59 protein-coding genes and 1 riboswitch (2 of these 60 running past the window's edge) are annotated in these 56,663 nt (G+C 40.8%); of the genes, 29 read left to right on the top strand and 30 right to left on the bottom strand.

Annotated features, from left to right (window positions below):
* The 3 genes in view from I595_RS02995 to I595_RS02985 are tightly spaced (at most 1 nt apart) and all read right to left on the bottom strand, a layout consistent with a single transcriptional unit that may run on beyond the window.
* A protein-coding gene (locus I595_RS02995; RefSeq protein WP_054557891.1) for an ABC transporter ATP-binding protein crosses the window boundary here: on the bottom strand, positions 1–91 show its beginning. It extends 686 nt beyond the left edge of the window; only the first 91 of its 777 coding nucleotides appear in the window; the start codon lies at positions 89–91; its stop codon lies beyond the left edge, outside the window.
* A 1-nt stretch (position 92) separates the two neighbouring features.
* Positions 93–1,127, bottom strand: coding sequence for a FecCD family ABC transporter permease (locus tag I595_RS02990; RefSeq protein WP_054557890.1), 1,035 nt, complete (start codon positions 1,125–1,127; stop codon positions 93–95).
* The gene (locus I595_RS02985; protein ID WP_054558029.1) at positions 1,124–2,266 is read right to left on the bottom strand and encodes an ABC transporter substrate-binding protein; all 1,143 of its coding nucleotides are present in this window, start codon (positions 2,264–2,266) and stop codon (positions 1,124–1,126) included. Before I595_RS02985 ends, I595_RS02990 begins: the two co-directional genes overlap by 4 nt.
* A gap of 93 nt (positions 2,267–2,359) precedes the next feature.
* Positions 2,360–2,594: riboswitch (cobalamin riboswitch) on the top strand.
* A gap of 67 nt (positions 2,595–2,661) precedes the next feature.
* Between I595_RS02985 and I595_RS02980 the strand changes: the two genes are divergently transcribed.
* On the top strand, positions 2,662–4,536 hold the full coding sequence (locus I595_RS02980) for a TonB-dependent receptor plug domain-containing protein (protein WP_054557889.1): 1,875 nt from the start codon (positions 2,662–2,664) through the stop codon (positions 4,534–4,536).
* Positions 4,537–4,596: 60 nt separating this feature from the next.
* On the opposite strand, the gene I595_RS02975 is transcribed toward I595_RS02980, so the two are convergent.
* Entirely contained in the window at positions 4,597–6,066 is a 1,470-nt protein-coding gene (locus I595_RS02975; RefSeq protein WP_054557888.1) for a S41 family peptidase, read from the bottom strand.
* A 176-nt stretch (positions 6,067–6,242) separates the two neighbouring features.
* On the opposite strand from I595_RS02975, the gene I595_RS02970 reads away from it, so the two are divergent.
* The 6 genes from I595_RS02970 to I595_RS02945 all read left to right on the top strand — a co-directional run bounded on the left by I595_RS02970 (position 6,243) and on the right by I595_RS02945 (position 9,987).
* Positions 6,243–6,752, top strand: a complete 510-nt coding sequence (locus tag I595_RS02970) for an RNA polymerase sigma factor (RefSeq protein ID WP_054558028.1) — start codon at positions 6,243–6,245, stop codon at positions 6,750–6,752.
* Positions 6,739–7,194, top strand: coding sequence for a tetratricopeptide repeat protein (locus I595_RS02965; protein ID WP_054557887.1), 456 nt, complete (start codon positions 6,739–6,741; stop codon positions 7,192–7,194). Before I595_RS02970 ends, I595_RS02965 begins: the two co-directional genes overlap by 14 nt.
* Positions 7,195–7,198: 4 nt before the next feature.
* Positions 7,199–7,738, top strand: coding sequence for a DUF4252 domain-containing protein (locus tag I595_RS02960; RefSeq protein ID WP_054558027.1), 540 nt, complete (start codon positions 7,199–7,201; stop codon positions 7,736–7,738).
* 82 nt (positions 7,739–7,820) lie between these two features.
* Positions 7,821–8,366: a DUF4252 domain-containing protein gene (locus tag I595_RS02955; protein WP_054557886.1), complete on the top strand. Its 546-nt coding sequence runs from the start codon at positions 7,821–7,823 to the stop codon at positions 8,364–8,366.
* Positions 8,367–8,491: 125 nt separating this feature from the next.
* Complete coding sequence (locus tag I595_RS02950; protein ID WP_054557885.1) at positions 8,492–9,031, top strand: DUF4252 domain-containing protein; 540 nt, start codon at positions 8,492–8,494, stop codon at positions 9,029–9,031.
* Positions 9,032–9,177: 146 nt separating this feature from the next.
* Positions 9,178–9,987, top strand: a complete 810-nt coding sequence (locus tag I595_RS02945) for a mechanosensitive ion channel family protein (protein ID WP_054557884.1) — start codon at positions 9,178–9,180, stop codon at positions 9,985–9,987.
* Between the two features lie 22 nt (positions 9,988–10,009).
* Here I595_RS02945 and purB read toward each other — a convergent pair whose 3' ends face one another.
* The 3 genes from purB to I595_RS02930 form a co-directional block, all read right to left on the bottom strand.
* Complete coding sequence (gene purB / locus I595_RS02940; protein ID WP_054557883.1) at positions 10,010–11,353, bottom strand: adenylosuccinate lyase; 1,344 nt, start codon at positions 11,351–11,353, stop codon at positions 10,010–10,012.
* An 88-nt stretch (positions 11,354–11,441) separates the two neighbouring features.
* Positions 11,442–12,017, bottom strand: a complete 576-nt coding sequence (locus tag I595_RS02935) for a hypothetical protein (RefSeq protein WP_054557882.1) — start codon at positions 12,015–12,017, stop codon at positions 11,442–11,444.
* Position 12,018: 1 nt separating this feature from the next.
* A complete protein-coding gene (locus I595_RS02930; protein ID WP_054557881.1) occupies positions 12,019–12,711 on the bottom strand; it encodes an SIR2 family NAD-dependent protein deacylase in 693 nt (230 codons plus the stop codon).
* 46 nt (positions 12,712–12,757) lie between these two features.
* On the opposite strand from I595_RS02930, the gene I595_RS02925 reads away from it, so the two are divergent.
* Entirely contained in the window at positions 12,758–13,411 is a 654-nt protein-coding gene (locus I595_RS02925; RefSeq protein WP_054557880.1) for a TrmH family RNA methyltransferase, read from the top strand.
* A gap of 220 nt (positions 13,412–13,631) precedes the next feature.
* On the opposite strand, the gene I595_RS17310 is transcribed toward I595_RS02925, so the two are convergent.
* From I595_RS17310 to I595_RS02900, 6 genes are all read right to left on the bottom strand, one after another.
* A complete protein-coding gene (locus I595_RS17310; RefSeq protein WP_157449630.1) occupies positions 13,632–13,805 on the bottom strand; it encodes a hypothetical protein in 174 nt (57 codons plus the stop codon).
* Between the two features lie 190 nt (positions 13,806–13,995).
* Positions 13,996–15,762, bottom strand: a complete 1,767-nt coding sequence (locus I595_RS02920) for a M61 family metallopeptidase (protein WP_054557879.1) — start codon at positions 15,760–15,762, stop codon at positions 13,996–13,998.
* Between the two features lie 40 nt (positions 15,763–15,802).
* Positions 15,803–17,500, bottom strand: coding sequence for an alpha-amylase family glycosyl hydrolase (locus tag I595_RS02915; protein ID WP_054557878.1), 1,698 nt, complete (start codon positions 17,498–17,500; stop codon positions 15,803–15,805).
* Between the two features lie 115 nt (positions 17,501–17,615).
* Positions 17,616–18,350, bottom strand: a complete 735-nt coding sequence (locus I595_RS02910) for a carboxypeptidase-like regulatory domain-containing protein (protein WP_054558026.1) — start codon at positions 18,348–18,350, stop codon at positions 17,616–17,618.
* 116 nt (positions 18,351–18,466) lie between these two features.
* On the bottom strand, positions 18,467–20,236 hold the full coding sequence (locus I595_RS02905; RefSeq protein ID WP_054557877.1) for a DEAD/DEAH box helicase: 1,770 nt from the start codon (positions 20,234–20,236) through the stop codon (positions 18,467–18,469).
* Positions 20,237–20,433: 197 nt separating this feature from the next.
* Complete coding sequence (locus I595_RS02900) at positions 20,434–21,024, bottom strand: non-canonical purine NTP diphosphatase (RefSeq protein ID WP_054557876.1); 591 nt, start codon at positions 21,022–21,024, stop codon at positions 20,434–20,436.
* A 106-nt stretch (positions 21,025–21,130) separates the two neighbouring features.
* Here I595_RS02900 and I595_RS02895 point away from each other — a divergent pair, with 106 nt between their 5' ends.
* From I595_RS02895 to I595_RS02880, 4 genes are all read left to right on the top strand, one after another.
* Complete coding sequence (locus I595_RS02895; RefSeq protein WP_172675901.1) at positions 21,131–21,715, top strand: SGNH/GDSL hydrolase family protein; 585 nt, start codon at positions 21,131–21,133, stop codon at positions 21,713–21,715.
* A 103-nt stretch (positions 21,716–21,818) separates the two neighbouring features.
* Positions 21,819–22,271 (top strand): methyltransferase family protein, encoded by a 453-nt coding sequence (locus I595_RS02890; RefSeq protein ID WP_054557874.1) that lies wholly within the window; start codon positions 21,819–21,821, stop codon positions 22,269–22,271.
* Between the two features lie 147 nt (positions 22,272–22,418).
* Positions 22,419–24,311, top strand: a complete 1,893-nt coding sequence (gene serA, locus I595_RS02885; protein ID WP_054557873.1) for a phosphoglycerate dehydrogenase — start codon at positions 22,419–22,421, stop codon at positions 24,309–24,311.
* Positions 24,312–24,532: 221 nt separating this feature from the next.
* Complete coding sequence (locus I595_RS02880) at positions 24,533–25,444, top strand: type IV pili methyl-accepting chemotaxis transducer N-terminal domain-containing protein (RefSeq protein ID WP_054557872.1); 912 nt, start codon at positions 24,533–24,535, stop codon at positions 25,442–25,444.
* Here the strand turns inward: I595_RS02880 and rlmH are convergent.
* Positions 25,416–25,889 carry a 23S rRNA (pseudouridine(1915)-N(3))-methyltransferase RlmH gene (gene rlmH, locus I595_RS02875; RefSeq protein ID WP_054558025.1) on the bottom strand — a complete coding sequence of 158 codons (474 nt, stop codon included), beginning with the start codon at positions 25,887–25,889 and terminating at the stop codon, positions 25,416–25,418. The two genes, I595_RS02880 and rlmH, sit on opposite strands and share 29 nt — an antisense overlap.
* A 158-nt stretch (positions 25,890–26,047) precedes the next feature.
* Here rlmH and nadC point away from each other — a divergent pair, with 158 nt between their 5' ends.
* From nadC to priA, 4 genes are read left to right on the top strand one after another with little or no spacing between them, the layout of a single operon-like run.
* Positions 26,048–26,905 carry a carboxylating nicotinate-nucleotide diphosphorylase gene (nadC, locus tag I595_RS02870; RefSeq protein WP_054557871.1) on the top strand — a complete coding sequence of 286 codons (858 nt, stop codon included), beginning with the start codon at positions 26,048–26,050 and terminating at the stop codon, positions 26,903–26,905.
* Positions 26,905–27,885, top strand: a complete 981-nt coding sequence (locus I595_RS02865) for a YihY/virulence factor BrkB family protein (RefSeq protein ID WP_054557870.1) — start codon at positions 26,905–26,907, stop codon at positions 27,883–27,885. The genes nadC and I595_RS02865 overlap by 1 nt, the downstream gene beginning before the upstream one ends.
* Positions 27,878–28,318, top strand: coding sequence for a DUF2147 domain-containing protein (locus I595_RS02860; protein WP_054557869.1), 441 nt, complete (start codon positions 27,878–27,880; stop codon positions 28,316–28,318). The genes I595_RS02865 and I595_RS02860 overlap by 8 nt, the downstream gene beginning before the upstream one ends.
* An 8-nt stretch (positions 28,319–28,326) precedes the next feature.
* Positions 28,327–30,783 (top strand): replication restart helicase PriA, encoded by a 2,457-nt coding sequence (gene priA / locus I595_RS02855; protein ID WP_054558024.1) that lies wholly within the window; start codon positions 28,327–28,329, stop codon positions 30,781–30,783.
* Positions 30,784–30,788: 5 nt separating this feature from the next.
* On the opposite strand, the gene I595_RS02850 is transcribed toward priA, so the two are convergent.
* Entirely contained in the window at positions 30,789–31,481 is a 693-nt protein-coding gene (locus I595_RS02850) for a LytR/AlgR family response regulator transcription factor (RefSeq protein WP_054557868.1), read from the bottom strand.
* Positions 31,482–31,721: 240 nt separating this feature from the next.
* On the opposite strand from I595_RS02850, the gene rpsF reads away from it, so the two are divergent.
* From rpsF to hisS, 5 genes are all read left to right on the top strand, one after another.
* On the top strand, positions 31,722–32,060 hold the full coding sequence (gene rpsF, locus I595_RS02845) for a 30S ribosomal protein S6 (RefSeq protein ID WP_054557867.1): 339 nt from the start codon (positions 31,722–31,724) through the stop codon (positions 32,058–32,060).
* Between the two features lie 3 nt (positions 32,061–32,063).
* On the top strand, positions 32,064–32,360 hold the full coding sequence (gene rpsR, locus I595_RS02840; protein ID WP_054557866.1) for a 30S ribosomal protein S18: 297 nt from the start codon (positions 32,064–32,066) through the stop codon (positions 32,358–32,360).
* 14 nt (positions 32,361–32,374) lie between these two features.
* Positions 32,375–32,827 (top strand): 50S ribosomal protein L9, encoded by a 453-nt coding sequence (rplI, locus tag I595_RS02835; RefSeq protein WP_054557865.1) that lies wholly within the window; start codon positions 32,375–32,377, stop codon positions 32,825–32,827.
* 63 nt (positions 32,828–32,890) lie between these two features.
* On the top strand, positions 32,891–33,361 hold the full coding sequence (locus tag I595_RS02830; RefSeq protein ID WP_054557864.1) for a DUF6495 family protein: 471 nt from the start codon (positions 32,891–32,893) through the stop codon (positions 33,359–33,361).
* Positions 33,362–33,428: 67 nt separating this feature from the next.
* Positions 33,429–34,802, top strand: a complete 1,374-nt coding sequence (gene hisS, locus I595_RS02825; protein ID WP_054557863.1) for a histidine--tRNA ligase — start codon at positions 33,429–33,431, stop codon at positions 34,800–34,802.
* Between the two features lies 1 nt (position 34,803).
* Here hisS and I595_RS02820 read toward each other — a convergent pair whose 3' ends face one another.
* Complete coding sequence (locus tag I595_RS02820; RefSeq protein ID WP_245628210.1) at positions 34,804–35,412, bottom strand: NUDIX hydrolase; 609 nt, start codon at positions 35,410–35,412, stop codon at positions 34,804–34,806.
* 101 nt (positions 35,413–35,513) lie between these two features.
* Positions 35,514–36,602 (bottom strand): M42 family metallopeptidase, encoded by a 1,089-nt coding sequence (locus I595_RS02815; RefSeq protein WP_054557862.1) that lies wholly within the window; start codon positions 36,600–36,602, stop codon positions 35,514–35,516.
* Positions 36,603–36,705: 103 nt separating this feature from the next.
* On the opposite strand from I595_RS02815, the gene I595_RS02810 reads away from it, so the two are divergent.
* On the top strand, positions 36,706–37,380 hold the full coding sequence (locus I595_RS02810) for a DUF4294 domain-containing protein (RefSeq protein WP_083467483.1): 675 nt from the start codon (positions 36,706–36,708) through the stop codon (positions 37,378–37,380).
* 7 nt (positions 37,381–37,387) lie between these two features.
* Here the strand turns inward: I595_RS02810 and I595_RS02805 are convergent, their stop codons facing one another.
* Complete coding sequence (locus I595_RS02805; RefSeq protein WP_054557861.1) at positions 37,388–37,621, bottom strand: DUF6095 family protein; 234 nt, start codon at positions 37,619–37,621, stop codon at positions 37,388–37,390.
* A 299-nt stretch (positions 37,622–37,920) separates the two neighbouring features.
* On the opposite strand from I595_RS02805, the gene I595_RS02800 reads away from it, so the two are divergent.
* Positions 37,921–39,045, top strand: a complete 1,125-nt coding sequence (locus tag I595_RS02800; RefSeq protein WP_054557860.1) for a glycerate kinase — start codon at positions 37,921–37,923, stop codon at positions 39,043–39,045.
* A 1-nt stretch (position 39,046) separates the two neighbouring features.
* The gene (locus I595_RS02795; protein WP_054557859.1) at positions 39,047–40,372 is read left to right on the top strand and encodes a GntP family permease; all 1,326 of its coding nucleotides are present in this window, start codon (positions 39,047–39,049) and stop codon (positions 40,370–40,372) included.
* On the opposite strand, the gene I595_RS02790 is transcribed toward I595_RS02795, so the two are convergent.
* From I595_RS02790 to I595_RS02755, 8 genes are all read right to left on the bottom strand, one after another.
* Positions 40,373–41,296 (bottom strand): DUF4249 family protein, encoded by a 924-nt coding sequence (locus I595_RS02790; RefSeq protein WP_054557858.1) that lies wholly within the window; start codon positions 41,294–41,296, stop codon positions 40,373–40,375.
* Complete coding sequence (locus tag I595_RS02785) at positions 41,286–42,197, bottom strand: DUF4249 family protein (protein WP_054557857.1); 912 nt, start codon at positions 42,195–42,197, stop codon at positions 41,286–41,288. Before I595_RS02785 ends, I595_RS02790 begins: the two co-directional genes overlap by 11 nt.
* A gap of 3 nt (positions 42,198–42,200) precedes the next feature.
* Positions 42,201–44,600 (bottom strand): TonB-dependent receptor, encoded by a 2,400-nt coding sequence (locus I595_RS02780; RefSeq protein WP_054557856.1) that lies wholly within the window; start codon positions 44,598–44,600, stop codon positions 42,201–42,203.
* Between the two features lie 221 nt (positions 44,601–44,821).
* Positions 44,822–45,172, bottom strand: a complete 351-nt coding sequence (gene rplS / locus I595_RS02775; protein ID WP_054557855.1) for a 50S ribosomal protein L19 — start codon at positions 45,170–45,172, stop codon at positions 44,822–44,824.
* A gap of 209 nt (positions 45,173–45,381) precedes the next feature.
* Positions 45,382–46,056 carry a tRNA (guanosine(37)-N1)-methyltransferase TrmD gene (gene trmD / locus I595_RS02770; RefSeq protein ID WP_054557854.1) on the bottom strand — a complete coding sequence of 225 codons (675 nt, stop codon included), beginning with the start codon at positions 46,054–46,056 and terminating at the stop codon, positions 45,382–45,384.
* Between the two features lie 80 nt (positions 46,057–46,136).
* Entirely contained in the window at positions 46,137–46,742 is a 606-nt protein-coding gene (locus I595_RS02765; RefSeq protein ID WP_054557853.1) for a hypothetical protein, read from the bottom strand.
* Between the two features lie 78 nt (positions 46,743–46,820).
* Positions 46,821–48,266: a glyceraldehyde-3-phosphate dehydrogenase gene (locus I595_RS02760; RefSeq protein ID WP_054557852.1), complete on the bottom strand. Its 1,446-nt coding sequence runs from the start codon at positions 48,264–48,266 to the stop codon at positions 46,821–46,823.
* A 228-nt stretch (positions 48,267–48,494) separates the two neighbouring features.
* Positions 48,495–49,883 carry a S1C family serine protease gene (locus I595_RS02755; protein WP_054557851.1) on the bottom strand — a complete coding sequence of 463 codons (1,389 nt, stop codon included), beginning with the start codon at positions 49,881–49,883 and terminating at the stop codon, positions 48,495–48,497.
* Between the two features lie 113 nt (positions 49,884–49,996).
* On the opposite strand from I595_RS02755, the gene dapF reads away from it, so the two are divergent.
* The 4 genes from dapF to I595_RS02735 all read left to right on the top strand — a co-directional run bounded on the left by dapF (position 49,997) and on the right by I595_RS02735 (position 53,144).
* Positions 49,997–50,785, top strand: a complete 789-nt coding sequence (dapF, locus tag I595_RS02750) for a diaminopimelate epimerase (RefSeq protein ID WP_054557850.1) — start codon at positions 49,997–49,999, stop codon at positions 50,783–50,785.
* The gene (locus I595_RS02745) at positions 50,782–51,303 is read left to right on the top strand and encodes a GNAT family N-acetyltransferase (protein WP_054557849.1); all 522 of its coding nucleotides are present in this window, start codon (positions 50,782–50,784) and stop codon (positions 51,301–51,303) included. Before dapF ends, I595_RS02745 begins: the two co-directional genes overlap by 4 nt.
* Positions 51,300–52,346: an endolytic transglycosylase MltG gene (mltG, locus tag I595_RS02740; RefSeq protein WP_054557848.1), complete on the top strand. Its 1,047-nt coding sequence runs from the start codon at positions 51,300–51,302 to the stop codon at positions 52,344–52,346. The genes I595_RS02745 and mltG overlap by 4 nt, the downstream gene beginning before the upstream one ends.
* A 153-nt stretch (positions 52,347–52,499) precedes the next feature.
* Positions 52,500–53,144 carry a hypothetical protein gene (locus I595_RS02735; protein WP_054557847.1) on the top strand — a complete coding sequence of 215 codons (645 nt, stop codon included), beginning with the start codon at positions 52,500–52,502 and terminating at the stop codon, positions 53,142–53,144.
* On the opposite strand, the gene I595_RS02730 is transcribed toward I595_RS02735, so the two are convergent.
* The 3 genes from I595_RS02730 to dnaA are packed head-to-tail and all read right to left on the bottom strand — an operon-like array spanning position 53,141 to position 55,756.
* The gene (locus tag I595_RS02730; protein ID WP_054557846.1) at positions 53,141–53,866 is read right to left on the bottom strand and encodes an SAM-dependent methyltransferase; all 726 of its coding nucleotides are present in this window, start codon (positions 53,864–53,866) and stop codon (positions 53,141–53,143) included. The two genes, I595_RS02735 and I595_RS02730, sit on opposite strands and share 4 nt — an antisense overlap.
* Positions 53,856–54,317 (bottom strand): low molecular weight protein-tyrosine-phosphatase, encoded by a 462-nt coding sequence (locus tag I595_RS02725; RefSeq protein WP_054557845.1) that lies wholly within the window; start codon positions 54,315–54,317, stop codon positions 53,856–53,858. Before I595_RS02725 ends, I595_RS02730 begins: the two co-directional genes overlap by 11 nt.
* Before the next feature lie 14 nt (positions 54,318–54,331).
* A complete protein-coding gene (gene dnaA, locus I595_RS02720; RefSeq protein WP_054557844.1) occupies positions 54,332–55,756 on the bottom strand; it encodes a chromosomal replication initiator protein DnaA in 1,425 nt (474 codons plus the stop codon).
* Positions 55,757–55,961: 205 nt separating this feature from the next.
* Here dnaA and I595_RS02715 point away from each other — a divergent pair, with 205 nt between their 5' ends.
* On the top strand, positions 55,962–56,357 hold the full coding sequence (locus I595_RS02715) for an acyl-CoA thioesterase (protein WP_054557843.1): 396 nt from the start codon (positions 55,962–55,964) through the stop codon (positions 56,355–56,357).
* Here I595_RS02715 and I595_RS02710 read toward each other — a convergent pair.
* Positions 56,354–56,663, bottom strand: the 3' portion of a protein-coding gene (locus I595_RS02710) for an IMPACT family protein (protein ID WP_054557842.1). Its footprint extends 302 nt past the window's final position; 310 of the gene's 612 nt are visible here — the last part of the coding sequence; its start codon lies beyond the right edge, outside the window; its stop codon occupies positions 56,354–56,356. The genes I595_RS02715 and I595_RS02710 overlap by 4 nt on opposite strands.

The raw sequence follows: 56,663 nt of genomic DNA, 5'->3' as shown, positions 1-56,663 counted from the left end.
CCACACTAAAATTGATATTTTTGGCCACCGTGGTCTTGCCATAGCCAATTTCAAGGGCTTTACTGGTTACAACGTTTACAGGCTTATCCATATCAAAATAAAAGTTTTCTTTTTCTGACCAATAACCAAATGACCACTGGTGCCCCAATAAGGGATGTGATGGCGTTGATGGGCAATACTTTTGCTGAGTTGGGCAGTTGTGAAACCGTATCACATAAGAGCATTAGAATTGCCCCATATAAAAACACCGCTGGAATTAAAATACGATGGTCCATAGTGGTAATGAGCTGTCGCGTTAAATGAGGAACGGCAAGCCCTACAAAGGCAATTGGTCCCGCGAATGCCGTTATCCCGCCAGCCAAAAGCCCTGTGGCCACAATAATTAAGGTTTTGAACTTTTTTAAAGGTACTCCAAGACTTTTAGCATAAAGCTCTCCCATGAGCAAGGCGTTTAAGCTTTTAATAGCAAGCACTGCGCATACTAAACCAGCAGCCACAGTACATGCAAGGACGCCCACTTGGGACCAGGACAAACTTCCCACAGACCCAAAGGACCAAAATATGAAGCGTTGCAACTGGGCGGCGTCAGAAAAATAAGCAAGCACGCTTACCAATGCCGCCGTAATACTGCCAAACATTAATCCGATAATGAGTAAGGTCATGGTGTCACGTACTTTATTGGCCATGGTCACAACAATGGACAACACCAAAAAACTGCCTAGGCTCGCGGCAACGGACATACTAATATCATTGGCGGTCTCCATGAAGATATAGCGAGTAAACAAGGCGGAACCCATGAGTAGCATTGCCGCCCCAAGGCTTGCCCCAGAGCTGATACCCAATACAAACGGACCTGCCAAAGGGTTTCTAAATAAGGTCTGCATCACCAGACCACTTACCGCCAAACCGCCACCTACCAAAATTGCGGTAAACGCCTTAGGTAACCTATAGTCCATTAGGATATAACGCCATGAGGTATTTTCCACCGTGCCGCCAACAAGTATTTTTATCGTATCCGAAAAAGGGATACTTACGCTTCCCAAACTTACACTTAAAAGAAATGAGGACAGTAGCACCAAAATAAGCAGACCAAACTCAAAACCATATGCCGTTTTACTCGTACTCATTCCAATGGTCTAAAGAAATACGGTTCATAATTTGGTAAGAGTTCAGGGTGCAGGATATGGACTAAGTCTTTTAATACCAAATCTGGCCGCTGGGGTGCCAGTTCATAGTACAACATCCCTCCAGTAGGGCCAACGGTCTTGGCAAAGCTGTATACCTGTTTGGTCTTATAGGCCTTAAACTGTGCGTAATGTTTGTTGGCGGCCTCCATGTCCTTATAGCTAGTGAACTGTGCGGGTGAAATCCAAAAATCGGTTTGTTTTCCTTGATCCAGTGCGCTTTCCAAACTTAAGGACAAACTTCCGGTCCCATTGGTATTGGCCCAAAGGTAATCTGCATTGGCATCTGCAAGAAATTTGGCCGCCCAACTGTTACCTGCAGGGGCATACCAAACATCTTTGTAAAGCGCACCACTAAGTACCTGTGGCTTTTTGGATGCCTTAGCCGCTAGGTCCTTAATTTTGTTATAGTCATTGGCAATAGTGTTAAAGATACTGTCCGCCTTTTTTTCCTGACCCAGAAGAACTCCAAAAAACTTAATCCATTCCGCCTTGCCCAGAGGTGTGCGTTCCGTCCAATCTCCATTGAACAAAACAGGGATACCTGCTTTTTGGAGCAAATGGTAGGTACTGTTATCATTGTTGATGGCAAAGCCTACAATAGCTTCTGGTTGCATTTCCAGTACAAGTTCCGTGTTCAAATTTTCATTATTGCCCAGTTCCTTTATTTTATTCTTGGAGATCAACTGTCTTGCGGGCATGGAAGAAATGTATTTTGTGTCTGGAAAACCTTTTAGAGCACCTAGGCCATCTAGAGCCTCCAAAGCCGGTATGTGGGTGGTAGAGGTGACTACGAGATGCGCTACGGGGGTGCTGATCACGGCATCAAATTTGGTGCTATCGATGGAAACCGGAAGAGTGACGTCTTTTGGGACAAAGGCGTAGGAAAAGGATTTTTGGGCATTTGGCCAAGGATCGGTCACGGTAATTACGGTAAACGTCTCCCTATGGTCTATACTAAAACCCTGTGCATGGGATACTTGATTTGATAAAGGTTTCTGGGCTTCTTTTTTTGTGCTGGACTCTTTGCAGGAAAAGAACACCATCAATATCAACACTAGTAATGACCAGATTTTTTTCATGGTTGTTTTCAATAATACCTTTGGGTTTCTAACCCTGCAAAGAAACAAAAATCATTTAGCTAAAATTGGTGAATGGCGTAAACAAAATGCGTAGCTTCGCCTTCGAATTTTGGTTTGCATGGGTGATGCATGCAATTAAAAGGGAATCCGGTGAAAATCCGGAGCTGTTCCCGCAACTGTAAAGATATACTGAGCATTTTTCAGTATCCCGTTTTCAAAGCGGGTTGCTCTTTCTTCAAACCACTGCCCGTATCATGAAGCTTTCATGGGGTGGGAAGGTAAAGCGCAAATCACAAGCCAGGAGACCTGCCAGGTTCAAACAATAAATGTTAAACTTTCGGGATAAAAGTTTACATAGGGAAGCCTATGGATTTTTCCGAGGAAACAATGTATTCATGAACAAATTACGATTTGGCCTATGGGCCGCTACCTGTTCTTGTGCGGTATTGGGTGCGCAACAACAAGCAAAAGACAGCACGATGGTTAGGCAACTTGATGAAGTTGTGGTAAGCGATTCCCGTTTTGCCCTTAAGAGGGAAAACAGCGGTAAAACGGTCATTACCATTAGTGCAGAGGAACTGGCAGCAAACCAAGGAAGGACGGTTGCAGAAGTTATCAATACCAAGAGCGGTATTGAGGTCAACGGTACACGGAGTTTTGCAGGGCAGAACCAGACGGTTTTTGCGCGGGGCGGTAACAATAGGCAGGTTTTGGTCATTATTGATGGCATTCAGGTGCTAGATCCTTCAAGTGTCAACGCAGAGTATGACTTAAGGCTACTCAATATCAATCAAATAGAGCGTATCGAAATTTTAAAAGGTGCCGCCAGTACGCTCTATGGCAATTCTGCCGCAACGGCGGTCATTAACATTACCACCAAGTCTGCCGAGCAGGAGGGGATTTCCCTTCAGCTAAGTTCTAGCATGGGAACCAACCAATCCCAAAACGACCAGAATTACAATCTTTCAGATTTCTCCAATACCGTCACCCTGCAGGCCAAAGAAGACAAATTAACGGTACTGGCCTCTGCTGGGCATCAGTTTACCAATGGCCTTTCCGCTGCCATTGGTAGCGAGGAAGATGCTTTTTCTCGTTTGGACGGCAATCTAAAACTGGGATACCAGTTTAGTAGGAAATTTAAAATGACGGCTTCGGCCTTTTATAATAAGTTGGATTCCGACTTTGATAACGGTTTTCCCGTTGAGGATGCCGATTTTAGGTTTGACAGTGAACAGACACGCTTTGGTCTCAATTCCGTCTATACCCACAACAAGGGCAGTATCAATTTGAATATGGCTTTTAATCAGATTTCCAGAAGCTTTGAGTCTAGCTTTCCGTCAGCTTTTGATTCAGAGACCCTGGTCATTGATGTATTTAATAAATATACGTTTAACAACAGCTGGTATACCATTGTAGGATTAAACCTTATTGAGAATGTTACCTTATTCTCAGAAATCCAAAATATGACCACGGTAGACCCTTACGCCAATGTAGTTTATGTGAGCGATTTTGGACTTAACCTTAACGCTGGTGCCCGCTTAAATAACCATAGCGAGTATGGCAGCACTGTCATTTATAATCTAAACCCTTCCTTTACCTTACCAACAGAAAATGGATATTTAAAATTTTTGAGCTCTTATGCTACCTCTTTTATTGCTCCCAACCTGTCGCAGTTATTTGGTCCCTTTGGCCCAAATCCAGATTTGCGGCCAGAGGAAAACACCACTATTGAAGCGGGTGTGGAGTACAGGCCATCAGAGGCGTTTAGGATAAGTGGGTTGTATTTTAATAGGGCAGAGGAGGGACGCATTGATTTTGTGACCATTAACCCGGACACTTTTGAGAGTCAATATCAAAATTTAACCGAAACCTTGAATTTTGAGGGTATTGAGGTTGAATTACAGGCTAATTTTTTGGACGATTTTAAACTTACTGCCAACTATACGTTTACCAGTAGTGATAGCGATTTGGCCTTAAGGATACCGCAAAGTAAAATCAATGCCCAAATGGGCTATACCTTAAATGAAGACAGCTTTTTTAGCGTGGCCTACCAATATGTTTCAAGCCGATCAGATATTGATTTTGCTACCTTTTCCCCGGTTGAGCTGTCTGCATTTGGTCTGGTCAATTGTTACGCAAAACACGACGTTACAGACCGTGTAGGGTTGTTTTTTGCCATAGATAACCTGTTTAATGCAGATTATCTGGAAATAAGCAACTTTACCACCCGTGGGAGAAATGTACGGCTGGGGATGAACTTGCGCCTTTAAAAGGAAAAGCGGCATTGGCCGCTTTTCTATTTTAAAATGGGGATTCTTTATTTAAAGGAATCACTTAAACGATAGGGGCTTATCTAGCCACATATTATCTTTAACCGGAGTAAATAGTTTGGACTCGCTCACCAATTTTGCAGGCATTTTCACCTCAAAGTTCCGCTTGCCCGTGGAACTCGTAATCAGTTCTAACGTCCTGGCCAGAAGCGGCTCATTGATATCTCCCAAAACCCCAAGGTTCGTAATATCTTCTTCAAGAAATACATCCGGTAAAAGACCCGATGTATAATCGGAAAAACCTGCGGCATTTTCATTCCTGCCAATAAGGGGCTGGATAGCCCAGCTGTTCTCAGGATTTATTTGGTTTTCCCTGGATTCGCTATAGATAAAACTATTTTCGGGATCATCGACCATGGTAATCGAGAATTCATTTTTACCTCTGGTAGTTTCTCCAATTTGGATGACTTCAATATACGGATCTAACCCATTGATCAATAATTCACTGGCAGAAGCAGAACTATTGGTGGTAATGACATAAACTTTGCTCAAGTTCATTGAATTTAATGCATCTCCATCTACGTTATTGGCAAAGAAGTCTTCTACCTGGGCCGCAGAAAGCTGCTCTTGAATTTTATCGTTATAGCGCTGTCTAATGTATAGGTCATTGGTATTGGGGCCATAAATCATGCTGGCCAACAACCTTGAGGTGTTAACGGAACCTCCAGGGTTATACCTTAAATCTACTATAAGTTCAGATGCTCCCTCGGCATTAAAACCGGCGAAAGCTTCATTTAGTTCATCATTAAAGTTCCTATTGAAACCATTGTACATTAAATAGGCAATTTTAACACCGTTGACTTCCAATACTGAACTTAGCAGTACTGGATTTTCTTGTAAACCTTCCGTTTTGGTTAAGCTAACTTCAGTTTCAATATCGTTTATGGTATTGTTTACAATTTCTGCCAACCCTAGGGTATACGTATCATTTGCTCCAAAGAGCAGATTCCTATAATTATCAAGGTTTAACTGTTGTCCATCTACTCTGGTGAAAATATCGCCTCTTTTAATGTTTTTAGTAGAGGCGTCAGAACCGGCGACAATGTAGCGAACAAAACCAAAAATGTCTTCTCCTTCACCAAATCTTACCAATCCAAATTCCAATCCATTACTTTTAGAAATGCCAACAAGATTGTTCACTAATGTGGTGTAGTCTTCATTAGCAAAACTAAAACGGTCCTCATTAAATTGTAAGCTTGTGTAGAATTCTGCGGGGCTCGCAGCAGAAGCTAAAAATGTGGCATACTCCGCATTTGTAGAAAACCTATCATCTGCCAGGTTAGGAACTGATTCTTGCCAGAAATACCATAGGTTCATGGCACGCCACATAAAATTTTGAACTGGGAAGTTGGCAACTTCGGGCGAATTTTCAGGTAAATTTTGGTTGGGGTTGTCTATGACGTTATCATCATCCTTGTTACATGAAATCAATAAACTCAGCGCAACCAGCGTAAAAATTAACTTTTTCATCATCTTTTTTTTTAAGAAACTCTTTCTAATACCCTTGTTCTATTAACAATTATAGTACCAAAACCCCTAAAATACTTACAACAATTAATATTTAATAATTTTTGTAACAATATTCGTCATACATCGTCATGCTAGTGTACATCTCATTGGGATGTACATACAACGAACAACCAAAAATGCAACAGAAGGAGTTTTTAAACTTGGTAATGCCTTTTAGGGACAAGCTGTACCGAATGGCCAAAAGGCTATTGATTTCCAAAGAAGAGGCGGAGGATGCCACCCAGGAAATTTTATTGAAGCTCTGGTCCAAAAGTGAAAGCATGTCTACCTATAAAAGCGTTGAAGCGTTTGCCATGACCATGACCAAGAATTTTTGTTTGGACCGGTTAAAGTCCAAACAGGCCGGTAATTTAAAATTGGTACATAGCAACTATAAGGATGAACAAACCGCTTTGCAAAGGCAATTAGAGGCAAAAGATAGTGTCAATTGGGTAGAACGTATTATGGACCAACTGCCAGAACAGCAAAAGATGGTGTTACAATTACGGGATGTTGAGGATTATGATTTTGACGAAATCTGTGAACTATTAGATATGAAACCAACCGCCGTAAGGGTTACGTTATCAAGGGCAAGAAAAACGGTAAGGGAAAAATTAATGCAAAAACACCGCTATGGAATCGCATAACAATATAGAAGAGCTATTAGAAAAATATTTTGAAGCTACCACCACGGTAGCAGAAGAGAAAAAGTTGCGCATGTATTTTGAGCAAGATGCCGTTGCGGCACATCTGGAGCAATACAGACCCATGTTCAACTATTTTAAACAAGCCAAAACCGTTCAGTATGAACAGGGCAACTTACGATCGGAACCCATAAAACCTAGACGAAAGCTAAATTTCAGATGGGTCTCCGTAGCAGCTGCGGTGGTACTGTCCTTTGGGGTGTATTTTGGTACGGACACCTATAACAACTACCAAGAGCAAAAACAGGCGCGTTTGGCCTATGAACAAACAAAAGAGGCCTTAAGCCTTATTGCGGCCAACTTTGCAAAGGGCACCGAAAAAATTGCCTATTTGCAAGAATTTGAAGTGGCCAAACAAAAAGTTCTAAATAATGAAAATCAGTAAAAAAATGAGAAAGAATATTGTAATCCTAGTTATGACCGTTGCCCCCTTATTGGGCTTTTCACAATCCTTGTTCGATAAATATGAGGAATTGGATGATGTTACCGCCATTGTGGTAAATGAGAGTATGTTTAGGCTGTTGGCCAAAATAGATGTTGAAGTAGATGATCCAGAGGCCCAAGACTTTGTGGATATCGCCACAAGTTTAAAAAGTTTAAAAGTCTTTACCACGGATAATGAGCGTATTGGTGCAGAAATGAAGTCTTCCGTAAGCGGGTACCTTAAAAAATCCTCCCTAACGGAATTAATGCGCATCAAGGACAAAGATGCCAATGTTAAGTTCTATATCAAAGAAGGTAAAGATGATGACCATGTTAGTGAGTTATTGATGTTTATCACTGGCTTAAAGGAGGTAGAGGCCGATGGTAGAAAGTTTGAAACCGTCTTACTGTCCCTGACCGGGGATATTGACCTCAACAAAATTAATTCACTGACAAAAAAAATGAACTTGCCCGAAGCCTTGAACGAGGCCGGCAAAAAACAATAGTAAGGTAAGGTGGCCGGTTGTTGCTCCAATAACCGGCTGGCAACCAATTTTATCAATCAAAAACAATCAAAAAACAAAAATCATGAGAAGAGTATTTGTAATCTTATCCATTAGCTTATTGTCTTACACAGGGTATTCCCAAACCGTGTTTGACAAGTATGAAAACAGTGAAAACGTAGCTTCGTTGAGCATTAACAAGGGGTTGTTGGAACTGGTGGCCAATATGTCCTCAGATGACCAAGATGCGGAAACCAAGGAGTTTTTGGAGATGGTGAAGCACATAGATGGCATAAAGGTATTTATATCAGAAAATGGTAATGCTTCCGCGGATATGGCCTTGACCATGAAAAAATACGTACGTCAGAAAAACCTAGAAGAGTTAATGCGGGTTAGGGACGGTGAAACCAATGTTCGTTTTTACGTTAAAACAGGTAGAAACGCCAATAGGGTAAAAGAATTGTTGATGTTCGTTACCGGAATTGACAAAAAAGATAATGATGGTAACGATAGTTCTATTGAGACCGTACTGCTAACCATGACGGGAAATATAGAATTGGACAAAGTAGGTTCCTTGGTGAACAAAATGAACCTTCCCAAAGAGTTGAATCAAATAGAAAAAGGCAAATAATAAGTGGCAAAATAGGTCACTTTATACTTAGTTATCGTTTTTACAACAATCTTTATTGTGGTAATTCATGTAACATGTATGCTAAACCGCCTACCTATGCAACAAACAAAAAATAGCAACAAACCATGAAGAATAGTATAAAAATTGTGCTCCTCACCGTACTCCTGTGTTTAGGAGCTTGTGCCTCACAGCAGAGTTTACAGGAGTATTATATCGACAACAAAGAGAATTCTAACTTTATTTCACTCGATGTTCCTGCCAGTATTTTAAAAATTGAAAGCAACCAGCTTAACGCTACCCAGCAGGAAGCGTTGGAATCGTTAAGAAAATTTAATCTTTTGGCATTTAAAATGACGGATGCCAACAAAGAGGAGTATACCTTGGAACGCGCTAAGGTAAAGCAAATACTGCGTGATGATGACTTTGTGGAACTCATGAAGATTAACACCCAATATGGTAAAGGAGTAATAAAATACCTGGGTGAGGACAATGCCATAGACGAGGTAATTATTTATGGGGATAGTGATGACAAGGGTTTTGCATTGATACGAGTCCTAGGCAGGGATATGAACCCGGCCCATATTGTCCAGCTTATCCAGGCCCTACAACAATCTGACTTTGACGGGGAGGGCCTTGGTGAAATTGGTGAATTTCTAAAAGGATAGTCCTTAAACCAAACTAATGATAGGTCCCGGTTCCAAAAGAGTCGGGATTTTTTTTATCCTTCAATTATTTTTCAGGGTAAAAAGTGACTCATTCCTTATCTTGGTGTCATAGTTTTTAGAAACACTACTAATTTAAATAGCAACAAATGGAAAATTTATCAATGGATACCATAATGGGTTACGTAGAAACATATGGTATTCCGGTCTTAAAGGCCATTCTTATTTACATTATCGGTTCTTGGATCATCAAGAAGCTAGTTGGGGTACTGCGCAAAGTAATGGCAAAGGGCAGTTATGATGAGTCCCTACAGCGATTTTTAATGAACTTGGTAAGTTGGGCGTTAAAAATATTTCTGATCATAACGGTTATTGGGACCTTGGGGGTAGAAACTACAAGTTTGGCAGCGGTCATTGCAGCTGCGGGTCTAGCGGTTGGTTTAGCCTTGCAGGGGTCACTTTCCAACTTTGCCGGTGGGGTATTGATCATGATTTTTAAGCCTTACAAAATCGGGGACTTGGTTGAGGCGCAAGGAGCTTTAGGAGTAGTCAAGGAAATTGAGATTTTCACCACTAAATTGGTTTCCCCAGAAAACAAACTGATTATTGTGCCCAATGGGGCTATGGCCAATGGCAATATTGTAAACTATACGGCAGAAGGAAAAATTAGGGTAGATACCACCATAGGTGTAGGGTATGGGGAAGATATCAAAAAGACCAAAGAGGTGTTACTAGAGGTACTTACCTCTAACCCGTTGGTATTGCAAGATCCAGCACCCTCTGTAAATGTGGCCGAATTGGCAGATAGCTCGGTGAATTTTGCCGTACGCCCTTTCTGTAAGCCAGAGCATTATTGGGATGTTTACTTTGCCACCTACGAGAATTGTAAATTGGCCTTGGACAAAGCCGGTATCGAAATTCCTTATCCCCATCAAGTGGAAATCCACAAGGAAGGATAATATTAAAAACATGGCTTTTTAATTAGACCCCAGTGTAATTCGCTGGGGTTATTTTTTTTAGTTCTGTTTTTACGGCAGCTGTCACTTCCAAGGTCTCAATGAACTGTGCAATAGAGGCCTGATCAATTTTCTCATTAGTCCTAGTAAGCCCTTTAAGCGCTTCGTACGGGTTTGGATACCCTTCCCTTCGTAGAATGGTCTGTATGGCCTCTGCAACTACGGCCCAGTTATTTTCTAGGTCGGCTTCAAACTTTTCTCGGTTCAACACCAATTTGTTCAGCCCTTTTAAAGTGGATTTAAACGCGACCACCATATGCCCAAAGGGTACCCCAAGGTTGCGTAAAACGGTACTGTCCGTCAAATCCCGTTGTAATCTAGAAATAGGGAGTTTTGCAGATAAGTGTTCCAATATGGCATTGGCAAGTCCTAGATTTCCCTCAGAATTTTCAAAGTCTATTGGGTTTACCTTATGCGGCATTGCCGATGAGCCTACCTCACCTTTCTTGATTTTTTGCTTAAAATAATCCATGGAGATATACGTCCATAAATCACGGTTTAAATCAATCAATATGGTATTGATGCGCTTTAAACAGTCAAACAACGCTGCCATGTGGTCATAATGTTCTATTTGGGTGGTTGGAAACGAATGGTATAGTCCCAATTTTTCCTGAACAAATTGCTGTCCAAAGGCTTTCCAGTCAATGTTTGGATATGCCACTTTATGGGCGTTGTAATTACCTGTGGCACCGCCAAATTTTGCAGCAGAAGGAATATCGTTCAGTAAATCAAATTGCTGTTTTAATCTTTCGACAAAAACATCCAATTCTTTGCCTAAACGGGTAGGGGATGCCGGTTGTCCATGGGTACGCGCCAGCATGGGAATATCTGCCCAAGTTGTAGCCAGCTCCTTTAGTTTTTCATACACCTCAAAATATAAGGGAACGTAGACATCGTTCATGGCCGCCTTCATGGAATAAGGGATAGCTGTGTTATTGATATCCTGCGAGGTGAGGCCAAAATGGATAAATTCCTTATAAGCTTCAAGGCCAAGAGCATCAAATTTTTCCTTGATAAAATACTCCACGGCCTTTACATCATGGTTGGTTATTTTTTCGATATCCTTTATGGCACTGGCATCTGCTGAAGAAAAATCAAGGTAAAGCTTTCTTAGGGACGCAAATATCCCAGGGTCCACGCTTCTTAATTGTGGCAATGGAATTTCACAAAGGGCAATAAAATATTCAATCTCTACCTGAACGCGGTATTTTATCAAGGCTTCCTCGGAAAAATAATTGCCTAGAGCGGCCGTTTTGTCTCGGTAACGTCCGTCTATGGGTGAAATGGCGTTCAATGGGTGTAATGACATCATATTTTTTTTAGAATCGCAAAGATAGGGTTTAGAATTAGGTTGTCAAGCGTTTGGGTTAAGACCCCGTGTCGTAAGGTATGCCAATCTAAAAATTAGTTTTTTTCTTTAGTAGTTCCAACAATTTCCCGGCCCGGTTTTTATATCCTGGTGTGCCCTCGGAAAAGGTGTTTTCCAGATACTGTTTTAGTTCTGGATGAATCCAAGGAAATCCCTTGCCTAAATAATAAAGGGAGGTCATGGCAAAGACCTTGGTGGCTGCTTTATGCGTTCCAATGAGCCAATCAAAACATATACTTACCAAAGGTTCCAACTCCTTTACTTTAACCCTATCTGTAAATGCTGGCTGTGCTTCCTTAAAATATGCTTCCGTTAATAATTGGCAAGTATGCGCCATTGGCCGCATACAGGATTCTGAGGTCAATGTTGAGGTGCCACGGATAAAGTAGGAAACATGGGGAATTAAAAAATGAAGCTTTTCCCTCATCAGATGGTCAAAAACCCAACTAGCATTGAACTCATTGTTCTTATCTTGCTCAAAAATCGCTGTCAACAATGGTTGTATTACATCTGGCCGTGTTTTAAGCTTTGCGACAAGAAGGTCTATTTTAACTTTTGAAAGCCTACCTGAATTTAAAGCAATATGAAGTTCTTCCTTTGTCATCCTAGGTTTTTTGTAGCATGCGGATGACCTCTGAGACGCCTTCCGAAGCTGTTTTGGAAATAATCTGAAGGTTTGGGAAATCACTGGCCCCTACTTTGGATTTTGGGTCAATAAAATAGATTGGGGTTCCCATGCGCACGTAATGTATTAAACTTGCGGCCGGGTATACTTGCATGGATGTGCCAATGATGAGCAATACCTCTGCTTTTTTGGTAATGGCGATGGCATTATCAAGCTGTGGCACCATTTCACCAAACCAGACAATGTGTGGTCTTAACTGATGGCCATTTTGGTCTACATCGCCCACTATCAAATCTTTTTCCCAATACCGTATATCATTTTCATTTTCTGTGCTGCGTACTTTTAGCAATTCGCCATGAAGATGCAGCACCTTGCTACTTCCCGCTTGTTCATGCAGGTTGTCAACATTTTGGGTGATGATATGAACGTCAAAATCGGTTTCCATGGCTGCTAGGTCATGATGTCCTTTATTGGGTGCTACCTCTAATAATTGCCTTCTACGTTGGTTGTAAAACTCAAGCACCAGCTCTGGATCATTTGCAAAACCTTCCGGGGAGGCCACCTGCATCACATCATGACCTTCCCATAAGCCATTGGCATCCCTAAAGGTTTTTAAGCCGCTTTCCGCACTCATTCCCGCTCCGGTAAGTACCACAATTTTTTTCTTTGCCATAGCTTTTGCATCTTTTCAAATTTAACATTTTGATTATCTTAACCCTATGTTTGATGCGGATTTATTGCACTATTTGGAAGGAATCCTCACCCAAAACCGGAAACAAAGGTTTTTAGAGGTGTTGGCCAATAGGACTAATTTTCTTACTGTGGCGATGGAAGATGTATACCACTTGCACAATACCAGTGCGGTTATTCGTAGCTGTGATGCTTTTGGTGTACAAACACTTCACGTAATTGAAGATGCCTACAAGAACCGCTTGGAGAAAAAAATTGCCAAAGGTGCCGAGCAATGGGTGGATATCCATAGATATGATGATACCAAAAGCTGTTTACGGTCATTAAAAGCAATGGGGTATCAAATCATCGCAACCACCCCACACCTTACTAGCAAAACGTTGTCCGAATTTACACTTACGCAACCTACAGCCTTGGTATTTGGTACGGAAAAGGAAGGCATTAGCGAAACGGTATTACAACAGGCAGATGGGTTTTTGACCCTGCCAATGGTTGGTTTTACGGAAAGCCTAAACGTTTCCGTAGCTGCCGCCATTATCTTACAGGATTTAACGGAACGTTTAAGGAAAAGTGACTTGCCCTGGTCTTTACCTGAAGCCGAACGGCAGCAAAAACGATTGGAATGGACCAAAAAATCCATTAAAAACGTGGAGGGTATCATTGCTAAATACCAACAGGGATAAGGCATGTCATTATTGGTGGCGAAGCTTGTTTGCATCTTTATCGGTTCTTGAATCCAAACAAGATTTTGAACAAGATGTTTACTGTACTGTATTTTTTGTCGGCCTTCTTGTAATTATTCTCTTTTTATCCCTGATAGCCCCAAATCTTATGAGGTATCCAGAACTATCCTAATTGAAAAACCTAAAGCCGAAGTTTTTACAAACTACGTTCCCTAAAATTTCAAGACCAATGGTCGCCATGGGCAAAAAAAGACCCTAACATGAGGCGGGAATAAAGGGGGTGGACGGTGACGTTGGTTCTATGGGTTACTGGTTGGGCAACAAGGACGTTGGTGACGGGGAACAGGAAATCACCAGCATAGGAGATGGGCACCGTATTGAAGGCCAACTTCATTTTAGGTAACTGTTTAAATTCCAGTCTAACCGCTATTTTCTTGCTGATGAGCTAGCTTTTTGGCATACCATGGTTACCTGGGGTTTCTAAGCGAATAGCAAGTTTCCCATGTCTATTTTCATGTTGATTATGAGCATGGACAACATGGTTGGAAAGGATTTTGAAGACGGTTTAAACAACCTTAAAAGCCTTATTGTTTTAACCATTGTTTTCTGGCCTCTAGTGTCTTTTTATCGATTTTTTCACCAATTTCAATGGTATAAGTAGGGTCTTTGGCCAAGGTGACCATAGTCTGGCGTTCTTTGCCAAAGCGCTCAAAGGTGAGCGTTACAACCTCATCTGCAGCTGTACCCGTAAGATAATCGGAAAATGTAAATCCACTGCTAAGGGGCTTATTGTTCACGCTTAACAATCTATCCCCTTTTTCCAAACCAGCCTGATAAGCGGGGCCATGGATTATCGTATTCCCGCTGATTATATTTTCATTGACAGAAGCACCAAAATATCCAGTGTTTTGCCCTTGCCCCAATACCAAACCAACAGACGCCAACAACGCACCATAATCCGGCATTTGACTATCGTAGATGTAACGGCCGAAAAAATCAGTAGCCAGTTCCTTGCCTGCATACAACTGCAATTCCTCTTCCAAATTGGAAACGGTATATGGTTTTTCTGTCTTACCATATCGCAACCAAACTTGTTTAAAAAAATCATCGAGATTAAGCCCTTTTTGTCGTAGGGTTAAATCTAATGCCAATCCTAAAACACTACCGTAGGAATAGTAACTGATAAACGTATTGTTTCTGTTTTGTGGGTCCAGAGAGGTAGCGGCATCCACAAAGGGAGCCTGGTAGCTCATCTCAATGGGATTGTAGAACTGTGTTCCTGGGCTGTTCCAAACATAGTTAAAGGTGCCATTAAGGGACTTGATATAGGCTTCTGGAGTCATAAGTCCTGCCCTGCATAACACCAAGTTGGTGTAGTAGGAGGTAAATCCTTCCGCAAACCATAATTCCCCGCTCATGTCTACCTGCTCAAAATCAAACGGCTCCAAAGATTTGGGTCTGATGCGTTCTACGTTCCATGCATGAAAAAATTCATGGGAGACCGTTCCTAAATTCCGTTCCATACCCTCGCCAGCAAGACTGCGTGTATTGGTTAAAATGGTAGAATTCCGATGCTCCATTCCATCGCCGTTCACTTGTGGCATATAGCATGCGAGAAAAGTATAAGTGCCAAAATCAAACTTTGGAAGTTCACCAAAGATGGTTTTTTGTTCCAGAACAATTTTTTGGATTTTTTTAAAATACACATCCAATTCCTCTTGTGTTCCTTGATGGTGCAGTGCAAAGCGTATCGTTTGGTTATCTACTGGAAATTCACGGATTTGAAAATTGCTGATTTCCATGGGGCTGTCCATAAAGTAATAAAGATTGGGCGCCCAAAAGGTGTTATCTTTAAGTTGCTTTAATTGGGTGGCCACCTGCCAATTAGAATTTTCCGGAACCTCTACCTTAACTTCTATGGGCCTGTTGGACAGGCTAGGCGCATACATAAAGCTCGCGGGAATGTTTAGGTGCGCATGGGTTTCATCTATCTGGGAAAAGGTGCCATCACCCCTGTTGGCAAAAAGGGTATAGCTTATGGTAACCTCCCCTTGATGTCCAGGCACTCGCCATTCGTAAGGATTGGGTCTATGAAGGGTTAAGGTGTCCCCATTTATGTTTGTAGCAGTTACACTATATATATTTTTAGCAAAAGAATGGAAAGCATACCTTCCGGGAGAGCTGTTTGCCATACGGAGCACAAGGGTATCAACCTCAATCTTTGGAAAATGTAGCTGAAACCTTCCTTCATGATGAACGGCATTGTTAAAGGAAATGGTGTATGTATTGGTCTGGCCCAGACAAAATAGACCAGGAAACACGGCAACGGTCAAAATAAAAAATAGTCTCATGGGTTTTTGATGTAAGCATTAAGGTCATCTGTTGGAGTGACTATTCTGCCAGTTCCAACAGCGCGGTATCAAAGTCATTTTCCAAAACTACCTTTCCTTTTTCAACTAGCACCTCAGTTTGGGAATAGGTATCGAACAACCTGGTGCCGTCCCCAAAGAATCCTTTCACCTTTAAGTACTTTTTTCCTTTGGGCAGGTCAAGGGCGATTACTACCTTATCTTTAAAGTCGTCCTTTACAAAGGTTCTTGAGAATACATAGGGTGTCTTGGAGAGCCTTTTATGTCTGCCGGCCCCCACGGCTGGGTGATTGGTCCTAAATTGACCTAATTTTTGCCAATGCTCATGCACTTTTTTTACAGATGGTATGCTGTCTAAATCTTCCCAATTCATAAATGACCGCAGGTGGGCGTCTCCCTCCGCGCCTTCCACGGTGAGTGGCCTTAAGGTTTCATCCCCGTAATATATCTGTGAAGCACCCGGGGTCAACAACAACATGTTTGCTGCGATGTAGGGTTTCTTACGTTCTCTATCAAAAGGACTGCCATCGTCATGGGAGGTTAAATAATTGAGTACGCTTTTGCCTTTCAACTTACTATGCAAAAGGGTGTTATATTTTTTAAAAACGGTTTCATAATCCTTTTCGGCATCCCTTTTAAGATCAAAATTGATTAAACTTGAAAATCCGTGGGCAAAATAGTCCACCTTTTTGTCCCCAAAGTCAAATTCCCTTCCTCCGGTAATACCGTAGTTATACACCTCTCCGACCATATAAAAAGGCTGGTCGTCCATCACTTTTTCGGGATGTTTCTTTTTCCAGGTAGTAAACGCATACGCCGCTTCCTTTTTGAGTTCCGTCCAGGTATTTTCATTGACATGCTTTACGGTGTCTACCCTAAACCCGTCCACCCCAAATTCATGGATATAATCCGTAAGCCATTTAATAATATAAAAACGCGGTGCCCTTGGGTAGCCAGTGCGTTCAAAAAACAGATTAAGTTCCTCCAACTCCTGCCTTAATCTGCCCTCTTCTTTCCATTTTGCCAAAAGTGCATCTGGTAGTTCAACAGCTTTATCAGATTCCGTTAATATGTCTGGAAGATTCTTAACCAAGGTACAGGCCGTGGTGTTTTCATAGGAAGTAAATTCGCAAGTAGGACCGGTACGCACCCATTCTTCTGGCCACACGGGATCTATATCCGTAACGGGACCAGTGTGGTTTAACACCACATCCAAGATAACCCGTATGCCTTTTTGATGGGCGCTTTCAACGAGTTTTGCCAAATCTTGTTTGGTTCCAAAATTAGGGTCTATAGCCGTCCAGTCTTTTGCCCAATACCCGTGGTAGGCATAGGTGTTGCCGGTTCCTTCGTTGGTACTGCCGTGAACCTGTTCCACGACAGGGGTAAACCAGATGGCATTAACACCTAGGTCATTAAAATAACCAGCTTCGATTTTATCCGTTATTCCTTGGATATCCCCTCCTTCAAAACCCCTAAGTACAGCAGTAGAATCCGTTCTACCTAGGGTGATGTCATTTTCGGGCTTGCCATTATTAAACCTGTCCGTGAGGAGAAAATAAACATTGGCAGCTTCCCAGAAAAAAGGGTTGTTACTGGTATTCTCCACAGGTTTTTCTTCTATTGTTTGGGATTGGGGTTCGCTTATCGGTTTTTTTTGTTTGTCTTTACAACTTAGAACTAAACAAATAATTGCCAAGGCGATAAGCGGTTTTTTCATGTTTGAGGATTTTGCCTAAAGCTATAAAATGCATCCGTAATTATAAAATTTATTTGGGGGACGGTGTTTCCTTGCCTTGTACTTTCCAAGGCCCGAGAGAGGGGGTTAGTTTTAACTACCTTCTATTGAGGACTTTGTATTCCTCATAACAACTGCTAATGGCATCTAGGATTTGCAGGTCGTTGGCGGTTTGTATAAAGGATTTGGAATAGCTGCAATTATTTAAAATATCATCAATATCCATTTTTTCTAATTGCAAAAGCTGGGTCAGGGTCTCTCTGTCAAATTTGGAGGCCAAGAGGTCCCTAATATCCTTATCTTGTTTCATCTGTCTCAATTTTTTCATTTGCTGCGGCTTTTTACCAAAAAGATTGCGCAATAAGTCCGCAGGGTTCATGATCGAACCCAAAACTTTACTGACCGCACTAGAGCCACTCCTCCCAGCTTCATAACTTTTATTGAGCCCAGAAATACTGTATTGATAAGAGGTGTTTACAGGTAGGTTTTTAACATCAATGTCCAAATACCCAGTTAGGGCATAAGGCCGTATGGTAACCTCTTCAAGGGCATAGGCCAGTTCCGTAAGGGAAATCTTGGTATCCTCAAATTTGAACATATCATTGGTGACCCGTACTTTTTGGGGTTTAAAACCTAGATAGGTGAGGTAAAGTGTATCGTTGACCGATGCCATAATGGTAAATTTCCCATCCGGGTCCGTTACGGTTCCTTTTACCTTGTTTAAATTAATAACGTGTACGCTCTCCAACGGAAAGTTGGTTTGGGCATTGATTACAGTGGCCCTAATTTCATCTTCCATGGGTATGACATCCGTTTGCTGGCCAAATGCCATAAAACAACCGGTGAAACCAATACACAGCATGATTTTTTTTAATGACCACATAATTGGCAATTAACATAAAAGAAACAAAATAACCGTAACAAAAACCAAATTTAGGATGCTATTAACTAATAGAAACCGCTGTTTCTTTTTCCCTTGGATTTTTTGGAACCGCCCTTACCGCCTTTAAAGGAGGAATTACGGTCTCTGCGGCCACCACGATTACGGTCCCTGTCCTTGCGCTTTCCGCCACCGCCACGATGACCACCGCCACGGCTTGATCCCGGGTTTTTGGACACTTCCACATTTACAAACCTTCCGTCTACCTTAAACTCAGAGAATGTTTCCAGGATTAATGGGGTAAATTGTGCATCGGTATTGAAAAAAGAAAAGGTATCCTTGGTATCTACTTTGTAAATATCGTCTTTATCCACGCCCAGTTTGTCCCTAAGAAAATCTTTTAAGGACATCCAATCATAGCCATCTCGCTCCCCGACGTTGATAAAATAGCGTACCGACCCGTCTTTGGGCATTTGGCCTGCATCGCCACCACGGTTGCGTTCCCTATCACCGGAACCAGTATTAAGGTCCTTACTGCGGTTGTAATAGGTAAAAAACCTGGTAAACTCCACAGAGACCATTTTTTTTATAAGCTCTTCCCGATCTATGCCTTCCAGTATCTTATTGATGGCTGGCAGATACACATCTATTTCCTCATTTATTTTAGTGTCCTTTATCTTGTTCACTAAATGATACAACTGAATCTCACATATTTGGATTCCCGTTGGAATTTTAACTTCTATAAAGTCTTGTTTGATCTTCCGTTCTATGGCACTGATCTTACGCAATTCGCTTTTGGTGACAATAACCATGGAAATACCAGATTTTCCTGCCCTTCCGGTTCTACCACTACGGTGGGTATAGGTTTCAATTTCATCGGGTAATTGGTAATTGATGACATGGGTTATATCATCCACATCAATACCCCTAGCGGCAACATCTGTCGCAACAAGCATTTGAATTTGCTTTTTTCTAAAGGAGTTCATCACCAAATCACGCTGGTTTTGACTTAAATCGCCATGTAGCGCCCCTGCATTGTAACCATCTTCAATAAGTTTTTCTGCCACACGTTGTGTATCTCTTTTGGTCCTGCAGAAAATAACAGAAAAGATACCTGGATTTGCATCCGCCAACCTTTTAAGGGCTGGGTACCTATCCCTGCCTCCAACAACGTAATATTCATGTTGTACCGTACTTGCACCGGCATTCTTGGCACCTACCGTAATTTCCTGTGGGCTGTGCATAAATTTTTTGGCAATGGTAGAAACCTCTTTGGGCATGGTGGCGGAAAATAACCAAGTGGATTTTTCCTTGGGCGTATTGGATAGGATATCCTTGATGTCCTCAAAGAACCCCATGTTCAACATTTCGTCGGCCTCGTCCAGAATACAGTAATCTATTTTTGAAATATCAACAATGCCCCTGTTGATCATATCTTTCATACGGCCTGGGGTTGCCACCACAATCTGTGCCCCTTTTTTAATCTGCCGGGCCTGGTCCGTGATGCTTGCCCCACCATAAATGGCCACAATGTTCATTCCTTTTTCATATTTGGAATAAAGCTTCATTTCATTGGTGATCTGTAAACAAAGCTCACGGGTAGGGCTAAGGATTAAGCCTTGGGTAGTTCTGCTGTTGAGCTCAATTTTTTGGATCAGGGGGAAACCAAAAGCGGCTGTTTTTCCGGTACCGGTCTGGGCCAGTGCCACCAAATCCGTTTCTCCTTCCAATAAAATGGGAATTGCTTTTTCTTGAACTTCAGAAGGATTTTCAAATCCTAAATCATTGATTGCAGCTAATAAGGACTCGTTAAGCCCTAGACTTTCAAATTTTGACATGTATGTATAAGTATTCGCAAATATGTGTGTTGCATAGTGCGAATTGTTACTTATTAACCTACTGCCCAGAGCAACACCTGCCATACCGGCGGCGTTAATAAAGCGGCAAAGATACTGCTAATTTTATTGACCTCACCTATCTTAAGGTTTATGCGCTTAAAACACAACTGTCCCATCAAGGTTTAGGTTAATAACGGTTAAGATTTAGAGGGATTTGTTTCATTCAGGAAACTAATCAGTTTCTGTATTGCCCGCCCTCTGTGGCCAATCTTATTTTTTATGGATAGCGGTAATTGTGCAAAGGTCTCGTCAAAGCCGTCTGGCACAAAAATAGGATCATAGCCAAAACCTTGGTCTCCCCTTTTTTTTGTGATGATTTTTCCATTAACAGTACCGGTAAACATATGGCAAGAACCATAAATATTTAAGGCAATGGCAGTTTTAAAATGGGCATTTCTATCCTGTTTTCCTTCTAATTCCGTTAGCAACTTGTTCATGTTTTTTTCGGCATTCTTTTCTTCACCTCCAAATCTTGCGGTGTACACGCCCGGCGCACCATTTAAGGCATTGACCAGTAGCCCGGTATCATCGGAAAAGCTAGGTAAATTGTAGTTTTTGGTTACAAAATCTGCTTTGATTCTGGCATTTTCCTCCAAGGTGGCACCAGTTTCCTCAATGTCATCAAAACATCCTATCATTTCCAGGGAAAATAATTCTATGTGCGCAGGCATTAATTGTTTTACCTCTTCGTATTTGTTTTGATTGTGGGTGGCAAAGACTAATTTCATTCGACTAAAGTAGTACCTTTATGGCGTTATGAGAAAAGTAGTTTTAGCTATTTCATTATTGGCGAACTTGTTTTTTTTAATACTTTTTGTGGTTAAAAACCCATCAATGGGTAAGGAGCCTATCTTGGAAACCACGGCCATTATAGATGAAAAGGGTAATACCTTAGAAAAGGTAAATATTGTTATGTTGGGAAATTCCTTAACCTACAAAGGTGATTGGAGTACTTTGCTCAAAAGAAATGATATTTTTAACGGTGGTAAACGCGGTTGGACATCAGAGCAGTTGTCTTGGGTTATAAAACATTTTGTTTCGCCATATAAACCAAGGCTTTGCTTTTTTAAGGCAGGCACCAATGATATCACCTTAGGCGTGGCTCCTGAGCGGGTGTACAAAAATATGACACTAGTCATGGACTCCATTAAAAGTACAGGCACACATCCAGTGTATACTACAACGCTTTATCAACACGGCGCCTTGGACCGAAACAGGATATTTGACTCCATCAATGCTCAAATGGAATTGTACTGCAAAACCAAGGGATACGATTTTTTAGACTTGAGACCATTTTTATGCAAAGACGGTGATATAGAAAAAAAATATGTTGAAGATGGCAATACCCATTTAACGAGCGAAGCATACCCACTGTGGGCTAAAGCTATGCAACCAATTCTTGAGAAGTATGGTTTATAAGGTTCTCGTTGGATTGAAAGTTACATTAAATTTAAATGCCCTCTGGATAAAAGCTAAGGTTTTGATGAACGAAATGACCATTATATTTTGATAGCTTTGTAGTATGGCTTTAAAAATACCACCTGTATTTGTCTTATTACTATTTGCTTTTGCCATGTACATCTTGGCCAGCTTTTTACCTTTTGGGGCTTTTGATTTTTTTGGACGTACAGGTCTTATGTATGCGGTGTGGGGCCTTTCCTTTGTGCTAATCTGTATTTCTGTCCTCACCTTTTACCGGCAAAAAACGACGGTTGATCCGCGTAATCCACAAAAGACGTCACAACTGGTGATTTCTGGAGTTTACAGCTATACTAGAAATCCCATGTATCTGGCCATGTTGTTTATTTTAATTGGTTTTGGGCTATATCTGGGCAACGCCTTTAATACAATAATTGCGGCACTATTTGTTTATTACATGAATGAATACCAAATAAAACCAGAGGAAAAAGTATTGACTGCCTTGTTTGGAAAGGACTATACCCTTTACTGTAAAGCGGTTAGAAGGTGGTTTTAGGGTTTTGGGTTGGCATATTCCAAAAATATCTGGCAATTTGGTAAAAAATTATGGATGAAATTGCGGTGGCAATGGAAAAATCACTTTTTTTTTGGTCACACCTGCTCCATGTATATTAATCTGTACTTTTAGCAATTATTTTATTGCATGGTTGAAACAAACAGAAAATACATTTTTGATTTTGATAGCACCCTAACAAGGGTAGAGGCCCTTGATGTCCTTGCGGAAATCACTTTAAAGGATGGCAGTTCCAAAGCCAAGGTTTTGGAAGAAATCCAACACATTACAAATTTAGGTATAGACGGTGATATTTCTTTTACGGAGTCCTTGGAACGAAGAATACAACTTTTGCGCGCAACCAAAGGGGATTTGGTACCCTTGGTACAGCAACTAAAACAAAAGATTTCCAAATCTATAGAGGAAAACAAAGAGTTTTTTAGGAACAACGCAGAGGATATTTATGTCATTTCTTGTGGTTTTAAGGAGTTTATAGACCCCATTGTGGCAGAATATGATATTCCTTCGGAACGGGTTTTTGCCAATACGTTTAAATTTGATGCCGCAGGAAATATTATTGGGTTTGACGAGACCAACGTACTCTCCAAGCATAATGGTAAGATAGATTGTTTAAAGAACTTGGATTTGGAGGGGGAGGTGCAAGTCATAGGAGATGGATACAGTGATTATGTGATGCGGGAAGCGGGCATTGCAGATAAGTTTTTTGCCTACACGGAGAATGTGCACAGGACCAAAGCCGCGGACAATGCCGATTATATTACGCCCAACCTTAATGAATTTTTATACGTGAACAATTTGCCCAGGAAAATATCGTACCCAAAAAATAGAATTAAAATATTGTTGCTGGAAAATGTGCATCCGGATGCTTTTGAACACCTTTCTGAAGAAGGATTTTCGGTGGAGCTTTTAAAGCATGCCCTTCCGGAGGAGGAATTGATGGAACGCATCAAAGGGGTGCACGTACTGGGAATCCGTTCCAAAACACAGGTCACCAAAAAGGTGTTGGAGGCCGCGGATAGGCTTTTGGTCGTTGGGGCTTTTTGTATAGGAACCACGCAGATAGATTTGGAGACGGCAAAGAAAAATGGGGTGGTCGTTTTTAATGCGCCTTACAGCAACACACGGTCTGTAGTAGAGCTTGCCATTGGGCAGATTATAATGCTTAAAAGAAGCATTTTTGCCCGAAGTACGGAGATTCATCAAGGAAAATGGTTTAAAACAGCCTTAAACTCACAAGAGGTTAGGGGAAAAAACCTTGGTATCATTGGCTATGGCAATATTGGAAAACAACTTTCTGTATTGGCAGAAGCCATGGGGATGAGGGTCTATTATTATGATATCGCCGATCGTTTGGCCCTGGGCAATGCCACAAAATGTAAGACCTTGGAAGAACTACTGGCAATATCGGATGTGGTTACCTTGCATATTGACGATAATAAGGCAAATAAAAATTTTATTGGGGAACAACAGTTTTCCCAAATGAGGGATGGTGCAGTTTTTGTAAATCTTTCCCGTGGATTTGTGGTAGACATAAAAGCATTGGTAGCGGCATTGCAAAGTAAAAAGTTAAGTGGTGCAGCCGTAGATGTGTATCCCGAGGAACCTAGAAGCAATGGAGCATTTAAAACGGAGCTACAAGGCTTGGAAAACGTTATCCTAACCCCGCATATAGGGGGGAGTACGGAGGAGGCCCAGCGGGATATTGCAGATTTTGTACCCAATAAAATCATGGATTACATTAATTCCGGCAATACCGTGGATGCCGTAAATTTTCCCAATATAAGACTGCCCAAACAGCAAAATGCCCACAGATTTTTACATATACATGACAATGTACCAGGCATCATGGCAAAAATAAATGAGGTGCTTGCCAAGTACGAATTGAATATTTCTGGACAATATCTTTCTACGGATAGTGAGGTGGGTTATGTTATTACGGATTTGGACAAGGATTATAACGATGATGTATTCAGGGAGTTAAAAGCGATAAAGGGTACCATTCGTTTCCGGGTACTTTACTAATCTTCTACTATTCCTTTTTTCTTTAGGATTTTATAGCAAGGTGAACGCATTCTGGCGGCAAGTGAATAGGAAATGGATTTCTCGTAATGGTTCCAACAGATAATGGCTAACCACATTTCTATGGCATCCCACCCCTTTTGTTTTCCCTTTTCACAACAATTTTGATTTAATGCAATATTTTCACTCTAAATTGTAGGTATTAAGCTACAAATTTAGTTAAGTTGAATAATTCACGTTTTTTCAAAAAGGGCTTTAGGGCGTATTACTTGTTGGTGGTTTCTATCATTATTTTGACCATTGCAATACAGTCCATAACCCAATATTCCTTAAATAAACAGCGCGGAACCGCCATGTTGGTGAATTTGGCAGGAAGGCAACGGATGTTAAGTGTACGCCTATTGGCAGAAAGCTACACATGCAGATATGATAATTGCAATTTTGCAGAATTTAAAATTACCTTGAACAAGTTAGTAGAAATGCATACCATGCTACAAACGGGAGACAAACGTTTAGGGATACCCAAATTGGATGATGAGCGCATTTTGGCCCAATTTGCAAAACTTGATTCGCACGTAAACTGGCTGCGATGGAACTTGGGCAATGTGGAAGAGATGACACAGGTACACCAAAATGATATAAGGTATAGGACCAACAGGTTTATAGAGCTTATGGACGATATTGTTTTACAATTTCAAAAGAAATCGGAAAACGATATAAAGGGCATCCGTATCGTAGAGTTGGAACTGGCCATTTTTTCTGTAGTCATTGTCTTGTTTGAAATCTTTTTTATCGTCAACCCCATTATCAATAGAATATTCAGTCAGAAGAAAAAGTTAGAGGAAATAGCTTGGCACCAGAGCCATGTGTTTAGCTCTCACATGAAAAATATAGCGGATTTACAGTATGTGCTCAAAGTGGAGAAGCGTCAGGAACGGCGTGACGAAATTCTTGCTTTTATCAGTGAAGAAATAGATAAATTAAAGGGAGTGTCGGACGCTATGTTAAGGGCATTATCCAAAGATGGTTCCCATAAAAATCCACACCACCAGATTATGGCAAAGATGGAGCAGCTTTTGGCCAAACGCTCAAAGAATCAATCATCCGTTACTGATGATGATAAGGTTCATTCTTAAGGATGGTAAATGCCCGGTATATCTGTTCTACGGCAAAAAGCCGAATCATTTGATGTGAAAAGGTCAGTTTTGAAAAACTGATTTGTTGATTGGCCCTTTGGTACACGCTATCATGGAACCCATATGGTCCCCCAATGGCAAAAACTAGATGCTTTATGCCACTGTTCATCCTTTTTTGTAATTCCTTGGAGAAACCCATACTACTGAACTGTGTGCCCCTTTCATCCAAGAGCACCAAAAAGTCGCCTGAATCTAGCTGTTTAAGCAATACCTCACCTTCTTTTTTGCGTTGCTCCTCCTCGGACAGATGCTTACTTTTCTTAATATCTGGAAGCATCAATACATCAAATTTAATATAATGCCCTAACCGTCTACCGTACTTCTGTATAAGTGATTTAAGCTCCCCACTGTCCGTTTTTCCTATGGTGATAAGAGTAATGCGCATATTGCCTTTGCTTTTTTCAAAAATACGATTTGCCAAACGTTGTGCCTACCGCGTCCTATACAACGCAAATGACAGTATTATGATGGTCTATGTTTAAATGCTAGAAGGTATGTTAAAGGCGAAGCTTTTCTTATTTTAGCGTAAATTCCATTTTTACCATGATATCCGCCGATAAATTTCAACAAGAACTACAATTAATTATCGCCAATGCCATACGTGAAGATGTAGGGGATGGCGATCATAGTTCATTGGCTTGCATACCGGAAACTGCGACAGGAAAAGCAAAGCTACTAGTAAAGGATACCGGTGTTATTGCTGGCGTGGCATTTGCCGAGCAGGTTTTTGCTTATGTTGACAAGAATTTAAGCGTGGAGGTTTTGATCAACGATGGTAGTCAAGTAAATCATGGCGATATTGTGTTTTACGTTCAGGGGAGCTCCCAAAGTATTTTAAAGGCAGAGCGGTTGGTGCTTAACGCTATGCAACGGATGAGTGCCATTGCCACCAAAACAAAGACTTTTGTTGATTTGTTGGAGGGTACTACAACCAAAATATTGGATACCAGAAAGACTACGCCCGGAATCCGTGCACTAGAAAAATGGGCCGTTACCCTTGGTGGCGGGGAAAATCATCGTTTTGCCCTGTATGATATGATTATGCTCAAGGACAACCATATCGATTTTGCAGGCGGTATCACCAAGGCCATTGCCAAAACACATGCGTATTTGGAACGCACCAACCGTGATTTAAAGATCATTGTGGAGGCCAGAAACCTGGATGAGATAGCAGAAATTTTAAAGTCGGACGGGGTGTATCGAATCCTTATTGACAATTTTAATTTTGAGGATACCAGAAAAGCCGTTGAAATGATTGGGGGGCAGTGCTTAACGGAATCTTCTGGGGGCATTAATGAAGCTACGATAAGGGAATATGCAGAATGTGGGGTGGACTATATTTCTTCTGGGGCGCTTACCCATTCTGTCTACAATATGGACCTTAGTTTAAAGGCGGTATAATGTCCAAGGCCATTGAAGAAAGACTACAGCGGATACCTGTCGTCAATTGGTTGGTTAATATCCTAAAAACCATACGCTTACCAGGTTTTGAGGGTCTCTCTATTTACGACCTAATTGAGATATACATCTTTGGTATTGTTAAGGGAGCCCTATCCAGTAGAGCCAGTTCTATTGCCTTTAGTCTGTTTATGGCCTTATTTCCTTTATTGATTTTTTTGGTCACATTAATTCCTTTTGTCATCCCTTATGTAAGCGTGGGGAGTGAAGATTTTGATAGCCAGTTCCTATTATTTTTGGAATCCTTTTTACCTAGTGCCACCAGTGATTACTTTAGCGAGGTCTATCAACAAATTAAAGATCAAAAACGGGGAGGACTGCTGTCTTCGGCATTTTTGATTTCAATTTTTCTTGTGGCCAATGGGGTAAATTCCATTTTCAGTGCTTTTGAAAATTCATACCATATAGAATTGACCCGTAATTTTTTCCGTCAATATGCCTATGCACTTATGGTGGGGATGATTTTATCCGTGCTATTGATTTTAGGGGCAGTGGTTTATGTCTATTTTGAGTTTTATATCATAGAATATACGACAGAATATCTAGGAAAAACCCTAGGTTATGACGTGGAAAAGAGTGATGCTATTGGTCTTCAAATGGCAAAGATCCTGTTCTTTATGTTACTGTCTTATCTTACCACTGCCATTTTGTACTATTTTGGCACTGCCGAAGGTAGAAAGGTCCGTTTTTTCTCCCCCGGAGCGCTCATGACCACCTTACTATTTGTGCTCACTTCTTATCTATTTGGGGTTTATGTAGAAAAGTTTGCCCGTTACAACGAGTTGTACGGAGCCTTGGGTGGATTACTTATTTTTATGGTGTTTATATGGTTAAATAGCAATATCTTGCTTCTAGGGTTTGAGCTGAACGCAACCCTACAATCACTAAAAAAGAGCGTTATAAAGAGAAAGGAACATGATTAGATATACGCAGCTAGCAACCTTGGTAGTTTTTTTACTTTGTATAACCGCTGCGCGGTCACAGTCCATTTTTGGAAAATGGAAAACGGTTGATGACCGTAATGGCGTGGTAAAGGCCATAGTAGAACTTTATGAGGAGGACGGCAAAATGCAGGGAAAGGTGCTTAAGATCATGGAAAAGGGTAAGGAAGATATGCTGTGTGTAAAATGTGAGGGGGAGTTAAAAAACCAACCCATAAACGGGATGCAAATCATTTATTCCTTTGAAGAAACGGAAAAAGGGGTTTATAGGGGTAAAAAACTATTTGATCCGGAGCAGGCCATGACCTTTAAGGGCAAAGTTTGGTTGGACCCAGAGGATAGCGATAAACTTAAGGTTCGTGGCTATCTTGCATTTTTGTACAGAACCCAGACTTGGTTAAGGGTAAAAGATTAAACGTGGACATGGGTTTTTTTGTAGACATTTTACTACCCATACCTTTGGAAAGGCTATTTACCTATAGCATTGATGCCAGTGACGCGACAGACATACAGCCCGGAATGCGCATATCAGTGCCTTTCGGAAAATCAAAGATTTATACCGGCCTAGCCATTAAGGTGCACCAGAACCCACCTACTGCATACGAGGCCAAGCCCATTCACCAAATCTTGGATACCGTTCCCATGGTACTGCCAAAACAATTACAGCATTGGCGTTGGATTTCTACCTATTATCTATGTACGTTGGGAGAGGTATTTCGTTCCGCTGTGCCAAGTGCATTTTTGTTGGAAAGTGAAACCATCATTTATGCAAATAAGTTTGATGATATAGAGTCCCTTGACTTGTCCGATGAAGAGTATTTGGTACTAGAGGCCCTGCAGCACCAGTCGTCATTAAAAGTGGATGAATTGGTAAGTATTGTAGAACGTAAAAACGTTATCCCTTTAATCAACGGTCTGGTCAATAAAAAACTGATACATACCAAAGAACAATTGTTTCAGCAGTACCAACCAAAAATGGTGAAGTACGTAAAACTTCAACAGCACTATGAGTTCGAAGAAAACCTACAAACGGTTTTGGATGGATTAAAAAGAGCACCCAAACAAATGGATGCTGTGTTAACGTATTTTCAACTAACTTCCCAAACAAAAAAGCCACTTAGGCTAAAAGAATTGGAGGCCAAGAGTAAGGCTGCTTATGCCACTATAAAAGGCCTTGTGGACAAAGGTATTTTTGAGTTTTACGAAATGCAGACGGATAGGGTTACGTTTGAGCCCAACTCCAAGATGGTAAGCGACCTTGTTTTTAATGAAGAACAATTGACGGCCTTGGGCAGCATAAAGAAAAGCTTTAAAATTAAAAAGCCATGTTTACTGCATGGGGTAACCTCCTCTGGTAAAACAGAGGTATATGTTAACTTAATTTCAGAGGTCATATCCACGGGAAAACAAGTGTTATACCTGCTGCCGGAAATTGCCCTAACCACCCAGCTTATTGCCAGGTTAAAAGCCTACTTTGGAAATAAGATTGCGGTTTTCCATTCAAAATACAGCCTTAACGAAAGGGTAGAGGTATGGAATGGGGTACTGCAAGGTAAATCAAGTGCCCAAATCGTGATTGGTGCCCGGTCCTCCATTTTTCTTCCATTTTGCAATTTAGGATTGGTTGTGGTGGATGAAGAGCATGAAAATAGTTTTAAGCAATTTGATCCTGCACCAAGGTACCATGGGAGGGATGCCGCAGTTGTTCTTGCAAAACTCCATGATGCCAAGTGTTTGCTAGGTTCTGCCACGCCCAGTTTGGAGTCTTACCAAAACACCATGACCGGCAAGTATACCTTGGCAAAAATCACCCAACGTTATGGCAACGTATTAATGCCGCAGATAGAGTTGGTAGATATTAAAGAGGCTACCCGAAAAAAAAGGATGAAAGGCCGTTTTTCTGATCGTCTTTGGAATGAAATAACAGAAACCCTTGACGCCGGGGAACAGGTCATCATTTTTCAAAATCGGCGTGGGTTTGCCCCTATTGTGGAATGTACCAGTTGTGGCCATGCCTCGCAATGTCCCAATTGCGACGTTAGTTTAACCTTTCATCAAAACAGGAATCAACTAAGGTGCCACTATTGTGGCTATCATTCGGCCATATTAAAAACATGTCAAGCGTGTGGGAATGCCACCCTGGACACCAAAGGTTTTGGGACGGAACAGGTCCAGGAAGAATTGATCGGGCTCTTCCCGGACCGCACTATTGGCCGTATGGATTTGGATTCCACAAGGGGTAAGTTTGCATATGCCAAAATCATTAATGCCTTTGAACAGCATGAAATGGATATTTTGGTTGGTACCCAAATGGTAACCAAGGGATTGGATTTCAGAAACGTGGGTCTTGTTGGTGTAATGAATGCGGATAATTTATTGAATTTTCCAGATTATCGTGCCCATGAACGCAGTTTTCAGCTACTTACCCAAGTGGCAGGTAGGGCAGGGCGTACGGAAAAAAGGGGCAAAGTGCTCATACAGACCTATAATCCCTATCATTCCATCCTACAACAAGTTTCCAACTATGATTATGATCATATGTTCGCGGAACAATTGTACGAACGCGAACAGTTTAAATATCCACCCACCAATAAAATCATAAAACTAACCTTAAAGGACAAAGACTACAACAAACTCAATGAAGCTTCGGATTGGTTCTGTGGTTCGTTAAGGAATGTCCTTAATGCCCAAGTCTTGGGACCTGAGTATCCTGCCATTGCCAGAATACGCAACCAGTACCACAAACATGTTATCATAAAAGTGAAAAAAGCCAACCAAACAGAGGGCATAAAAAAAAGCATTAAAAGGGTTCAAAACTCTTTCAATGCTATTTCTAAGTATCGTAGCATCCGTTTGGCCTTTGATGTGGACCATGTATGATGCGGTTAAACGTTGGCCAAAGCCTCTGCCAATTCTGTCTTTTTGTTTCGGCTCAAGGGTATTTGTCTTCCACTGACCTCTACATTTTTACTGTTGAATTTTTCTATCTTCTCAAGATTTACAATGTAGGACTTGTGTATTCTTAAGAATTTTTCTGCGGGCAACTGCTTTTCAAAAGATTTCATGGTAGATAAAATCACAATATTGGCTTCATCTGTCACCAACTTAATATAATCTCCCAAAGCCTCGATCCATTTGATGTCATTAAGGATAACCTTACGTTTTTTAAGGTTACTCTTCACAAAAATATGCTCTTCATCCTCATCAATCCTGTTGATTTGCTCGTATTTGGCAACCGCCCTTTTGACTGAGGCCTCAAATCTAGCCAGCGTAATGGGTTTGTGAAGGTAATCCGTTACGTCATAGTCAAAAGCCTTGAGCGCATAGTCTGGCTTACCGGTAATAAGAATCACCTGTGGTGGATTGTCAAGTGCTTCTAACAAGTCAAAACCACTGATAATAGGCATTTCAACGTCTAGGAAGATAACGTCTACCTCATGGTTTTTGAGTCCATTTTTAGCCTCTATAGCATTGCTATATTCGGCAACCAAAGCAAGATGTGGGTGATTGTTGACTAACTTCGCAACAGCCATCCGCTGCATCGAAGAGTCATCTACAATAATACATTTAAGTTTCATAAATTGGGGTGATTTGTGGGGTTAAATCATCGGCAAATTACACAAAAACAACGATAAACTGCAACAAAAGATGTAAACATGGTCGTTTATGTTGTGTAGGTAGCTTTTAGCACGATGTAGGGTCATTTTAAGTTTATAGGTGTTAATAACTTCTTTTACGATAAACGAACATTTTTTAAAATTCTTGTGAAAGGCGCTAATTATGTTTACTTTTGCGCACCTTAAAAACAAATACATAATATGAATCATTACGAAACTGTTTTCATTTTGAATCCCGTTCTGTCTGATACACAGATAGAGGAAACAGTTAAGAAGTTTGAGGATTTCTTAATTAAGAATGGTGCCAAAATGGTGGCAAAAGAAAACTGGGGGCTTAAGAAATTGGCTTACCCAATCCAGAACAAGAAAAGTGGTTTCTACCACTTATTTGAATTTGCAGCTCCAGGTGAGGCCATTGGTCCTTACGAGCTAGAGTTCAGGAGAGATGAACGCATCATGCGATTTTTAACCGTGAAATTGGACAAGCACGCCGTGGCTTGGGCAGAGAGAAGAAGAACAAAATTAAAATCAAAAGCGTAAGGTATGTCCTCTATAGAACAACAAGCAAAATCAAAAAAAGATGGGGAAATCAGATATTTAACCCCGTTGAACATTGAGACCAATAAGCAAAAAAAGTATTGCCGTTTTAAGAAATCAGGAATCAAGTACATTGATTATAAGGATCCTGATTTTTTAATGAAACTTGTGAACGAGCAAGGTAAATTGTTACCGCGTAGGTTAACAGGTACTTCCCTGAAGTATCAGAGAAAAGTTGCACAAGCGGTAAAGCGCGCGCGTCATTTGGCTTTGATGCCTTATGTAGGTGATATGTTAAAATAATAAAAGACGGATAAATGGAACTTATTTTAAAACAAGATGTACAAGATTTAGGTTTTAAGGATGACGTCGTTACCGTTAAGAATGGTTACGGAAGAAACTACTTAATCCCTCAAGGTATGGCCACGTTGGCTACCCCGTCTGCAAAAAAAGTGCTTGCTGAGAATTTAAAGCAAAGGGCACATAAGGAAAAAAAGGTGGTTGACGCTGCGCAGAAAGTAGCGGAAAACCTAAAAGCTTTGGAGATTAAGATACCTGCAAAGGTAGGGGCCGGAGATAAACTGTTCGGTTCTGTGTCCAACGTAGACCTAGCCGCCGCTCTGGAAAAAGCTGGCGAAAGTGTTGATCGTAAATTCATCACCATTCAAGGTGGGACGGTCAAGAGAACGGGTCCTTACAATGCTAAAATTAGGCTTCACAGAGAGGTAATTGTAGAATTCCCTTTTGAAGTAGTAGCGGAGGCAAAGTAATTAATTACCTATCGATTAACTTTAAAGAGCTATGCCTGCATAGCTCTTTTTTTTGTTATTGTCATGAAGTATAAAAGGCTATCAAAAGAACAGTTTTTAGAGTTGCACCAAGAATTTATCAATTTTTTGGCCACACAGTCCATCACTGCCCAAGAATGGAAAGACATCAAGGCCAACAAGCCAGAGGTCGCAGAACAGGAATTGGATGTGTTCAGTGATTTAATATGGGAAGGCGTATTAAGTAAAGTAACCTATTTAGAGAATATTTCTGAGCGGCACATGCACCTGTTTGAACTTGCCGAGAAAGAAATGAAATTGATTTCCGTAAAGGTGCTGAATCCAGAGATTGATTTACGGACCAAAGTGGGCTTTGGATGGTTTAAACGTAATTTCCAATCGGATTTTGTGGAATACCTAACAGCGTCAAAAGCTTATGGTGAGGATAAAAATGCAGATAAGTTTGGATTAATTCAGCAAGGCGCCGTAATCACCAAAGGCGAACTTTACAGATGGTTCGATGAGATGATTGGATAGCAAATTTGTTTCTACTGTAAAACCTAAGATGCACAAACCGTTATATTTGTTTGATAATTACTAGTTCATGGCACACAAACCTTCGATACCAAAGGGGACAAGAGATTTTTCACCTGCGGAAATTGCCAAGCGCAATCATATTCTAAATACCATAAAAGGGCAATTCCAGCGGTTTGGGTTCCAACCCATAGAGACCCCTAGTTTTGAGAATTCTGAAACGCTATTGGGAAAATACGGTGAAGAGGGAGACCGCTTAATTTTTAAGATTTTAAACTCGGGCGATTTTATATCCAAGGTGGACGATGTTACCTACAGTTCCAAGAATTCCAGTTCCTTAGCCCCTAAAATTACGGATAAAGCCCTTAGGTATGATTTAACGGTACCCTTTGCGAGATATGTGGTGATGCACCAAAACGAGATTGATTTTCCTTTTAAACGGTATCAAATACAGCCCGTTTGGCGTGCCGATAGACCGCAAAAAGGAAGGTTTAGGGAGTTCTACCAGTGCGATGCTGATGTAGTTGGCGCAAATTCACTTTTACAGGAGGTAGAGTTCATACAATTGTACGACGCGGTTTTTACGGATTTAGGATTAACGGGAACCACCATAAAAATGAACAACCGCAAAGTGCTTTCTGGAATTGCAGAGGTAATTGGTGCGCAACATTTGCTGGTAGATTTTACCGTGGCCTTGGATAAATTGGATAAAATAGGGGAGGGGAAGGTCAAGGAAGAAATGTTGTCCAAAGGTATTTCAACAGCTGCGATACAGAAAGCAAATCCACTATTTCAAATGCGGGGTAATGCGGCAAGCCAGCTAGAGCAGTTAAGGGAATTATTGGAAGATTCTGTAATTGGCCTTCAGGGCATTCAGGAGATGGAAGAAATTATCAGCGCGGTGAACACTCTTGGCCTGCGGTCTGCCAAGCTGGAGCTGGATGTTACGTTGGCCCGCGGTTTAAACTATTATACAGGTGCCATTTTTGAGGTTTCTGCACCGGAAGGCGTTGCTATGGGATCCATAGGCGGTGGCGGTCGATATGATGACCTTACTGGTATTTTTGGGCTTAACGATGTAAGTGGTGTGGGAATTTCATTTGGACTGGATAGAATTTATTTGGTCTTGGAGGAACTGGACTTATTTCCTAAATCCATAGGCCAATCGTTGCAGGTGTTATGTCTTAATTTTGGAACGGAGGAGGGTTTGGCCGCGTTAAAATTGGTATCTCAAATGCGTACAAAGGGAATAAAGGCAGATATGTACCCCGCTGCCACTAAGGTGCAAAAACAGTTTAAATACGCCGACAAACGAAACGTGCCATACGTGATTTTACTAGGAGCTAAGGAATTAGAGGAAAACTGCTATATTTTAAAGGACATGGCCTCGGGAGAGCAAACCACCTTTAAAATAAATGATATCCCAGCGTTTTTATTAGGATAATCTAGGGTGTTAATCTCTTTTTAATAGCCGATAGCACAAAACCAAAACGCTCCTCTGAATTTGGGATTAGACCTTGGTGTTTTTCTGCAATCCATGATTTAAATTCGGTTATCGAAATCCATTGTAAGGCCTCAACCTCGCTTTCTTGTTTTATGAGGGGCGTACTTTTATCCAATCGATAAAGAAATACATGTGTAAACTCCCTATCAAAAATACCATTGGGGTGTTTTTTTTCCTTTTTGTATACCTGTAATTTAACTAGCTGGTCCTTGACAATGGTTACGCCCAGTTCTTCTTGGCATTCCCGGAATGCGCCTAACTCCGGGGTTTCTCCGGCGCCAATATGCCCAGCCACGGAAACATCCCATTTTAGAGGGTAGGTTTCCTTATGTTTCCCTCGTTGCTGCAGCAAAAGGCGACCGTCATCAGTATAGCACCAAACATGGATGGTAGGATGAAAAAGCCCCTTGGCATGTGCCACGGACTTTAATGCCGTTTGCCCCGTATAGTTGCCTTTATCGTCAAGAATATCAATTAATTCATCCAAGTTAGGTCGTTCTAGATTATTAGCTCGGTTAACGGGCAACGTGTCTTTTAGGGGTGTAGTCAAATTAAACGTCTTTTTCAAAAGCGCCCCAGGACTTCACATGGTTTGGTTATGTTTCAAGTATTAAAGAAAATCTCTTGTGATCTTAAGTTAAATCGCTGGTCTTACTCAAAATAACTAAAGGTTTCCCCAGCTTTTATGGTCAATAAGGTTTCGTATATCAACCTAATCACATTTTCAACATCATCTTTATGTACCGTTTCTACCGTAGTGTGCATATAGCGCAGGGGTAATGATATCAATGCAGAGGCCACCCCACCGTTACTGTAGGCAAAAGCGTCCGTGTCCGTTCCGCTGGAGCGCGAGCTGGCGGCACGTTGGAATTGGATGTTGTTTTTTTCTGCTGTTTCTATGATGCGGTCCCTAAGTTTTTGCTGAACGGCCGGGGCATAGGCAATAACCGGGCCCTTGCCTATTGCGGTGTCCCCTTCTGTTTTCTTGTTGATCATGGGAGTAGTGGTGTCATGGGTAACATCTGTAACTATGGCTACATTGGGTTTTAAACGTTGGGTAATCATTTCCGCACCACGTAGACCAATTTCCTCTTGTACAGAGTTGGTGATGTACAGTCCAAAAGGTAAAGTCTTTTTATTTTCATGCAATAGACGGGCCACTTCCGCTATCATAAATCCACCGGCCCTGTTGTCTAGGGCGCGGCATACATACTTATTTTTGTTCAACACCTGGAATTCATCTGGGTAGGTGATGACACAGCCCACGTGCACCCCCATCTTTTCCACCTCTTCCTTATCTGTGGCCCCTATGTCAATAAAGATATTATCAAGCTTTGGTGCTTCCTCTTTTCCACTTCTACGGGTGTGGATTGCTGGCCAACCAAAAACCCCTTTGACGATGCCATTTTTGGTATGGATATTCACCCATTTAGAAGGAGCTATCTGATGGTCACTACCACCATTTCTAATGACATAAATTAGTCCATTATCCGTGATATAATTAACGTACCAAGAAATCTCATCAGAATGTCCCTCAATAACTACTTTGTATGTTGCCTTAGGATTTATGACAGCCACGGCCGTTCCATAGGTGTCCGTGATAAATTCGTCCACATATGGTTTAAGGTATTCCATCCATATTTTTTGACCCTCCCATTCATACCCCGTAGGAGAGGCATTATTTAGGTATTTTTCAAAAAATTTAAGGGATTTGGAAGTAATAATTTTCTTAGTAGCCATGTATTTCTTTTAGGGTACAAACATAGCAATATTCACTTTTATTTAATAATATAAGCTGGCCTTTATCGTTACTTTTGGTATGGTTTATGACCAATTGAAAACCATGTTTAAAACTGTTATTTTTTATCTGGTATGCTGCTTGGCGATGAGGGTGGGTAGCCAAGAGTTACAAAAAGTGGATACCACGGACGTCTACTATGTTCGTATGTCTGGGGATTCGGTATTGATGAAATCCATAGAGTTGGAGGATGTTTATCTTTTTGGAAAACTAGAGTTTGACAGTAAGGAGGAGAAACTTAGGTACTATATTCTGCGAAGGAAAACCCTAAAGGTGTATCCTTATGCCAAGTTGGCCGCGGAACGTCTGGTGGAGTTGAATGACAGTATTGCTTTGATCACAAAGAAGAGAAAGCAAAAAAAATATACCAAAAAAGTTCAAAAGTATATTGAAGGTGAGTTTTCGGATGAATTAAAAAAGTTGACTAGAACAGAGGGGCAGATTCTGGTTAAACTGATTCACAGACAAACTGGAGATACGGCCTTTGATTTGGTTAAAAACCTAAGAAGTGGGTGGCGGGCATTCTGGTACAATACCACCGCAAGCGCTTTTAATATAAGTTTAAAGGAAGAATTTGTGCCTACCGAGGTGCATGAGGATTATCTTATTGAGGATATCTTGCAACGCGCTTTTGCCTCCGATAGGTTGGAGCGGCAAAAATCCGTTTTGGATTATGATTACGCAACTTTGGTCAATAAATGGAAACCGGGTAAAAAGTAACGGTACCCTATTTTTTTTTCTCTCCAAAAACAGCTGTCATCACAATTTTTACAGAACGGAACCCTAGGTAAATGGCCAAGCCAGCTAAAAATACACCCACGACCAAAACAGGTACAAAAAGGGGTTTGTCCGTATTTTTAAAAGCTTGATATAGCACAAGAGGCGCTGCGAACATAGCTAATGTGGTATATAAAAATGATTTAATCCCCTTAACCAATAGGTCCTTGTCCGTTCTTTTCATCCTTCAAAAATAAGTGGTGCAGTTGAATTTTACTATATCAGAATCGATAGATACCAATAGCTTTCTTGTAATTGCTCGGAAAAATTCAAAAGCTATCGTTGAAAGAAGGTAGGGTACAATAATTTTTAGGTTTTTATTTTAGTGTAACTTGGTATTCGTATTTAGGGTTGAGAGACTTTTTAGGCACGCATTTAAACTAAAGTATTATGGCTAAGACAAGCTGTGTCCAAATAAGTTCTTTACCGTTATGTTTAAGACATTGAACCAATTGAATATCTTTTGCAGAAACCTAAAGGGCAATGTTAGATAAATTTTTACTACTTCCGGATAAGTTTAAAGGCTCATTAACGGCAGAGGAAGTCATTTCTGCCATGGAAGAAGGTATTAGCACTGTCTTTCCTAGGGCTAAAATTTCTAGTCGTATTGCCTCTGATGGGGGCGATGGTTTTCAGGCTGCCATTTCTAAATATCTTAAGGTAACGGCAATTGACTGCGAAACGGTAAATGCATTGGGCCAACCCATTTACTCCTCCTTTTTATTTGATGGGAAAAGTAAATCCGCATATATAGAATTGGCAAGCGCATCTGGTCTTGCACAGCTTCCAGTGCACAAACGTAACCCATTAATTACGTCTACTTTTGGAACTGGGTTGCAAATAAAAAAAGCTATAGCAATGGGAGCTAAAACCATTTATGTTGGTTTAGGCGGTAGTGCCACTAACGATGGTGGTTTGGGAATTGCGCATGCTTTAGGATATAAATTTTTTGATTCAAACGGGGCATTAGTGCGGCCAATGGGGAAACAGTTGGGTGCGGTGACGGATTTTAAACCCCCTAAACCATTTAAAGAGATTTCATTTTATGCCGTTAATGACGTTGACAATCCGCTATGTGGAGATAATGGAGCTTCAGTAATCTATGGACCACAAAAGGGGGCAACGCCAAAAGCAGTATTGCAGCTAGAAGAGGGCTTAACCGGCTTAAGTGCTTTGGTTGAGAAAAGAACTGGAACCGATTATGGTAATATTCCAGGAGCTGGTGCAGCAGGGGGAGCGGCATTTGGATTAAAAGCCTTTTTTAATGCAGAATTTTTAAGTGGAATAGAATTTATGTTTAATGTAATGAAAGTGCAAGATTTGCTAGAAACCAAGCAATTCGATTATATTTTTACCGGGGAGGGGCGTATGGATGAACAGACCCTTAATGGAAAATTAATTGCCGGAGTGTACCGTTTGGGCCTAAGATATGGCGTCCCTGTAGTTGCCTTTTGTGGTAAGGTAGATTTGGAAGAAGATGTACTACGAAATCATCCTGGACTACAGCTTGTTGAAATTGGGGATGGCACAAAGAGCCTTACTTACAATATGGAAAATGCCCATAGATTGTTGTCGGATACGGTAAGTGATTATTTAAAGAATCCCTAGCATGGAAATACTTATCTTATTAGTGGCCGTTGGCTTCATTGTTTTTGCAACTGTTAGACTTAAAATGCACCCTATTTTTAGTTTGGTTTTGGCAGCTATTATTGCTGGTTTTTCCTTTGGGATGCAACCTAAAGCCTTAATGGATACCATAGCAGACGGTTTTGGGAAAACATTGGGTAGTATTGGTTTGGTTATTGCTTTTGGCACTGTCATTGGTGCCTATTTAGAAAAGACCGGTGCTACCAATGTCTTAGCCACATCTATCCTAAAACTTGTTGGATTGAAACATTCACCTATGGCATTGAACCTTGCGGGATTTGTGGTGAGCATACCGGTGTATTGTGACTCTGGTTTTGTGATTTTATCCTCTTTGACTTCTTCTCTCAGTAAAAAATCCAACATTCCAAAGTTGGTATTTGCCATTGCCTTGGCCAGTGGATTGTATGCGGCGCATGTGTTTGTTCCTCCTACACCCGGCCCCTTGGCCGCGGCTGCCATTTTGGAGGCAGATTTGGGACTTGTTTTAATTTTGGGTCTAGTGGTGGCCATTCCAGTTTCTTTGGTAGGTTGTTATTGGGGCAAAATCATAGGCCCAAAACTTCAAGAGTTGGAAGTTGCCCAATTAAGGACAGCAAACTTGGAACAAACCAAAAAGACAAAAACAACCTCGCTAAAAGCCTTTTTGCCTTTAGTGCTCCCATTGGTTTTAATCGGATTAAAGTCGGCTGCGGAATATCCTACCTATCCTTTTGGGGAAGGTGTTGTTTTAAACATGTTGTCCTTATTTGGCAACCCTATTATAGCATTGCTGATAGGGGTTTTATGTTGTCTACCTTTGGCCCGTGGTATAGAAAAATCAAAGCAAAGCCAATGGATTATTGAAGCTTTACGTTCTGCGGGATTAATAGTCCTGATTACGGGTGCAGGCGGCGCCTTTGGCGCTGTTTTGAGAACCGTGGACATGGCCAGTATGATTCCAACCGCGGTAAACTCTGTTGTAGGAGGCTTGGTAACGGCCTTCATTATTGCTGCGCTTGTAAAATCTGCGCAAGGGTCATCCACCGTTGCCATCATAACCACCGCAGCTATTTTGGCTCCCTTGATGGAAAACTTTGGGTTGGTACTTGTGCCACAAAAGGCACTATTGGTATTGGCTATTGGTGCAGGTGCCATGACGGTATCCCATATTAATGATAGCTATTTTTGGGTGGTTTCCCAATTGTCCAATATGGATTTAAAAAATTCGCTATTGGGGCATACCATAGCTACCTTTTTTCAGGGTGTTACCGCACTGGTATTGATTGTTATTTTAAGTTTTCTGGTATGATTATTCAATGATAATCGTTTGTTTAAATTCTTGGACCACTGCAAAATAGCCAAGGGCAAAGTCATTTGGACGTTGCACGTTATCAAATATGTTTACATTATCCAGTCCAGTAACATCAAAGATATTGCCCCTGACGGTTGCTGCGGGAGTTTGAAAAACACCACCGTTATTTTCTGTCTGTTCCAACAACAGGTCTATGTAATTAAAGAACTGTTGGTCCGCACCAAGAATGCTTATTTCCAAACGTGTACCAGGCTGTAAACGTTCATCGTAAAAGTAGGAGAAGGTGAATTGTTGTCCATCTGTAAATTCATCATTTACTTCCAAAAAATTCCCAAATCCAAAATCAAAGACATAGTAGTTTTCTTGTTCGGGAATATCAGTAAATGTAACTACTACCTCCGTTTCTTCTTGATTAAATAAAGTCTCATTTCCCTGTGTTATACCGTCAATTGGTACTGTTGGGGAGAAAAGGGTTTGAGCTGCATATCTATTACCTTTATGCTCAATCACCAGAAAAAATTCTGTATTTTCATTCAAGAATTCTGTCCTGATACGATCGTCCGTGTCCGTTCCGGGGATATAACTTGGAACGTAAATGCCAGAGCCTGGATTCGTTTCCACTAATACCGAGGTCCCAAAATTAAGGTCAAAAGGATCTTCTTCATTAGCTTGTCCTATAAGGATTACCGCGCTTTCCAGCTGGGTAATAGTGTTTTCTTCAAAAAAAATGGAGGACTCCTTAACCCGGATTTGGACATCTACGAATTCTTCTGCCATGTCTACCCTAACAATTCCGTTCACCACCAGTCTGGTCTCAGGTTCCAGTAAGTTTACTTCTATTACATCTTCACAGGATGAAAAAGGAAGGACAACTGGGAGGGCAATGATTAACCGCCGCCAAACTATTTTTTTAATTAACATCAATGGTTTCTTTAAATTCCTGTACTACGGCGAAATAGCCCAAGGGAAAATTGTCTGGCCGGTTTACGTTGTCAAATAAAATATCATTATCCAGCCCAGTGACATCAAATACATTGCCCCTAACGGTGGCCGCCGGGGTCTCAAAAATACCGCCGTCATTCAAGGTTTGTTCGACCAGTAAATCCATATAATTAAAAAAATCTTGATCTGCCCCTAAAATGCTTACCTCCAAGGATTCTCCAGATGAAATATCTCTTTCTGGGAAATATGAAAATTCAAACTCTTGGCCATCAATGAATTCATCTTCCAGAGTTAGAAAATCACCATTACCAAAATCAAAAACATAAAAATCTTCTGAGTCCAAAACATCTGTGATGGTGATTTTTAATTCAATATCGTCTTCACCAAATAAGGTGTTAACACCTTGGGTTATAGTATCTATGGGCACTGTGGGTGAAAAAGGCGTTCTTGCAGCGTATCTTCTTCCTTTGTGCTCTAAAAACAAAATGAATACCGTGTTGGGGAAAATGTTACTCGTGCGGATTCTTTGGTCTGCATCAAAGCTCAAATCAGGGACGTAAATGCCGCTACCGGGCTCCAATTCAGTTAATGAGGATGAAAAATTATTAGGGTCAAGTTCTAAATTCTCCGGGGAATCAGGATTAAATCTCCCATAAATTATTGTGGCGTTATCATCTAAGGAAGTAGGAACATTGTCATTAAAAAAATTGGTAGTTTCTGAAACCTTAATTTGTATGGGTGCAAACTCTTGGCTCATATCTACCCTAATCAAACCATTAACCACAAGTCTTGTCTCAGTTTCTTGCAATTCAACATCAATTACATCTTGGCAAGAAGTTAAGAGAAGTATCGTTAAAACCAGAAATATCAACTGTTTCATGATTTAAAACTTAAAATTATAGGTTATGGACGGGACAACTCCAAAAATCGCCGTTCTTACGGCTTCGTTTCTGCCGGTATCCTGGTTTTGTCGAAAGTTGATTGATGCTGCATTCATCCTATTGTATACATTGTAAATACCAAAAACCCATTCTGATTGAAAGGAACGTCCTTTATTTTTTGACGGAACATAGGTGGCAGCTACATCCAGTCTATGAAAATTTGGAAGTCTTGTTTGGTTGCGTAGCCCAAAAAATGGTACCACCACATCTTCAAATTCAAACTGGCCTACAGGAAAATTTGTGGGCTGTCCAGTTTGGTAAATAAAGTTAGCGTTAAAATTCCATTGCTCATTGAGTTCAAAATTACCAAATAGGGAAAGGTCATGGGTTTTGTCAAAAGGGGTGCTGTACCATTCTCCAAAATTGATTCCCGTTTCCAAATTGGAACGGCCATTGTCCACTACCGGTGCCCTTCCAGGGGTGCGCTGTTCGGAACGTGACAAGGTATAGGCCAACCAGCCTTGGAATCTACCCTCATTTTTTCTGAAAAGCAGTTCTAGACCATAGGCCCTTGCTTCCCCGTTTAAAATTACCTGTTCTATGGCGTCGTTTGCAATGAGGTTGGCACCGTCTATATAGTCTATTCTGTTTTGGATATCCTTATAGAAGCCTTCAACCTCCAAAGAGTACGCTCCTTCATTAATATTTTTGAAATATCCCAACGCAAACTGGTCCAGTAATTGTGGCTCAATAAAGGGTCCACTTGGCGCCCAAACGTCTAAAGGTGTGGGTGAGCTTGTATTGGACAACAAATGTAAATATTGGGCCAAACGTGTATAACTGCCTTTGAGGGAAGTATTATCATTTAGGGTGTACGAAGCAGAGATACGCGGTTCCAAATTGGTAAATGTGGAAAGATTGGTGTTCCTGCCGGGGTTGATGGTGTCCACAGGGGTTGCCTCTCTGTATACCAATTGAAAGGGATCAAAAAGCACCGGACGGTTATTTTCATATACAAATAACTCATCCTGCCCCAAACGGTTAAAATTGCTTACCCGCAGTCCGTAGTTAACACTAAGCTTGTTTGTTAGTTGTTGCTCAACATCTATATAGGCTGCGGCCTCGTTGGCATATTTCTTGGTAAGTTGGGCCTCTACAATTCCGGAATCATCGCGATTTGGCTGAATACGCCCAGGGTTAAAACTGTAGTAAATATTATTTAGACCATAATTAATTTGAAGCTTGTCGTTGATATAATGCTTCAAATCATATTTAAAATTAAAATTTTGGATTCCAGATTCCCATTCAAATCCAACGAAATCCAGTTCAAGCCCATAAAAATAGTCGGAGTAAATTAAGGAAAGATTAGAAAATAATTTATCCGAGAATAAGTGATTCCATCTAAAATTGCCTACTGCATTACCGTAGACGTTTACAAAGCTATCATCTATGCTAAACAAGTCCCTACCGAAGTATCCGGAGAGATAAATGCTGTTGTTTTCATTGATTTTATGGCTGATTTTGGTATTTAAATCATAAAAATAGGCACTGTTGTTAATGTCGAACAAGGGTAAAAAAAGATGGGCGTAGGAGCCACGACCTCCAACCAAAAAAGAAGTTTTATCCTGTTTTATGGGACCCTCTATGAGCAGCCTGCTCGCCACGGCCCCAATACCTCCGTTGACCTTTACTTCCTTACTGTTTCCTTCTTTTTGAAAGATTTCAAGAACCGAGGAGACCCTACCTCCATAACGTGCAGGAATGCCCCCTTTAAATAGTTTTACATCTTTAATGGCGTCAGGGTTAAAAACAGAAAAGAAACCAAATAAATGGGAGGAGTTAAAAATAATGGCCTCATCCAGCAGGATTAGATTTTGGTCCGCGGCACCGCCCCTAACATTAAACCCTGATGAGGCCTCCCCCGCACTGGTGACCCCTGGAAGTAGGAGTAGGGATTTGATTACGTCTGCCTCGCCAAGTACTACAGGTATTTTTTTGATGGTCTGGACAGATACGGTATTAACGCTCATCTGGGGTTTACGTATATCCAAGCGTTCCTTATTTTCCGAGACCACAACCTCATCCAATTGTTGTGCAGCTTCCCTAAGGTTAAAATTAATTTTCTGATTTTGGTCAAGGGTGATGTTTTGTTCCACATCCTGAAATCCTAAATAACTAACGATAACCCGGTATTTCCCTTTGGGCAAAGTAATGCTATAAAAACCGTATTCATTGGTTACAGTGCCCGTTTTTAGGTTTTCTATGATGATGGAAACGCCAATTAAACTCTCGTTGCTGGCAGCTTCAGAAACAGTTCCACTCAACGTAAACCGCTCCTGCCCATGTGCCATTACATTAATAAAAATCAATGCTAGGATGGTTAAAACTTTCTTTTTGATCATGTTTAAAAATTACTTGGCGTTAGCCATTGGAAAGTGGAGACAGGCACATTAGGTACATTTCGTATATTCCTTATAAAAATAGGGAATACTTTATATATGTTTAAGGCTTTGCACACTACATTAAGCTGAAATTGTCCAAAATGTTTTTTATAAGTATTGTAAAAACTAAAAAAGCGCCTAACCTTTGGATAGACGCTTTGTTGTGCAGTAAATAGTTCTGTTTAGGAACGTATTTCCTTAATTCTAGCTTTTTTACCGGTAAGTTCCCTGAAGTAGAAAATTCTAGCCCTACGTACCTTACCTTTTTTATTCACTTCAATTTTTTGAAGTGCAGGCATGTTCACGGGAAAAATACGTTCAACTCCTATGGTGCCAGACATTTTTCTGATGGTAAAGGTTTCTGTGGCACCACTACCTCTTCTTTGGATGACCACACCTTTAAAGAACTGCGTCCTTGTTTTCTCTCCCTCCTTGATTTCGTAATATACGGTAACCGTATCTCCGGCAGAGAAATCTGGAAATTCTTTCTTTGTTACAAATTCGTCTTCTACAAACTTTATTAAGGACTCCATTTTAATCTATTTATGGATTGCTTAAAAACAACATTCACGATTATCGTCAGAGGTTACTTTTAATGAGGTGCAAAATTAATTTTTATTTTGTGAAACGCAAGAAGTTTTATGGTTTTTATTGGAAGCCCATGTTTGTGATTAGCATAGGTTTGCTTGCAAATTTGATCGGTGTTTCCCTGGGATACATCACAGGCAGGCTCAGCTGGAAATTACTTGAGCAGGTCAGGCCTTCTTTTTTCCGTACGTTCGTAAGCCTGTTCCTCCCGCCACTGCTCGATTTTAGGGAAATTACCGCTCAATAAAACATTGGGCACCTTATCACCTTTGTATTCAGATGGTCTGGTGTAGACCGGTGGCGCCAACAAGTTATCTTGGAAGGTATCGGTCAATGCAGAGGTTTCATTGTTCAACACACCAGGAATCAATCTAATGATACTATCGGACAACACAGCCGCCGCCAGTTCACCACCAGAGAGTACGTAATCGCCTATGGAAATTTCACGTGTGATTAAGCGGTCCCTTACACGTTGGTCCACACCTTTGTAATGCCCGCATAAAATAATAAGGTTGCCTTTTAAGGAAAGTTCGTTGGCCATTTTTTGGTTTAAGGTATCCCCGTCTGGGGTCATATAAATGACCTCATCATAGTTCCGTTCAGACTTTAATTTGGCAATACAATTATCAATAGGTTCTATCATCAATACCATCCCGGCGCCCCCTCCAAATTGATAATCGTCTACTTGATTATAATTTCCAATAGAAAAATCCCGTAGGTTATGGAGGTGGACCTCAACCAATCCCTTTTCTATGGCCCGCTTTAAAATGGAAGCTTCAAACGGACTTTTTAGAAGTTCTGGGAGTACGGTAATAATATCAATTCGCATGTACTTAAATCATCGGTAATTAGACAAATGGGGTCGTTACCCATTCTAAAACAGTAATTGTGCCAGGGCCAACTTGGGCATCAACCTCCCTTTTTATTTTTGTTGATTTCGTCCTGCAGCTTTCTGCTTATTTTTTGCTCCCTTTCCAAAGCCCTGCGGCGATGTTCCTCAAATTCTTTTTCTAAATCAGATAATGCAAGCTTTGCCTGTTGGGTAAGGGAGTTACTATTTTTGAACTTGTAAATGAAAAGCAGCAAGAAAATTAATAGTGCAAAAATAATGGACCATACAATAAGGTTATAGGTGCCTTTGGAAATTAATTTGCCAAGAAAGGACATACTATCTTTCTCTTCTGAAACCGCCTTCAGGTCCTTACTTGTTTTCTCCAATGCTGCTGTTAAGGAAGAGTTACTTGCCTCTTGTTTTGCTATGGTACCCTGAAGCTCTGCAATATTGGCGTTGGCCGCCTTTAAACTGTCCGTAACATTTTTCTGAAAGGCTTCCAGTTCTAGTAGGCGAACCACTTCGTACCGTTTTCCTTGCTGGCGGTAATTGGTAGATTTTCTGATTAAGGTTTCGTACTGTCCTTTTATGGACATATCCTCGGTTTCAGCGCTTTCTTCCTGTGCAATTATAAGGCCGCAGCTAAATAATAGTGCAGCCACTAATAAAAATGAATTTTTCATGTTAGTCACGATAAGAATTAATTTGGAGAAAACGAAGGTACACCATTCTACCAAATGCCCAAAAATAGTGATGGATTTCTAATAATAGGTATATCTTCTCACCTTGGAAATGTATTTAGCCAAGCGGATGACTTGATGTGAGTAGCCATATTCATTATCATACCAAATGTAAAGGATAATGTTTTTTCCGTCTGGGGATACAATGGTGGCCTTGCTATCATAAATAGCAGGTGCTGTAGTACCCACAATATCCGATGAGACGAGTTCATTGCTCAAGGAATATTTTATTTGCTCCACCAAATCTCCTTCCAAGGCATATTTTTTGACAATGGTGTTAATAGCTTCAACAGAGGTGGTCGTCGCTATTTCTAAATTTAAGATTGCCAAAGAACCGTTGGGAACGGGAACACGTATGGCATTAGAGGTCAGTTTCCCCTCCAAGGCGGGTAGCGCTTTGGAAACTGCCTTGCCGGCACCGGTTTCCGTAATGACCATGTTAAGGCCCGCAGCCCTGCCACGTCTGTATTTACTGTGCATATTGTCCACAAGGTTTTGGTCATTGGTATAAGCGTGTATGGTTTCCAGATGTCCTTTTTGGATTCCTAGGGAATCCTCTATAACCTTAAGAATGGGCGTAATGGCATTGGTAGTACAGGAGGCTGCTGAATAAATCTTGGTTTTGTCCGGATGGTAAGCTTCATGGTTTACCCCGTGTACAATATTGGGAACCTCCTTACCTGGGGCGGTGAGCAGTACCCGCATAACGCCCTTGGATTTTAAATGACGGGAGAGGGCTTTTTTATCCCGGAAGACGCCCGTATTATCAATCACCAAAGCATGGTAAATTCCAAATGTAGTATAGTCAATATCTTCTGGCTGGTTGGCAGAAATAATATAAACGGTGGTCCCATTAATCATTAGGGCCTTCTTCTCCAAATCGATATCCACGGTGCCACTAAATTGACCGTGAACAGAATCGGTTTGGAGCAGGGCGGCTCGTTTCTCCAAAATTTCAGCCGTAATTTCCCCACGTGTTACAATGGCGCGCAGTCTTAGCTGGTTACCCTTTCCAGTTTTGGCCATGAGCTCCCTGGCCACAAGTCTTCCAATACGCCCAAAGCCGTACAGTACAACATCTTGGGGCTTAATCTCCTCTGCATCATTGGCATTTTTTAGTTTATCTAAAACAAATGCTTTAACATTCAGATGCTCGTTTTCTTGGGAGTGGTATTCATAGGTTAGTTTACCAATATCCAGTTTCGCAGGAGGTAGGTTGATATCTCCAATGGCACGTAAAAGCTCAACAGAATCAAAAATAGAAATGGGCTTTTGTACAAATTCCCCTGCATATTGGTGTAAATTAATAATATCACTTACATTTTTGTCTATGACTTGATTTTTGAAGAGAACTACCTCAATAGCCTTGTCATACCAGAGGTCACTTATAATTTTAATAAACTCAGTTGTGGCTTTTCTCCGATCTGCTTGGAAAGCGAGTTCTTTTTCGTAAACCTTATCGTTCATAATCTTGGTTCGGTTGTTTTGGTTTTAATGGCAAGGAATTTCATGCCAAGCATTTTGCAAAATAGATGTATGCATCCCCGATAACTTCTGTATAAGCTTAAGGGCATTATTTATTTTGTTTGCAAAATTAGGAATTTCAATCGTTTTCGAACTGTATATTGTTAAACAAAAAATGCCCACTCTTAAATGGGCATTTTTTTGCTGATTGAAAACAGTTAGCTTTATCCTTTATCTGAAGATGAGACGTTCCCGTTCTCCCTTTTCATTAAGTGTGGTAAGACTAATGCGGTCATATTTGGATATTTTCCCAAAGACGGAGCGTGCCTTGTCAATATCTTCGATTTCATCATCATAAACTTCTACGATTACCTTATTTTCAAGGCCATAATCTTTATAAAATTCTGGTACGCTTACGATTTTAACCCCTTTTTTGGTCCCGTAACGTTTTTGATCCTCTTTGGACAAGTTTTTTACTGTGAGTCCCATTATCGGTAAAATATCGGTCAGTCTTTTTTTGAGAACCACTGGGATTTCTTTTGTTTCCCCATTTCTAATGACGCCAACCTTTACTTTGTCTCCTGGCCTTTTGGCGGAAAGATAACCCGTAAGTTCAGAGAATTTGGTCACTTTAATATCGTCAACCATGGTAATCACGTCCCCTTCCTTGATACCTGCTTCATAGGCCCCAGTTTCTTCTTCCACAAATCCTACGTATACTCCCGCACTCACCTCAATGCCTACCTCTTCCATTAAGCCTGGGGTAATATCACCACCCCTAATACCTAAAATTCCTTTTTGTACGTTACCAAATTCCAGTAAATCGTTTACAATTTTGTTCGCTATATTACTGGGAACTGCAAAAGAATAACCTACATAAGAACCTGTTTGGGAGGTTATGGCCGTGTTGATTCCAATTAGGTCCCCGTTGGTATTGACCAAGGCTCCACCCGAGTTTCCTGGGTTAACCGCTGCGTCTGTTTGGATAAATGATTGGCTGCTTCTTGATGAAATGGAACGTGCCTTAGCACTTACGATTCCTGCGGTCACCGTAGAAGTAAGGTTAAAGGGGTTGCCTACCGCCAAAACCCATTCCCCAATTTTTGTATCATCAGAGTCACCAAAAGCTAAATAAGGTAAGGTCTCCTCCGCATTAATTTTGAGTAAGGCAATATCCGTGTTGGCGTCTGCCCCAATTATTTCGGCTTTGTAGGTTTTGTTGTTGTTCAAGGTTACTTCCAGCTCTTGTGATCTTTCAATCACGTGGTTGTTGGTAACGATATACCCATCTGGGGAAATGATTACCCCAGAACCCGTACCTAATTGGGGTCTTGGACTTGCCTCATAACCAAACAGGAAACTACCAAATGGACTTCCCTTGCTTAGGGTCATATTCTTAACATGTACAACGGCATTTACCGTTTTTTCCGCTGCTATGGTGAAATCAACTTCATTAATGCCAGCACCTTTTGCAGAGGTTGCCAAACTTGTATTCACAAATGGGGTTTCCTCTTTTTCAAAGCTGATGTTAGCGTCATTCTCAAACAAAAGCTTGTATGCTCCCAAGGTAATTGCTCCGGAAAACAATGCAATTACAAACAGATTTGCAGTTTTTCTCATAAATAATAATATTTAATTCTACTTGAAATTAGTTTAAAAAAAGCAGCTAAATTTGGCCTTTAACGACGCTTTAACTGCCAAAAAATCCTTAAAGAATTAAGTATCTTTACCCGATGGATGATACCAAAACAATACCGTTCTATAAGTACCAAGGCACAGGTAACGACTTTATTCTTGTGGATAACCGCCATCTGCAATTCCCCAAAAACGATACCAAATACATTCGGTTTTTATGTGATAGAAAATTTGGCATAGGAGCAGATGGTTTTATCTTACTTGAAAATGACAAGCTGTCAGATTTTAAGATGGTGTATTACAATGCCGATGGAAACCAAAGCAGTATGTGCGGAAACGGAGGACGTTGTATTGTTGCATTTGCAAACCAATTGGGGATTGTGAAGGATAAAGCCTGTTTTAATGCTATTGACGGATTGCATCGTGCTACCATAAAGGATAAAGTGGTTTCTTTGGACATGATGGAGGTTAAGGAAGTAACCCAACGTGCAAAAGCATATTTTTTAAATACTGGATCGCCACACCACGTGCAGTTGGTGGATTCCCTAACCGATTTTAATGTGGTGAAAGAGGGAGCAAAACTAAGGTATGGACTTTATGGGGAGGTGGGCAGTAATATCAATTTTGTGGCTCCAGTGGAAGGCAACCGGTTTTCTGTAAGAACGTATGAGAGAGGTGTGGAAGATGAAACACTGTCCTGCGGAACTGGTGTTACTGCCGTGGCATTGGCTATGTTCCATGCAGAAATGGCCAAGACTAACATCATAGAAATTGAGACACCAGGAGGGGAACTAACCGTATCGTTTGACCATGATCTTGAGGGTTTCAAAAATATTGTCCTGTCCGGGCCAGCAACTTTTGTTTTTCAAGGCGAAATAGCGGTATGATTTTACAAGGAACACAATCTTATTTGCGGGCCATAGAACCTTCCGATCTGGATTTTTTGTATCGATTGGAAAACGATACAAACGTTTGGGAAATCAGCAATACCATAACCCCATATTCCAAAAGTGTACTAGGCAGGTATCTAGACAATAGTTACCGGGATATTTATGATGTAAAACAATTACGCTTATGCATTTGTACCTTAAAAGATGAAGTGGTGGGTTTGGTGGATTTGTTTGATTTTGACCCTAAGAACAAAAGGGTAGGGTTAGGGCTTATAATAGCTTCACAAGATAAGCGTAACCAAGGATTGGGCACGGAGGTGGTAAATTTATGCTGCAATTATGTCTTTAATATGTTGGATGTACACCAAGTCCATGCCAATATTTTGGAGGAGAACCAAGCAAGTATCCATTTATTTGAAAAGGTGGGTTTTGAGCGTGTTGGAATAAAAAAAGACTGGGTACGCTATAACGGAACCTTTAAAAATGAAATTCTTTATCAAAAAATAAAATCTTGAAAAATCTAAAGAAAGTACTTTGGGCAACTGCCTTGCTAGGACTGGTAATATGTGCAATTATCGCCTATAATATTTACCAAGCGGTTTTTTTGCCCAATACTGCGTTCCAGAATAAGGAAGCTTTCGTGTATATTAACTCAGACAGTTCTTTTGAAGAGGTAAAGACCCAATTGGAACCTTTGTTAAAGGACATGGGTTTATTTGAAGCCGTGGCAATGCGCAAGGGATATGCCAGTAATATAAAGGGAGGGAAATATGTGCTTAAAAGAGGGATGAACAATAACGATATCGTAAATACCTTAAGGAGTAAAAATATTCCGGTACGGGTTTCCTTTAATAATCAAGAAACGTTGAATGCGCTGGCCGGAAGGATATCAGAACAAATAGAGCCAGATAGCCTAAGTCTATGTAAAGCATTTAATGATGCCTCTTTTTTATCTTCAAATGGTTTTGATGCGGACAACAAGCTAGGAATGTACCTTCCCAACACCTATGAATTTTTTTGGAACACCACCGCTGAGGGTTTTAGGGACAAAATGCTAAAGGAATACCATAAGTTTTGGAACGATGACAGACGTGATAAAGCAGAACAGCTAGGGTTGGAACCTGCAGAAATAATTGCACTTGCATCCATAGTCCAGAAAGAAACGGTCAAAGTAGATGAACGGCCACGGGTGGCGGGAGTTTACCTTAACCGGATAAAAAGAGGGATGCTTTTACAGGCCGATCCAACGGTTATCTATGCCATAAAAAAGGAAACCGGAAATTTTGACACTATTATTAAACGGGTGCTGTACCGCGATTTGGAAATTAATTCGCCATACAATACCTATAAATATGCGGGTATACCCCCAGGACCTATTACGATGCCAGATATTTCTTCAATTAAAGCAGTGTTGAATGCGGAAAAGCATGATTATTTATACTTCGTAGCGGACGTTTCTAACTTTGGTTACCATATCTTTGCAAAGTCATTGGCACAGCACAACCGGAATAAAGTGCAGTATGTCCGATGGCTTAACCAACAGCAAATCAATAGATAAGGTTAATTCACCGATGGTAAAAGACAGTTTAACGTAATTTAGTACTGTTTTGTGAAACTCTTAGTAGTTCCTTAACCGAAAGCACATATTCCCCCTTTATATTTGCCGATCATAATTATAGTTCCAGACGATGGAGCTTTAAATTAGAACACAATGAAAAGATGGATTGGTTTTTTACTACATCTTGCCATAGTTATCATTTTCGCTAGTTTTGGGACCTACTCCATAAGCACTAAGGTATTATCCGGGCTACCGGAAATTTTAAGAACGGAAGCGAATTCAAAACATAGGGTTCCGCTTAAAGAAGACCTTACAAAAGAAAAAGCGTTGTCCCGTACCATCTTTTTGGGAGATACCTTTGTGGGATTCAAAGAAGCCATTGGTTTTAAGGAATCCCAAGGAAATTATACATCTGTTAATACCTTGGGTTATTTGGGGAAATACCAGTTTGGCATCAATACGTTAAATTTAATGGGCGTCTACAGTTCCAGTGAATTTTTGCAGTCACCACTATTGCAAGAACGTATTTTTGAAATGAACCTTTCTAGGAATAAATGGATTTTAAGGAGGGATATCAAAAGATTTGTTGGAAAACGAATCAACCATGTGGTAATTTCAGAATCCGGTATACTAGCGGCTGCCCATCTTGCTGGTGCCGGCAATGTAAAAAAGTACCTGAGGTCTTATGGCCATTCAGATTTCTCCGATGCGTACGGAACGTCCATAGCAAATTACATCCAAACATTTTCAGGATACGATACCAGCTGTGTTAGTGCCGTTAAGAATCCGAGCATCTAAGCCTGAATGATGAAGATGGCAGGGCGTTTATGAAAATCCTCCTTGTTATTTACCCATTGTGCAGCACTCATTGTTTTTATGAATTCCGATGACAATGTAATATCTGATGCAATGCACAAAAGAGTGTTGGGGCGCAGTGTTTGGATTAGTTCCTCTTTTAGTTTGTTGTTCCTGTAAGGCGTTTCTATAAAAATTTGTGATTGCCCTAAATTTTGGGATAATTTCTCCAAACGCTTAATGGTGTTTCTACGTTCTGTTTTATCAATGGGCAAATAGCCATTGAAAGCAAAACTTTGTCCGTTCATTCCACTGGCCATCATCGCCATCAATATAGCGGAAGGACCTACCAAAGGAACCACTTGGATTCTTTTTTCATGTGCTATTTTGACGATATCCGCTCCTGGATCGGCAATACCGGGACATCCAGCCTCGGATAGCAAACCAACAGATTTACCTTCCAAACACGGATTTAAATATTCGGAAAGTGCTAATGGTTCTGTAAACTTGTTAAGGAGTTCTATATGCAGGTCTGGTTGTGACTTGCTTGGTTTTATACTTTTAATGAACCTTCTTGCGGTTTTTTCATTTTCGACGATATAGTGATTGACCTCTTCAATGGTTCGTTTTATGGAAATTGGCAATACTTCCAGTGGTGCAGTATCCCCAAGGGTGGTAGGAATCATATAGAGTTTTCCTAAATCTGTAATGCCCTTATGTTCCATCCCCGTTTGTTTTGGTTGCAATGTTTTCGCAGGCGATGGAGATTAGTTGAAAAACGGTCTCAAAGCCATCTTCACCCCCATAATAAGGATCGGGGACCTCTTTGTTAGTTAGCGTAGTTTCCTCAAGTAAAAGTTTTACTTTGGATTTTGCTTTACGGCTATTAGCTTGTGCCATTAGGTCTATGAAGTTGTTATTATCCATAACATATATAGCGTCAAACTTTTCAAAATCTTCCTGGGCAAATTGTCGGCACCGCTGGTTTGCAATGTTTATGCCATGGTTCATCGCGGTATTTATAGATCTTGGGTCTGGGGGGTTCCCAACATGGTATCCAGCGGTTCCTGCAGAGTCCACATATACCTTGGTTGCATCAATCTTAGATTTAAGGATGCCTTCTGCTAGGGGGGACCTGCAAATATTGCCAAGACAAACCATTAGGATTTTGGTCATGGCCGCAAAAGGGGTTAAGTGAGTTTTTTGGTAAGGTCCTCTATATACTTTCTAAACTGCTTGTCCGTTTCTGCGAGATTGTCAACGGTTTTGCAGGCGTGGAGCACAGTGGCATGGTCTCTTTTGCCAATTTGTGATCCAATACTTGCCAAGGAGGCTTTGGTAAACTTTTTCGCAAAGAACATTGCCAATTGCCTTGCTTGTACGATGTGTCGTTTTCTGGTTTTTGATTGCAGTGTGGCCACATCCATTTCAAAATAATCAGAAACCACTTTTTGGATGTAATCTATAGAGACTTCACGCTTGGTATTTTTAACAAATTTTTCTACCACTTGCTGTGCCAATTCCAAAGTGACCTCTTTTTTGTTGAAAGAAGACTGCGCAATGAGGGAGATTATTGCACCTTCCAACTCGCGGATGTTTGTTTTGATGTGCCTAGCTACATGTTCTATGATTTCTTCCGGCATTTCTACCCCGTCCCTATAGAGCTTGTTCTTTAATATGGAAATCCGTGTTTCAAAATCCGGGGTGTGCAGTTCTGCGGACAATCCCCATTTAAATCTAGAAAGTAAGCGTTGTTCAATGTCCTGCATATCCACAGGTGCTTTGTCTGAGGTTAGGATGACCTGTTTGCCATTTTGGTGTAAATGGTTAAAGATATGAAAGAAGACATCCTGTGTTCCAGATTTACCGGACAGAAATTGCACGTCATCAATAATGAGGACATCTATCAATTGGTAGAAATGTATAAAATCGTTTCTGGTATTTTTCTTTACGGATTCTATATACTGCTGCGTGAACTTTTCCGCGGAAATATAAAGCACCGTTCTTTCCGGGTATTTATCTTTTATCTCAACGCCAATGGCATGTGCCAAGTGCGTTTTGCCCAATCCAACCCCGCCAAACACCAATAATGGATTAAAGGAGGTGCCTCCTGGTTTGTTTGCTACGGCCATCCCTGCCGAACGGGCCAACCTGTTGGAATCCCCTTCCAAGAAATTCTCAAAGTTATAATTGGGATTGAGCTGGGATTCAATCTTTATGTTTCTAATCCCAGGAATGACAAAGGGATTTTTAAGTTCCGGGTTCTTAGAGGTAATGGGAACATCTAATTCTTGTGGGGCCATTGTGGCCCTATTGCTACTTGGAATCTTCTCGGTAAATGGTTCATTGTTACCATATTTGTTCTCCATCTTTATGATGTAGACCAGTTTGGCATTGGATCCAAGTTCTCTCCGTAAAGCTACTTTTAGGAGTTTTACATAATGCTCTTCTAGCCATTCGTAAAAAAACTTACTGGGTACTTGGATGCTCAGGGCATTATCTTGTAATCTAACGGGTTGAATGGGAAGAAACCATGTTTTGAATGCCTGCGGTTGAATGTTGTCCTCAATAAAGGTCAGACAGTTGTTCCAAACGGAAATGGCAGTAGCACTCATAAAAGAAAGTCCTTTGTTATTTGGTTAGTATTTTAATTTTTTTTTGATGGTTTACAGGGGATAAGCTTACCATCAAACGGGCGACAAATATGTGAACAAAAAAGGTAAAAAAAAAATCATTGTACCATTGAATTATTAGTTTTTTTTCCCCATGTTCCCTTTGAAATAATCAAGCCTATAAATATATACTTTTTCACCAATAAATATGAATTCACACCAAATTTCTTTTAGGGTAAGATATGGGGAAACGGACCAGATGGGAGTGGTCTATCACGGCAACTATGCGCAATTTCTAGAGATGGGAAGGGTAGAGTGGCTTAGGAATCTGGGGGTTAGCTATAAAAGTATGGAAGAAGAAGGAATTATCTTACCGGTAATTAACTTACAGATAGCGTACAGAAAATCTGCGGTTTACGATGATCTCATTACCGTAGAAACAACATTGGCAAAAATGCCTTTGGTGAAAATTGAATTTGATTACGCAATCTACAATGAAGGAAAGGAATTGCTGGCTACCGCAAATACTGTTTTGGCCTTCATGGACAAAAAGAAAAATAAACCGCTAAAATGCCCTGACGAACTCTTGAAAAAATTGGCTTAGTCTGCGACTTTTTTGCAATTTACCCCATGAAGTTCTCTAAACGCGGCCATAACTTTTTCCTCGTTGCGCTTTCTGGTTCCCACCAATAACTCGCAGGAAAGTTCCAACTTCTGCTGGTCAATGGTTAGATTCAATTGTTTTATTAATCGCATTACCTTATCCATTAGCGCATAATCAAAGGAAAGTTTAAATTGTGCTTTGATGTACCTTTCAATTGGCACCCCTTGGTCCAGGGCAAGTTGCGCGGCTGTCTTGTACGCTTGGATAAGGCCGCCAACCCCAAGTTTTGTTCCACCATAAATTCTG

The sequence above is a fragment of the Croceitalea dokdonensis DOKDO 023 genome, assembly GCF_001306415.1.
GTDB lineage: Bacteria > Bacteroidota > Bacteroidia > Flavobacteriales > Flavobacteriaceae > Croceitalea > Croceitalea dokdonensis.
This window is presented reverse-complemented; position numbering and strand designations above follow the sequence as displayed.

What these genes read in the sequence shown, in the direction of transcription:
- I595_RS02990 (WP_054557890.1), bottom strand. Translation starts at nt 1,127, where the DNA reads ATGAGTACGAGTAAAACGGCATATGGTTTTGAGTTTGGTCTGCTTATT.
- serA (WP_054557873.1), top strand. Translation starts at nt 22,419, where the DNA reads ATGGTTGAAACAAACAGAAAATACATTTTTGATTTTGATAGCACCCTA.
- I595_RS02930 (WP_054557881.1), bottom strand. Translation starts at nt 12,711, where the DNA reads ATGGCAAAGAAAAAAATTGTGGTACTTACCGGAGCGGGAATGAGTGCG.
- I595_RS02850 (WP_054557868.1), bottom strand. Translation starts at nt 31,481, where the DNA reads ATGAAACTTAAATGTATTATTGTAGATGACTCTTCGATGCAGCGGATG.
- I595_RS02985 (WP_054558029.1), bottom strand. Translation starts at nt 2,266, where the DNA reads ATGAAAAAAATCTGGTCATTACTAGTGTTGATATTGATGGTGTTCTTT.
- I595_RS02905 (WP_054557877.1), bottom strand. Translation starts at nt 20,236, where the DNA reads ATGTCAAAATTTGAAAGTCTAGGGCTTAACGAGTCCTTATTAGCTGCA.
- rplS (WP_054557855.1), bottom strand. Translation starts at nt 45,172, where the DNA reads ATGGAGTCCTTAATAAAGTTTGTAGAAGACGAATTTGTAACAAAGAAA.
- I595_RS02760 (WP_054557852.1), bottom strand. Translation starts at nt 48,266, where the DNA reads ATGAACGATAAGGTTTACGAAAAAGAACTCGCTTTCCAAGCAGATCGG.
- I595_RS02965 (WP_054557887.1), top strand. Translation starts at nt 6,739, where the DNA reads ATGGAATCGCATAACAATATAGAAGAGCTATTAGAAAAATATTTTGAA.
- nadC (WP_054557871.1), top strand. Translation starts at nt 26,048, where the DNA reads ATGATATCCGCCGATAAATTTCAACAAGAACTACAATTAATTATCGCC.
- I595_RS02745 (WP_054557849.1), top strand. Translation starts at nt 50,782, where the DNA reads ATGATTTTACAAGGAACACAATCTTATTTGCGGGCCATAGAACCTTCC.
- I595_RS02735 (WP_054557847.1), top strand. Translation starts at nt 52,500, where the DNA reads ATGAAAAGATGGATTGGTTTTTTACTACATCTTGCCATAGTTATCATT.
- I595_RS17310 (WP_157449630.1), bottom strand. Translation starts at nt 13,805, where the DNA reads ATGAAGTTGGCCTTCAATACGGTGCCCATCTCCTATGCTGGTGATTTC.
- I595_RS02805 (WP_054557861.1), bottom strand. Translation starts at nt 37,621, where the DNA reads ATGAAAAGAACGGACAAGGACCTATTGGTTAAGGGGATTAAATCATTT.
- hisS (WP_054557863.1), top strand. Translation starts at nt 33,429, where the DNA reads ATGGCACACAAACCTTCGATACCAAAGGGGACAAGAGATTTTTCACCT.
- I595_RS02865 (WP_054557870.1), top strand. Translation starts at nt 26,905, where the DNA reads ATGTCCAAGGCCATTGAAGAAAGACTACAGCGGATACCTGTCGTCAAT.
- trmD (WP_054557854.1), bottom strand. Translation starts at nt 46,056, where the DNA reads ATGCGAATTGATATTATTACCGTACTCCCAGAACTTCTAAAAAGTCCG.
- I595_RS02890 (WP_054557874.1), top strand. Translation starts at nt 21,819, where the DNA reads ATGGCTTTAAAAATACCACCTGTATTTGTCTTATTACTATTTGCTTTT.
- rpsR (WP_054557866.1), top strand. Translation starts at nt 32,064, where the DNA reads ATGTCCTCTATAGAACAACAAGCAAAATCAAAAAAAGATGGGGAAATC.
- I595_RS02925 (WP_054557880.1), top strand. Translation starts at nt 12,758, where the DNA reads ATGTTTGATGCGGATTTATTGCACTATTTGGAAGGAATCCTCACCCAA.
- I595_RS02950 (WP_054557885.1), top strand. Translation starts at nt 8,492, where the DNA reads ATGAAGAATAGTATAAAAATTGTGCTCCTCACCGTACTCCTGTGTTTA.
- I595_RS02785 (WP_054557857.1), bottom strand. Translation starts at nt 42,197, where the DNA reads ATGAAACAGTTGATATTTCTGGTTTTAACGATACTTCTCTTAACTTCT.
- rlmH (WP_054558025.1), bottom strand. Translation starts at nt 25,889, where the DNA reads ATGCGCATTACTCTTATCACCATAGGAAAAACGGACAGTGGGGAGCTT.
- rpsF (WP_054557867.1), top strand. Translation starts at nt 31,722, where the DNA reads ATGAATCATTACGAAACTGTTTTCATTTTGAATCCCGTTCTGTCTGAT.
- I595_RS02945 (WP_054557884.1), top strand. Translation starts at nt 9,178, where the DNA reads ATGGAAAATTTATCAATGGATACCATAATGGGTTACGTAGAAACATAT.
- I595_RS02730 (WP_054557846.1), bottom strand. Translation starts at nt 53,866, where the DNA reads ATGGAACATAAGGGCATTACAGATTTAGGAAAACTCTATATGATTCCT.
- I595_RS02765 (WP_054557853.1), bottom strand. Translation starts at nt 46,742, where the DNA reads ATGAAAAATTCATTTTTATTAGTGGCTGCACTATTATTTAGCTGCGGC.
- I595_RS02960 (WP_054558027.1), top strand. Translation starts at nt 7,199, where the DNA reads ATGAGAAAGAATATTGTAATCCTAGTTATGACCGTTGCCCCCTTATTG.
- I595_RS02955 (WP_054557886.1), top strand. Translation starts at nt 7,821, where the DNA reads ATGAGAAGAGTATTTGTAATCTTATCCATTAGCTTATTGTCTTACACA.
- I595_RS02920 (WP_054557879.1), bottom strand. Translation starts at nt 15,762, where the DNA reads ATGAGACTATTTTTTATTTTGACCGTTGCCGTGTTTCCTGGTCTATTT.
- I595_RS02830 (WP_054557864.1), top strand. Translation starts at nt 32,891, where the DNA reads ATGAAGTATAAAAGGCTATCAAAAGAACAGTTTTTAGAGTTGCACCAA.
- I595_RS02910 (WP_054558026.1), bottom strand. Translation starts at nt 18,350, where the DNA reads ATGGCATTTGGCCAGCAAACGGATGTCATACCCATGGAAGATGAAATT.
- I595_RS02970 (WP_054558028.1), top strand. Translation starts at nt 6,243, where the DNA reads ATGCAACAGAAGGAGTTTTTAAACTTGGTAATGCCTTTTAGGGACAAG.
- I595_RS02935 (WP_054557882.1), bottom strand. Translation starts at nt 12,017, where the DNA reads ATGACAAAGGAAGAACTTCATATTGCTTTAAATTCAGGTAGGCTTTCA.
- I595_RS02755 (WP_054557851.1), bottom strand. Translation starts at nt 49,883, where the DNA reads ATGAGAAAAACTGCAAATCTGTTTGTAATTGCATTGTTTTCCGGAGCA.
- I595_RS02815 (WP_054557862.1), bottom strand. Translation starts at nt 36,602, where the DNA reads ATGGCTACTAAGAAAATTATTACTTCCAAATCCCTTAAATTTTTTGAA.
- dnaA (WP_054557844.1), bottom strand. Translation starts at nt 55,756, where the DNA reads ATGAGTGCTACTGCCATTTCCGTTTGGAACAACTGTCTGACCTTTATT.
- I595_RS02725 (WP_054557845.1), bottom strand. Translation starts at nt 54,317, where the DNA reads ATGACCAAAATCCTAATGGTTTGTCTTGGCAATATTTGCAGGTCCCCC.
- I595_RS02715 (WP_054557843.1), top strand. Translation starts at nt 55,962, where the DNA reads ATGAATTCACACCAAATTTCTTTTAGGGTAAGATATGGGGAAACGGAC.
- I595_RS02980 (WP_054557889.1), top strand. Translation starts at nt 2,662, where the DNA reads ATGAACAAATTACGATTTGGCCTATGGGCCGCTACCTGTTCTTGTGCG.
- purB (WP_054557883.1), bottom strand. Translation starts at nt 11,353, where the DNA reads ATGTCATTACACCCATTGAACGCCATTTCACCCATAGACGGACGTTAC.
- I595_RS02795 (WP_054557859.1), top strand. Translation starts at nt 39,047, where the DNA reads ATGGAAATACTTATCTTATTAGTGGCCGTTGGCTTCATTGTTTTTGCA.
- I595_RS02790 (WP_054557858.1), bottom strand. Translation starts at nt 41,296, where the DNA reads ATGTTAATTAAAAAAATAGTTTGGCGGCGGTTAATCATTGCCCTCCCA.
- I595_RS02860 (WP_054557869.1), top strand. Translation starts at nt 27,878, where the DNA reads ATGATTAGATATACGCAGCTAGCAACCTTGGTAGTTTTTTTACTTTGT.
- I595_RS02975 (WP_054557888.1), bottom strand. Translation starts at nt 6,066, where the DNA reads ATGAAAAAGTTAATTTTTACGCTGGTTGCGCTGAGTTTATTGATTTCA.
- I595_RS02780 (WP_054557856.1), bottom strand. Translation starts at nt 44,600, where the DNA reads ATGATCAAAAAGAAAGTTTTAACCATCCTAGCATTGATTTTTATTAAT.
- I595_RS02895 (WP_172675901.1), top strand. Translation starts at nt 21,131, where the DNA reads ATGGGTAAGGAGCCTATCTTGGAAACCACGGCCATTATAGATGAAAAG.
- I595_RS02810 (WP_083467483.1), top strand. Translation starts at nt 36,706, where the DNA reads ATGTTTAAAACTGTTATTTTTTATCTGGTATGCTGCTTGGCGATGAGG.
- dapF (WP_054557850.1), top strand. Translation starts at nt 49,997, where the DNA reads ATGGATGATACCAAAACAATACCGTTCTATAAGTACCAAGGCACAGGT.
- rplI (WP_054557865.1), top strand. Translation starts at nt 32,375, where the DNA reads ATGGAACTTATTTTAAAACAAGATGTACAAGATTTAGGTTTTAAGGAT.
- priA (WP_054558024.1), top strand. Translation starts at nt 28,327, where the DNA reads ATGGGTTTTTTTGTAGACATTTTACTACCCATACCTTTGGAAAGGCTA.
- I595_RS02800 (WP_054557860.1), top strand. Translation starts at nt 37,921, where the DNA reads ATGTTAGATAAATTTTTACTACTTCCGGATAAGTTTAAAGGCTCATTA.
- I595_RS02900 (WP_054557876.1), bottom strand. Translation starts at nt 21,024, where the DNA reads ATGAAATTAGTCTTTGCCACCCACAATCAAAACAAATACGAAGAGGTA.
- I595_RS02915 (WP_054557878.1), bottom strand. Translation starts at nt 17,500, where the DNA reads ATGAAAAAACCGCTTATCGCCTTGGCAATTATTTGTTTAGTTCTAAGT.